This window comes from Paraburkholderia gardini (assembly GCF_907164545.1).
In the GTDB taxonomy this organism is placed as follows: domain Bacteria; phylum Pseudomonadota; class Gammaproteobacteria; order Burkholderiales; family Burkholderiaceae; genus Paraburkholderia; species Paraburkholderia gardini.
Genome location: NZ_CAJQZB010000011.1, coordinates 1 through 57,237 on the forward strand (window position 1 = coordinate 1; position 57,237 = coordinate 57,237).

A 57,237-nucleotide genomic window follows, 5' to 3' on the forward strand; every position below is an offset into this window, starting at 1 on the left:
CCGGGCGCCGCGCCGCCCCCTTCGATGTCGCCCTGGCAGCAGCGCGCGCCCATGCGCGCGCGGAGCCGTCAGATCGAGAACGAACCGGACGTCTGTCCCGTCGACTCCTGCAAGCCTTTGAGCCATTTGCGCGCCGGCAGCGCGAGCGAGTCCTCGATCAGCCTGGCGCGTTTTTGCAGCGTGGCGAACGGCACGTCGATGGCCGGACCCGAGAACGCAATCGCGACGCGATTGCCGTCGTGCACTTCCGGCAACGCGAAAACGCGGCCGTCGAACGCCTCGTTCAGGCGCTTCATGTTGCGCACGAAGCTCGGATGATCGCCGAACAGGTTGATCGTCACCACGCCCGCATCGGTCAGGCACGCCCGCACCGCGCGGTAGAACGCGACGCTGTCGAGTACCGGGCCGCGCGCCGTCGCGTCATAGACGTCGATCTGCAGCGCGCCGATCGTGCCATGATTCGCGCGATCGTTGACGAAGTCCCATGCATCGGTTTCATGCACGGTCAGGCGGGCGTCGTCGTGCGGCAACTCGAACATCGTCCGGGCTGCGATCACCACGGCCGGGTTCAGCTCGACGGCCTCGACTTTCGCGCGCTTCAGGAAACGATGCGCGAACTTCGTCAGCGCCGCGGCACCGAGGCCCAGCTGGACGACGCGCTTCGGGGTTTCGAGGAACAGCAGCCAGGCCATCATCTGCTGTGCGTATTCGAGTTCGATGTGATGCGGCTTTTTCAGGCGCATCGCGCCCTGTACCCACTCGGTGCCGAAATGCAGATAGCGCACGCCACCCTCTTCCGAGAACGTGACCGGCGCGAAACGCGGCTTACGCGGTGTCTCGATGAGCGGTGCGTCGTCGAGGTCGTCGTCGCGGTTCCTGCCGGACGCACGATGCTTCGCGCGCGACATTTTCTGCTTCGATTCCACGGAATCAGCCTGTTTGTTGCGGAACGCACGCGCTTCGGCTGAAGCGCGCCTGATCAGTTTCGTCATGTAAGGATGTCGCGCCAGGGACGCAATTTTTTGGTCGAACGAGAGGATAGCATTCGCCGGACTCGACGCAGGCAATACGAGGGGATGTAGCCCGCTTCAGTGGTGACGGACGTAGAGCGTACGCCTGTCAGACAAAAGCGGGCAGCGTGACGAGGCCGGGTCAGGGCTGCCCGGCTCCCGCATCCATCCTTGCAATGGATCCTGCCGGCCTTCAATGCTTGAGGCAGGTGTCGGCGTTCTTCCAGGTGCAAGTGTCAAGGCCGGTGTGGATGACCGGCTTCACCGTCTTTCCTTCCGCGAGATTACGCATGACCATCGCGGCCTGATAGCCCATTTCCTCCGGCCGCTGGCCAACGAGAACATTGACCTTGTGATCCTTGAGGGCTTGCAGTTCCGGTCCAAGCGTATCGGCCGAGACGATGACGAACTTGCCGCTCTGGATCTTGTCCATGATCGGCGCGACGACCTGCGAATAGGCCTGAGGGGCGAAGAGCGGCCAGCCGCCCTCGAGCACGAAGGCATCGAGACCGGTGGCGTTGGCGGTCAGCGTGTCCTGCATCATCTGGTTCGCTCTCGCGGCGTCGTCGTTCACGTAGAGCGGGCAGGCGCTGATCTCATGCCAGCCGTTTTCACCGGCGAGCTTCGTGACTCCCTTCTTGCCGGAAAGTGCGTCGCGCGTGCCCTGGGCGCGCTGGTTGATATTCTCGGCCGCGGGATTACCCATGACGAGGCAGATATTGCCACCCTTCGGCATCAGCAACTTCAACTGCTCGCCGAGCTTGACGCCCAGTTCGTAATTGTCGGTGCCGACGTAGCTCTTGCGCAGCGACGCGTCCTTCGGCAACAAATCGGCATCCGCGGTGATGACCGGGATCTTCACATTACGGCGCCGCAACTCTTCGGCCACGGCCGGGGCGTTCGCGGGCGAGATCGCCATGCCCGCCACACCCTTGGTCAGGAGGTCGTCAATGATCTGCACTTCGGCGCTTTCGTCCGCAGCCGTTGCGGGACCCGTGTAGTAGCAGGTGTAGCCTTCCTTATGAAGTTCCTTGTTCGCCCGCTCGCATCCCTGGTGCATCAGGTCGAAGTAGGGGTTGTCGAGACCCTTCACCACCAGCGCCAGGGTCTTATCGGCTGCGAAGGCGGAGGAGGCCAGCATCGCGAGCCCTCCAATCGCAGCAAGACACATCAAAGCTTTTTTCATTGTTTCCTCCGGTCTCATGCAAAGCTGTCGGCGCCGGGTCTACGGTGCCCATGTCCGCTCGCACACTATCCATGATAGTTCCAGGGAAAGTCCGTGTTCGAGCTTTAATCTTGCCGCGGCTCCCTCGCGTTTCGCGTGAACGCCTGCGTCCGGCAGTGCCGCATCTCGTCCGACCGCACCCCTGGCACCGGCCGTAAAGACATTTCAGTCTCCTTGCCGCTCGCCACCGAGCCGGTTAAAGAGCACGGCGATGATGATGAAAGCACCCACGACGGTACCCTGCCAGAACGAGTCGACCCCGAGCAGGATCAGGCTGTTGCGGATGACTTCGATGAGTGCGGCGCCGACGACGGTCCCGAAGGCGCTGCCAACGCCCCCCATGAGATTGGTGCCGCCGATCACGGTCGCGGCGATCACGCGCAATTCGTCGCCCGCGCCAAGGCCTGTCGTCACCGCGCCGAGCCAGCCCACTTCGAGGATCGCCGCGACGCCCGCCATGAGGCCGGCTAGCACATAGACGGAGCAGATGATGCGACGCACCGGAACGCCGGTGAGTCTCGCCGCATGGCGATTGCCGCCGACCGCGAAGACGTAGCGACCCCAGCGCGTCCACGCAAAGGCGAACCAGAAAAGCACGGCGAGGACAATCAGGAACCACACCGGATTGGCGAGGCCGAAGGTCTTGCCACCGCCGAGGGCAAGGAGTTTGCTGCCGTCGGGACCGAAATCGAAAATGGTCCGGCTGCCGGAGAACACCAGCGCGAGACTACGGCCGACGCTCAGCATACCGAGCGTCACGACGAAAGGCTGCATGTCGAGACAGGCGATGAGCAGACCGTTCACGAGGCCGACGAGCCCCGCGGTCAGGAGCCCCATGCCGATGCCAGCCCAGATCGGATAGCCGGCATTCATGACCACCGAGAGGACGATACCGCTCAAGCCGATCGTCGAGCCGACCGAAATATCGATGCCGCCAGTGACGATCACCGCCATCATGCCGAGCGCGACGATTGCGACGAAGGCGAAGTTGCGCGTGACGTTGAAAAGATTTTGCTGCGTCGCGAAAGTCGAGGTCACGAACGAGAGCACGATGCAGGCGACGATCGTTGCGAGCACCACCCAGAACACCTGGCTCGCGAGAAGCCCGGTCCAGCGAGTATGCGTCCTCGCGGATTGCGGATCGTCAAGCAATGCCGACAATGGGGCGGGCCTTTCCTGCGGATCGTTCAATTTCGGGCTCCCGTGCGAGTCAGGTTCAGGCGGCGGCGATGGCTCCGGTGATGAGACCGGTCACTTCTTCCGGAGAGGATGCTTCGGTCTTCTTGTCCGCGACCTTGCGCCCACGCCGCATGACGACCACGCGATGGGCGACGGTGAAAATGTCCGGCATGCGATGGCTGATGAGAATGACCGCGATGCCGTGTTCGGACAGGCGTTTGATGAGATCGAGCACCTCGACCACCTGCCGGACGCTGATCGATGCCGTCGGCTCGTCCATGATGACGAGCCGCGCTTCGGAGAGCCGCGTGCGTGCGATCGCCACAGCCTGTCGCTGGCCGCCCGACATCTGCCGGACGAGATCGCGGGGGCGCGTCTCGGATTTCAGTTCTTTGAAAAGTTCGCCGGCGCGCCGATACATGGTCGCGTGATCGAGAATGCTGACGAGCCCGAAACCGAGCCGTGGCTCCCGGCCAAGGAAGACATTGGCGGCCGCCGTGAGGTTGTCGCAGAGCGCAAGGTCCTGATAGACGACTTCGATCCCCTGAGCGCGGGCGTCGACCGGCTTGCTGAAATGCACCGGCTTACCGTCGATGAGGATTTCGCCGTGCGAGGGGGGAAAGTTACCGGCGATGACCTTCACCAGCGTCGATTTCCCAGCCCCGTTGTCTCCCATGAGTCCGACCACCTGACCCGGCTCCAGACTGAACGTCACGTCGCTCAGAGCTTGAATGGCGCCAAAGTGTCTGGAAATGCCTCTGAGCTCTAGAAGACTCATGGACTGTCGCGCTCGCTCCAGTAGTGCCGCCCATTTCTTCGGCCGGGAGGCCGGGAGAGCGGTAGACATGCCAGCTAGCATTTTTTATAGCACAACGGCGCCTTTTGGCAAGCCTCCATCGGTTACCCGATTTATCCGCGGCCCAAAGGGGACCCGCACGCGTTGCGTCTCAAGCTGGTCGCTCTTCTGTACAACGATTCTCGATCAGGGTCATTGCATGGGAGAGCCAGGGCCATTCGATACGGATTTCCGGCGACATCCACTGCGATCGTGACGCAATCGTGCACGCGTACACGTCGATATGGCCAGATGTCTCCGATCTGTGTGCGCAAACCGGGTGTGAAGCGGTTCTGAACGAAGATGGAACAGAAGACGCAGGCACGTCTACCGATCTATTTACGGGAACGTGGGAGCTCGTTCGAAAGAACTGGGTCATCTGTTTCCTGTCCCGGTCGGTTGCCACTCAGTGACGCTGGAATTACGCGGACAAGGTGACATCGGCGACGGGTTTGCATCCATCGACGCGGATGCGCTGCTCAAATTCCTGAGGCGTCGGGGTGCAGTTGCTGGCGATCCGGGGCCGCTTCCAGAACCACTATGCGAGGCTACAGGTCTCGCTGCGGCCGACCTCCTGATCGCGCCGCGAGGCGGAGCCGTCAACTACAAGGTGGCGCCTGGCGAACATGTCTCGCGTAGCACCGTTATTGCGGAAATCGGACAGTGACCGGCCCCGGATTGGGGACCGGGACCCATTAGGGGTACCCCCGAAAATCGAAATTCACCCTTGCGAACAATGCGCTTAATTATCAGCGACCGCTTTCCTAAACTAGGTATCACCTGCGTACGTGTATCGTTGCCAGCCCTGAGCGGCGATCTTTGGTTTGCCTCACGTGTACCACTGCGAACGGTCGCGCGAGTTTGATCGCCACGCGCCAGGCGTGCAACGACCGCTATGGAGCAACACGAATGGGTCGTCTGCGTCGATATTCCAGTCCAATCAAGGAGGGACGGATCATGAACAAGGCAGTCAGCACATTGATCGCGGCCGTCGCCGCACTCGCGCTGTCGGGCGGCGCTTATGCACAGAACAACACGCTGGCAACCCCGACCACCGTGTCGCCGGCCGCCAATGCAACGAGCGGCTACGGCACACCTGGCGCCGCCAGCTCGGACAGTGGCATGGGCTCCGGGTCGCCGAACCCGGGCCAGCCGACGAACACGAACACCAGCTCGACGTCCGGCACCAGCGCTTACGGGGGCAACAACACGCTGGCAACCCCGACCACAGCATCGCCGGCTGGCAAATAACAGCAATTAGTGACGACAACCTGGCGCAAGCGCAAAACGAACAAGCGCCCCTCATTCACCACCCGTCATGAGAAAAGCCGTTGCCCTCACGGACAGCGGCTTTTTGTTTCTCCCTAACCTCTTCCTGGCAGCAGCTTGCGGCACACCCACTGATTGCGTGCCTGCAAGGCGACCCGAATAACCGCGACCGGGCTAGCCTGCCGTACGGTGCCAGAAGGCGGGATTCGACCAACGTTGAACGACCGCTTCGCGGACCGAAACAGGTCGGGTGCTGCCCGTCGTGCCAGGCAGGAAACGGTCTGGAACTGCAGCGCAATGCATCTACGCGGTCGCCGGGAGATTTGCGTCGGCTTGTCCCCGGCCGCCCTTATAATCCGGCATGACTCCATCCATCTCCCACGCAGCAAGCTTACGGCCGACAGCACCGGCTACGCGATTCATCGGTTTGGTGGTCACGCATACCTCAGCGGGCCACTCACCATCCACGCATGTGAAATGCACGTCCTGCGAGCCACAGCTGGCGGCCGCATGAAAATACCCAAACGGCTTGCGCCGCTTCTCGAAGAAGGACTCATCGACGAAGTCATCGGTCAATTGATGAGCGGCAAGGAGGCAACAGTCTACGTCGTGCGCAGCGGCGAATCGACGCGTTGCGCAAAGGTCTACAAGGACGCGAAGCAGCGCAGTTTCCGGCAAGCCGCGTCGTATCGGGACGGCCGCAAGGTCAAGAACAGCCGGCAGGCGCGGGCAATGGAAAAAGGCACGCGCTACGGCCGTCAGATGCAGGAAGCGTCATGGCAGAACGCCGAAGTCGACGCGTTGTTCCGGCTCGCCGACGCGGGTGTGCGTGTGCCGCAACCCTATATCTGTACCGACGGCGTGTTGCTGATGGAACTGGTGATCGATGCGGAGGGTGACGTCGCGCCACGGCTCAACGACGTCGACCTGACCGAAGCCCGCGCCCTCGAACTGCACGCGCTGCTGCTGAACCAGGTTGTCCGCATGCTCTGCGCGGGCATGATTCACGGCGACCTGTCGGAATACAACATCCTGATGGCAGCGGATGGGCCGGTGATCATCGATCTGCCACAGGCCGTCGACGCAGCCGGCAACAACGAAGCCGCCGCGATGCTCAAGCGAGACGTCGACAACCTGGCCGCGTACTTCGGACGGTTCGCACCGCAAATACTCACCACGAGTTATGGCACGGAGATCTGGACGCTCTTCGAAGCAGGCCAGCTGCACGTCGATGCCGAACTGACCGGCCGCATCGAAGTCGACACGCGACCTGTGGACCTCGATGGCGTGCTGCAGGAACTCGAAGACACACGTCTTGAGGAAGACGCGCGACTGCGGCGACAGCAGGAACTGAGCGCAGGCCGGTAACCGTGCTCGACGTTCCACGAAGATAGTCCTGAAGTGAAGGTCTTCGAGGAATGTCGCTGCCCGGCCAACGGCGACCGCCTGTTTATGGGTGACGGCCGCCGTGCCCCCGACTCGAGCGCGTTTACTGGCCGCCGAACGGCTTCCTGACAGCGAGCCTGCTGGTCACGGACACCACCCCGGTCACGCTTTTTGCGATCGCGGTCACCTTGTCAATCTGTGACTCGTCCACCACCGTCCCGTCAAGCGTCACCGCGCCGTCCTTCGCGATAACGCTGATTTTGCCGGCGTCAATCTCCTTGTACTTCACGATGGCGGCATAGACTTTCCGGCGAAGCGCACGATTCGCCTGCCGGGTCGCCTTTGCAGGCATGGCGCCAGACGCCGCCATGGCGGATCCGGTCGACGCAGCGCCCGTTTCGCTGGTCTGTGACCATGCGTGAATGGAAGCCAGAGCGAACAATACGCCGCAGGCCAATCTGAGTGCCGGGACAGTCTTCATTGAATTCTCCATATTTTGTTGATCACGGGATCAGAAGCTGTGACGGATGCCGATCATGGCTGCGGTGGTCGACACGCCCGGCGCAACAGGCTGCCCGTACACGATCGTCTGGTTCATGGTGCCCTTGTTGTCGACATACCCCACCTGCGCGTAGGCGAGCGTGCTCCTGGACAGGCTGTATTCGGCCCCCACCGCGAATTCATTCGAGTGACTGGCCGAATTATTCCGGTCCTTCAGGTAATAGAAGCCCGATGTGACCTTGAAGGTCGGGGTGAACTTGTAGCCCAGACCCGCCGAGACCAGTTCAAAGTCGACGTGACCGCTGTTCGCGGGATTCTTGCCGATGCTGTATGACGTCGAGACGGAAAAATCGTGAAACGTATACAGCGCGCCCAGATAGTAAAAGCGGTTATTGCTCTGTCCGGTCGCCGGCGTAGCGGGGGCCGCCGGATAGGTAGCCGGGAACGGATTGCTGTCGTGCCCGTTGTAGTACGCGGCCGCCAGATTGAGGCCGTAGTTCGAATACTTGAGCACGGCCGACTCGCGCGTTCCGCCTTGAAACTGGCCCGCGACACCGCCGGGCGCATATTCGAGCGCGAGGGATGCGCCGTAGAACTTCGGCGACTGATAAACCAGCGCGTTGTCGTCATACAGTGCGCCGATCGGGCCGTTCGTGCTGGTGCCCGGCCAGCCGGCAGCCTGGTTCATGCCAATCCACGCGGTCAGGATACTGCCGAAATACTGGGCGCCCCGTACGTCGGTGTCGTACATCGCATAGATCATCGGCACGATCTGCCGGCCCGCGTCGATGGTGCCGAACGGACCCGACACGCCTACCGTCGTCTGCTGATTGAAGACCGCGGTGGCGCCCGGCGCGTCGGCCAGGCCGAGCTTCCCGCTGCCGCTGCTGAACGACCCCTGCAGCTTGAAGTTGATCTTGTAACCGCCTCCGATGTCTTCGGCGCCCTTAAGACCCCAGATGCTCGCATAGATGCCGCCGTCCTTGAACGCGTAAACCTTCCCGGTATTCGGCGCCCTGGGCGAGAACGAAGCCGCCGACGTGCTCTGATACAGCAACCCGGAATCAATGGCGCCGTACAACGTCACCGACGATTGCGCATAAGCCGCACTTCCAGTTGCAGCCAATGCGGCCGCAGCGATCCATTTCAATTTCATTGCGTCTCCAGTTATTGTGTTTTAAACAACCCGTAACGACGTACGTCGATGTAGAACCCAAAAGATCGCCTGCTGGCTCACGACGCCAGCAGATAGTCCTGAAACCGTTCGCGCAGCTGGTTCTTCAACACCTTGCCGGTGGCGCCAAGCGGCACCGCGTCGACAAACACGACGGCGTCGGGAGTCCACCACTTCGCGATTTTTCCCTCGAAGAACGCCAGCAATTCCTCCGCCGTCACCTGTGCATCCGGCTTTCTCACGGCGAGCAGCAGTGGCCGTTCGTCCCACTTCGGATGCCTGGCGGCAATGCACGCCACGTATGCGATTGCGGGGTGCGCGCTTGCGATGTGCTCGATTTCGATCGAACTGATCCATTCGCCGCCGGACTTGATCACGTCCTTGCTGCGATCCGTGATCTGCATGAAGCCGTCGGCGTCGATGGTCGCGATATCGCCAGTTGGGAACCAGCCATGCCCATCGGCATCAATCCACAGGGGATTTCCGCCTTCGTTCCGGAAGTAGTTGCGCACCACCCATGGGCCGCGTACCAGCAACTCCCCTGAGGTCACACCGTCCCAGGGCAATTCCTGTCCGTCCCCACCCAGGATCTTCATGTCGACGCCAAACACTGCCCGGCCCTGCCTGGCTTGCACGGCGCGGCGGTCTTCCGGGCTCATGCCACGGTGTCGCGCTTTCATCGCGCCGACGGTCCCGAGCGGACTCAGCTCAGTCATGCCCCATGCGTGCAACACTTCCACGCCGTACCCGTCCTGGAACTTGCGCAACATGGCGGGCGGACAGGCCGCGCCGCCAATGACGGTGCGCTTCATGCTCGTGAACGTCAGGCCTTCCTGTTCGAGCCAGGTCAGCAGGCCCTGCCACACCGTCGGCACGCCGGCGGCGAAAGTAACCTGCTCGGCTTCAAGGAGCTCATACAGCGATTGACCGTCCAGCCCCGGGCCGGGGAAAACCAGCCTGGCCCCGACCATGCACGCCACGTACGGCAGACCCCATGCATTGACATGGAACATGGGCACCACCGGCAGGATCACATCGCGTGCCGAGCAGTTCAGCGCGTCCGGCAGCGCGGCCGCAAAGGTGTGCAGCAAAGCCGAGCGGTGGGAATACAGCACGCCCTTCGGGTTGCCGGTCGTGCCCGACGTGTAGCACAGCGTGCAGGCGGTGTCCTCGTCGAAATCCGGCCACGCGTAGTCGGGGGAATGCCCTTCGATCAGGTCTTCGTAGCACAGCAGACTGGCAATGCCGGAATCCTGCGGCAGGTGCGCGCGATCGGTCATCGCGATAAACGCCCTGATCGTTCTGCAGCGGCCGGCAATCGCCTTCACTAACGGCAGGAAGGTCAGATCGAAGAACAGATACTGGTCTTCCGCATGGTCGGCGATGTAGGCGATCTGGTCGACGTGCAGGCGCGGATTGATCGTATGCATCACCGCCCCCATGCCGGAAATGCCGTAGTACAGCTCCATGTGGCGATAGCCGTTCCACGCCAGCGTGCCGATGCGATCGGACGCCTTGACGCCGAGGCTGATGAGCGCATTGGCCATCTGACGGGCTCGGCGATGGCAATCGCGGAAGGTGTAGCGGTGAATGTCGCCCTCTACCCGGCGCGACACGATTTCCGTATCGCCATGATGGCGGTCCGCATGCACGATCAACGAGGAAATCAACAACTGCTTTTGCAACATCAAGCCGTTCATACGGTAGTCCATTCTCTGTTACGGGGTCGCGGGTCGCGGCCGGAAGTCACCCTTTTTCGCGGCGACGGCGTTCGGGCAACGCTGGGACGCCTGCCTTTTGCAGGTCAGTCATCTGGTCCTGGCGATCTGTCTCACGCCGCATTCTCCAGAACAATTTGCATAGCTAATCGTATTGATAAAATCTGCAAATTTGATGCAAGACTTTACGTCGCGGTCACCTGGGGCAAGAAGCCTCTGTCGTCATATCACCGCGCCGCCGTTCGGGCTGATGATCTGGCCGACCAGGTAGTGATCGCCGGCCAGATAGGTGACTGTCGACGCGTATTCCTCCATCGTGCCGAGACGCCCGGCCGGGACGAGCTGCCAGAGCTGGTTGCGCGTCTCTTCACCGATGCTGCGCAGGTACGCGTCGAAGTCCGGGGTGGCCACACCGCCCGGCGCCATGGCGTTGACGAAGATATTGGCCCCTGCCACTTCGGCGGCGACCGCCCTGGTGAAGGCGACCACGGCACCTTTGGTGGCGCTGTAATGCGGGCTATGAGCGCTCATGGCCGAGATTCCGGCGATCGACGCGATGTTTACGATCCTGCCGTCGCGCTGCGGCTCCATCAGCCTGAGCGCTTCACGTGTGCAATAAAAGAGGCCGTGCACGTTGACGTCCCAGTAGCGATGCCACTCCTCGTCGCTTATGGTGCTGGTGAAACCCAGTGACTGCCGCGGCACGGGCGTGGTCAGATACGCGTAGTGCCTGTTGCGGCGCCCGGTATCGACCGGCCTGTTCGGGACAAGCGCGGCATTGTTGACAAGAATGTGCAGCGTGCCGAAGCGCTCGACGATGCGCGAAAACATATCGGCGACTTCTCTGCTGGACGACACATCGCAGCGCAGCGCCAGACACGGCGCGCCGGCCCCTTCCACCGCCGCGCGCGTCTCTTCCAGCGCCGGCATGTCGATGTCGCAAATCGCGACGCTTGCACCGGCTCTGGCCAGATCGATGGCAATGGCACCGCCCATGCCGCGACCGGCACCGGTGACGAGGGCAACACGCCCTGCGAGATTCTGACGTTGGTTTCGCATTTTCATGACCTCACCGGCTGTACATTTTCCAGCGCGAGCGCGCGCTGCTTGCGCGAGGCACGCGCCGCGAGTGCAAAGAACAGTGCCGAGCTGATCGCCAGCGCGTCGGTGGCGATCAGAACGCCAGTCAGCGGAGCGGTCACGCCAGCCTTGATGAAATAGTCCGCGACCGTACCGACGACCACGGTGCCGATGGCCAGAGCAAATACATTGATCGACAGCATCGTGAAGCCGGTGACCGTCGAGCGCATGGTCTGCGGCGTCATGTTCGCAAGTGCCGTCATGCCCGGGCCGTACACCGCCAGCGGCAGGAAGAATCCGGCACACATGCCGATGTAGAACAGGGGCGACCCGGTAGGTGCGAAACGGTATGCCAGCATCAACGGCGCGCAGATCACGACAAGGAGTGTCATGAAGCTCGCATGTCCTCCCCGCAACTTTCTCGCCACGCGATCGCTCATGACGCCGCCCACCGCCGCGCCAAGCGTGCCGAACACCAGTTGCAGCGTGCCTATCCTGCTGGCAATGCCAGCCGCGTTCATGCCGCGTTCGTTGACGAGCCATAACTGCGTGAAGGCGAAGCTGGCAAAAACCAGATGGATCAGCACGAAGCCAGTGATCATGAAGCCCAGCGCCGGCGTGCCCCTGACGATGCGCAGGACCGCGAGCACCTGTGGCAGGAAGGCTGCGCCGCGTTCCTGCGGTGCGAGCCGGCTGCGGTCTTCCTTGAGCAGCGCCAGCGGCAAGGCGATGGCGACGCCGACGATGCCCAGGGCATAGAACGTAGTGCGCCAGCCGTGCGTCGCACCAAAGCTGCCGGCGAGCAGGAAGCTGCAGCCGATTCCCAGGGGGATGCCCATGAAAAACAGCCCCATTGCCGTGCCTCGCCGCTTCTCGGAAAAAAGTTCGGCCAGCAGGGCCACCGCGGCAGGGACCAGCGCCGCCTCGCCGCTGGCGACGAAAAAGCGCGCGACGACCATCTGCTCGAAGCTTTGTGCATGGCCCGAGGCCAACGTGCAGGCGCTCCAGATCAGCACGCCGGCGGCGATGACGCGAGTACGGCTGAAGCGGTCTGCCAGCGTGCCCATGAACATCGCCACCACGCCGAAGCTGAGTACCCACACCGCGCCGACCAGAAAGCCATACTGGGCATTGCTGAGCGACAGATCCTTGATGATCTGCGGCGAGAAGCCGAGCAGCATGTTGCGGTCGATATGTGCCAGCAGGTGGATCACCAGCAGGGACGCCAGCACGGCAGGGGGGCTTTTTTTCCAGAACATCATCTGTCTCCAGGACTGAGGGGCTTGGCTTGCTGGCGAGACGGCATGCGGTACGCTGCCGCGTTCCGTCCTGCCACCCTCTGTCAGGCGGCCTTGCGTCCCGCTCCGTCGCGCTGGACGGGCGTGCGGTTAGGCACCATGCCAAGGTTCTCCAGCGTCTCGCCGGCGCTGCCCCAATGCGTGCCGATCTGGTAGATGCGATGGGCATCCTCGCCGCTGGCGATGTCGCGATTGAGTTCGCGCGCGATGCGAACCATCTTCTCGATCTGTTGTACCGAGGTCGCGCGTTCGCCGTCCGGGCCGAGCAGCGTGTCCTCGATGCCGACGCGCACGTGCAGGCCCAGCGCGATCGCCATCGTGTTCATCGGCACCACATACCGGCCCAGCGTTTCGAGCGTGAGCACCGCGCCGTCCGGGGTACGGCGGGCGAACTCGAGCATGTCGGCCGGGTGCAGCCCGGCCGCCCCGCCACCGATCGCCACATAGTTGAGGACCACCGGGCCGGTATAGGCCCCAGCGCGAATCAGGCGCTCAACCGTTTCCAGTTGCGTCAGGTTCCCCAGCATGAAGTGCGGCTGGATTCCGCTAGCGACCAGGCGCCGGAGGTGCTCGACATGCCAGGACGGACTGGACGGCACGATCATGTCGCGGTAGGCGGCCTGGTACGCCGGATTGGCCAGCGAGGTACCTGCGTAGTCGGCCTCGACCAGCAGCTCCATGATGTTCATCTGGCTGGTGTTGATTGCCACCGTCACCTGATCCGGTCGCGGATCGAGTTCGGCCAGCATGTGGCGGGTGTCGTCGGTCATCCACTTTGCGGCCTGGCCTTCATCCTCCGGTGCGAACGAGATCGAACCGCCGACCTGCAGAACCATCTTCGGCACCGCTTCGCGCAGGCGGCCCAGCATCTCGTTGAACTGGGACAGCCGCTTGCTGCCCTTGCCGTCTTTCTCGCGGACATGCACGTGCAGGACGGTCGCGCCCGCGTTGTAGCAGTCGACGGCTTTCTGGACCTGTTCGTCCATCGTGACCGGGATATCGTCCGAATCGCCGGGAATCCATTGCGGGCCATAGGGCGCGACCTGAATCACGAGTTTTTCCTGATTTTCAGGCAGCAGGGAATCGTCCAGGAAATGCATGTTTGTCTTCCTCTTTGATGAATGGGTTGCGTCGCGGCTGGCGGATTACGCGACAGCTTGCGGGCCGGGCGCCTTTGTCTGCCCGATCGCGGCGAGTTCTTCAAGCAGGATTGGCGCGCCAAGGCTGCTTGAATGAATGCCAAGGACGCTCACCGCTTGCAGGACCGCTGCAATTTCTTCCCGGGTGGCGCCCAGCTCGAGCGCCTTGCGGATATGGCGACGTGTGCCGGGCGCATACATGTGGGTGCAGGACGCATCGACCGCGATCGCGATGAACTCGAAAACCTTGGGTTCCAGCACACCCGACATCACGGGGTGCATGCCCATCGCCATGAATTTCTCGGCCCAGGCGGGATCGAGTTCGGCAATCGCGTCCCAGGCGGGATTCCAGTTGCCGGTCGCGCGCAGCTGGTCACAGACCGGTGTGGCGCGGTGCTCCGTCTCGTTGCTCATCTTCGTCTCCCTGACTTTCCCGGATGACGCGGGACGTTGAACCGTCGCGCGTCGCTGGAGAGAAGTATCGGATAACGGCGAATTGCCGATTGACATAACGGGACTATGAATTTACATTTCGGGACACTACGGGAAATCCTTATGTCCTATCTGCTGCGCAGTGCGGCCCTGACCAATTACGTCGAAGTGGCGCGGTCGGTGGGGCTGGATCCCTATTTCCAGTTGAGTGCTGCCGGGATCAACCGGTCGGCGTTACTGGACCCCGACACCATGATTCCCGCGGAGGCGGTGGGACGCCTGCTGGAGGCATCGGCGCAGGCCGCCGCCGTCGACGGCTTCGGGTTGCGCATGGCCGAGAATCGCGAGCTGTCCAACCTGGGTCCGCTCGGTTTTGTCGTGCGCGAACAACCGACGCTGCGCAAGGCGCTCGAATCGATGGCGCATTACCTGCGTCTGCACAACGAAGCGATCTACATGCACATCGAGGAGACGGAAGGCCTGTCCGTCATCCGGCAAGACATCGTGGGCAGCTTTCCCGGCCTGGTGCGCCAGGCTACCGAGCTCGTGCTGGGCGTGCTGTACCGGATGCTGAGCATGATTCTTGGGGCGAACTGGAAGCCGCGCGGCATCTGCTTCACGCACGATGCTCCAGCCAGCCTCGCCATGCACGAACGGGTGTTTGGCGCGCCGGTGGAGTTCAATCAGGATTTCGACGGCATTGTGTGCCTGACCTCCGATCTCGACGCCACGATCCCAACCTATGATCCGGTGATGGCGCACCTGGTGCGCCGCTATCTGGATTCGATGCTGGTTCAGTCAAACGAAACGATGTCCGACAAGGTCAGGAAGCTGGTTATCGCGCTGCTCCCGTCCGGCGCCTGCTCGGTCGAGCAACTGGCGCAGCAGCTGGGCGTGGATCGCAGAACCGTGCATCGCCACCTCGCGCAGTCTGGCGAAAGCTATTCCTCGATTGTCGATACGGTGCGGGTCGAACTGGTGATGCGATATGTCGAGCGCCGCGACCGGCCGCTGTCGGAAGTCGCGACGCTGCTGGGATTCTCATCGCTGAGCGCGTTTTCCCGCTGGTTCAGTGGGCGGTTCGGCTGCAGCGTTTCGGCGTGGCGCAGCGGAAAAGGACAACGAAGCGGTGGCGCTGACGAGGCGTTTGCATAGCAGGCGGCGCATTGGTTCGCCCATTCTGGAAGCCCAGTGCGCGACAATGAACGCTGCGTCATGGCGACCATCGGACAGCTTCACCCTGAGCTGTGCCTCGAGGTTCGCGAGGGTCTGGGCGACCACCGATCACCCGCGCTCTACGGTTCGCGCAACCGCACCTTCAGGAAATCGATGAACAGCCGCGCTCTCGCCGGCAGCAGACGGGTTTCGGTCACGGCGTGCACCTGAACCGGTGCGAGACTCCAGCCGGGCAGCACGCGAGCAAGGCGCCCCAGCGTGACGTCGTCCAGCGCGAGCACGTTGTCCAGCACGGCGAGCCCGACACCTTGTATCGCCAGCGCGCGGCTCAGCGCGACACTGTTCATCGCGAAGCGTGTCCCGACCATCACGTTGACCGACTCGTCGCCGCGATAGAACGTCCTCGCGACTTGCCCCAGCCTCGCTGCGCCTTCCACGATGCACACCACGTGTCTGTCGAGATCGTTGGGGTGCGTGAGCGGCGCGGCGCGCCTCAGATACTCCGGCGACGCGTACAGATAGCGCTGCAGCACCGCGATCGGCCGCGCGACGAGCGTCGACGGCGCCGTGGGCGGCGGACCGAGGCGGATCGCGAGATCGAAGGGCTCCGTCTGCAGATCGACGGGGCGCGGCGACAGGTCGAACTCGAAAGCGATCAGCGGGTACGTCTTCCCGAAGTCCGCGATAACCGGCGCGAGATATCCAGTGGCGAAGTCCGCGGGCATCGACACCCGTAGCGTGCCGGTCGGACGTTCGGCCACATCGCGCAGCGACTCGTGCGCGATCCGCGCTTCCTCGACGATGCCCTGGCAGCGCCTGAAATACACCTCGCCCGCTTCCGTCAGCTCGACCTTGCGCGTCGAGCGATTCAGCAGCCGCAGGCCGATCGTCTTCTCCAGCTCCGCGATGTGACGCGACACGGTCGAGTTCGGCATGTTCAGCGCGTCCGCCGCCCGGCGAAAACTCTTCGCGCGCGCGACCTCCACGAACAGACGCATGTAGTTCAGTAGTTCCACGTCGATTGCTCCACTGATGGATCAGTGTTTTCAATTGTAGGCCTTTATCCCACTGACGAATCAGTTCATCGTGTCGATACTCCTTCAACCTTTCGGGAAATCGACATGAACCCTCTCAACGAAACCGTCCGCATCGGACGCCATACGCTGCGCAACCGCCTCGTCATGGCGCCGATGACGCGCTCGCGCGCCGACGACGCGACCGGCGTGCCCTCCGCCCTCGCCGCGCAGTACTACGCACAGCGTGCGGAGGCTGGCCTGATCATCACCGAAGGCACCTTCCCGTCGCCGATGGGCAAAGGCTATGTGCGCACGCCGGGCATCCACTCCGCCGCGCAGATCGACGGATGGAAGCGCGTCACCGACGCGGTTCACGCGCGCGGCGGCCTGATCTTTCTGCAGTTGATGCACACCGGACGCATCTCGCATCCGGACCTGCTGCCGAACGGCGCGACGCCCGTCGCGCCTTCGGCGATCGCAGCCGCGGGCCAGGTGTACACCGCGACAGGACCGCAGGACTTCGTCGTGCCGCGCGCGCTCGAGACCGGCGAGATCGCCGGCATCGTCGACGCGTACCGCTTCGCCACGCGTCACGCGTTGCAAGCCGGCTTCGACGGCGTCGAACTGCATGCGGCCTCCGGTTATCTGCCGGAACAGTTCCTGTCGTCCGGGACCAACCAGCGCACCGACCGCTACGGCGGATCACCGGAGAATCGCGCTCGCTTCATCCTCGAAGTGCTGAACGCGATGATCGACGAAGCGGGCAGCGACCGCACCGGCATCAAGATCTCGCCGGAGATGGGCTTCAACAGCGTGACCGACGCGGCGCCGCAGGAGACGTATCAATACCTCGTGCAGCGACTCGGCATGCTGAAGCTCGCGTACCTGCATCTCGCGCGCACCGGCAGCGCGTTCGATTACCGCGCGCTGCTGCGGCCGCTTTTCGACGGGCCGCTGCTTGTCGGCGGCAGACTCGACCGGGACAGCGCCGGATCGCTGATCGCCCAACGCGATGCCGACGCCGCCGTATTCGGCAGCCTGTATCTTGCGAATCCGGACCTGCCGCAACGCTTCGCCGAGGGCGCGCCGCTCAATGCGCCGGACCGTGACACGTTCTATTCCGACGGCCCCCAAGGCTATATCGACTACCCTGTCCTGGAGCAAACACGATGAGCCGTGCGCTTTGCGTCGCCGCGCGGCGATTACATCCGATGTAATTGGCGTACGGAGCGAGCGCTTCTATTCTCTGGCTGTCGGGCGCCACCAATCCGGTGGCGCTCACCGTCAAGGAGATACCATGTCCCGCTATCCTGTTCACACGATCGAGTCCGCGCCCGCGCAATCAAGGCCCGTGCTTCAGCAACTGCAACAGGCGTTCGGCCTGATTCCGAACATCGCGGCCGCGATGGCCGCTTCACCGGTGCTGATCAACGGCTTCATCGGCCTGTTCGAGCGCGTGCATGCGAGCAGTCTGACGGAGCCGCAGATCCAGACGTTGCTGCTGACCAACGCGGTCACGAACGCCAGTGAGTGGCCTGTCGCGTTTCACTCGGCCCTCGCGTTGAAGGCCGGCCTGCATCCGGCGGATGTCGACGCAATCCGGCACGGCGGCCTGCCTGGCGACACCAGACTGGCCGCGCTGTCGACGCTGGCGCGCACGCTGATCGAAAAGCGCGGTCGCGTTGCCGAATCGGACCAGCGACGCTTCCTCGACGCGGGGTTCAGTTCCGAACAGATACTCGAGGTCATTGCGGTGGTGGCAGCATCTGCTATCACGAACTACACCAGCAGCGTGACCCAGCCGGCGCTCGAAGCGCCGTTTGAGGAGTTCGTCTGGCATGCGAGCGCAACCTGAGCCCGTTATAGTCACCCGCCTTGATCAGGGGAATCCGATGAACGTCACCCGTCCCGATCCAAAAGTGCCACGGAGCGAACTCGGGGATTTATTGCGCTATTGGCGCGACGTGCGTGGCGTGAGTCAGCTCGATCTGTCGCTCGAGGCCGGTGTCTCGCAGCGCCAGATCAGCTTCATTGAAAGCGGACGCAGCGCGCCGGGCCGGGAGACGCTATTGACCCTCGCGCAGACGCTCGACGTGCCGCTGCGCGAGCGCAATGCCCTGCTGCTCGCCGCTGGCTACGCGCCCGTGTATTCGGAGGCACCGTGGAACGCACAGGAGATGCATAGCGTCATCCGTGCGCTTGAGCGGGTCGTTCGCCAGCACGAACCGTTTCCGGCGATCGTGATGGACCGTCACTGGAACGTCCTGATGACCAACGACGCGGCGCTTCGCTTTTTCAACCACTTCATCGACATGGCGTCGCGCGAAGGACCGCGCAACATGCTGCATCTGATTTTCGATCCGCAGGGTATGCGTCCGTTCGTGGCCGACTGGGACAACGTCTCGCGAAGTTTGCTGCAACGGGTGTATCGCGAATCGGTCGGTCACGTCATCGACGACAACACAACGCGTCTGCTCGACGAACTGCTTGCGTATCCCGATGTGCCGCCCGACTGGAAGACGCATCGTGCGCCGACCGCCACGCCCACGATGCCGGTCATTCCGCTCGGCTTCGTCAGCGAGGGCGTGGTTCTCCGCTATTTTTCGATGGTGACGAGCGTCGGAACACCGCAGACCGTTGCCGCGCAGGAACTGCGCCTGGAATGTATGTTCCCCGCCGACGATGCAACCGAAGCACGCCATCAGCAACTGCTCGCAGCGCACTCAAAGGAACACTGAGCGGCGGCTTTGCCGGCTGCGATCCCACCGACCGCTATAGCCGCGCGTAAGGCTGCGACAACGCCTTCGCGGACCTGATGAGATCTTCGAGCATCGCCGTGCGCTTTTCCGGCGCCGTGTCGCGGCTCGTCATAAAGCAGAGCGCGGCGACCGCCAGACCCGTTCGATCATGTATGGGTGCCGCCATGCAGTATCGAAACGTGTGCGAAAGGCCTTCTGTACAGCAGTAACCCTGTTCAGCAGTGCGCTCGACGTCATGGAGAAAGTCCTCGAATTCAACGCGCCTGCCATTGTCGAGAATGAAGTCTTCGTCTGGAATCAGCGCGCGGATCTCGTCCGCGCGCAGGTGTGCGAGCAACAGGCGGCCCGTTGCGGTCCACGGAATCGGCACCTTCACGCCGATGTCGGAACTGATATTGAACGGTCGCGAGCTGTTCTCGGACAGCACCACGGTGTACTTGTTGCCTTCGAGCATGCACAGTTGCGCGGTCTCATCGTGGTTCCTGACCAGCGCGAGAATCGCCTGGTGCGCGCGACTGATCAGATCGTTGTGTACTGCGTAATCGGCGCCGTAGTAATGCATCTCGCGGCCAAAAAACACACTGCCGTCCGCCGCGGTTTCGAGCCATCCCGCTTCCGTGAGAATGGTGACCAGTTCGTAGATGCTCGAACGCGGCGCGCCGGTCGCTTCAATCAGGTCGCGCATCGTCATCGGACGCCGCGCGATATGCAACTGCCTGAAAATTCCGACGACGCGGTCAACGCCTCTCGCCCTCGATGATTCTGGTGCGGACATTCCTTCAACTCCATCGACGACAGTTTCGCGGTTCATCTTTTGTTTGACGTGAGTCTGGCGGGCAACGAGCGTCTCTTCCCCGTCCGGTCGCGCGCTCAATGGTCGAGCACGCGATGCAGGAACTGGCGCGTGCGTTCGTTCCGCGGGTCCACGAAGATCTGCTCGGGTGCGCCCTGCTCCGCGATCACACCCTTATCCATGAACACGACACGATCGGCGGTCTTGCGCGCGAAGCCCATCTCGTGTGTGACGACAACCATCGTCATTCCGTCGCGCGCCAGCCCTCGCATGACCTCGGTTACTTCGCCGACGAGTTCCGGGTCGAGGGCGGACGTCGCCTCGTCGAAGAACATGATGCCCGGCTCGACCGCCAGCGCCCTCGCGATCGCCACGCGCTGCTGCTGGCCGCCCGAGAGCTGGCTCGGATAGTGCGCGGCGCGGTCGGCGAGCCCCACGCGGTCGAGCGTATCCATCGCCCGCTTGCGCGCATCGGCCGGGCTCATCTTGCGCGCCTTGATGAGCGCGAGCGTTACGTTGCCAAGCGCGGTCTTATGTGGAAACAGGTTGAACTGCTGAAACACCATGCCGACGTGCCCACGGATTTCTCTAGCCCGTCGCGCATCGTGTAGCGGCACTTCGTTGACCCAGACCTCGCCTGCGTCGGCCGTTTCAAGGCCACTCATGATGCGCAGCACCGTGCTTTTCCCGGAACCGGAGGCGCCGATCAGCACGAGCACTTCGCCCGGCCGCACATCGAGGTTGATCTCCTTGAGCACCTGCGTGGCGCCAAAAGACTTGCTGACGCCGGCGAGGTTGATGATGGGTCTGGACGCAGTGGTCGTAGTAGTAACGGTCATGACAACAGGCTCCTTCTTCGATCATGGTGGCGCACCCACTGCGACAGTGGAAAGCACACGATGAAATACAGCACGGCAACGAGTCCATAGATTTCCACCGGCTTCCCGACCCGGTCGACGATGGCCTGACCCCCATGCATCAATTCCGACATGCCGATCATGCTGACGATCGACGTGTCCTTGATGAGCGACAGATACTGGCCGATGAGCGGCGGCATCACGATCTTTCCGGTCTGCGGCAGAACCACCGAAAAGAAAGCCTGGGTCTTGCTGAGGCCGAGGATCTGCGATACCTCCCACTGTCCTTTCGGAACAGCTTCGATGCCGGAGCGGAACACCTCGGCAATGTAGGCGCCTTGATAGACGCTCAAGCCCACCACACCCGCTGCGAATACATCGATTGCATAACCGAAGTACGACACGCCGAAATAGATGAACATCAGCGTGATCAGCACGGGCGTGCCGCGAAACAGTTCGGTATAGAGTTTTGCGACGCGCGGCGTACCCCATGGCCCGAATGACCGCAATACGGCCGCCAGCAGGCCGATCAGCGTTCCGCCGACAATCGACGCCGCGGACAGAAGCAGTGTCGCCAGCAGACCCTGAAGCAGGATCGCGAGGCTCGTCGTTAGCAATTCGCTTGACATCTTCGATCTCCGGTTTGGGCACTCAGGTGCGATCGGCCTGTCGCGCGACAAGGAACGAACGGCGGGTACGTTTCTTCATGACCAGCGGCGGATGAAAAACGCGCACGCCGAGCTGGGCCGCCACCCACGACAGGAAGTTGCTCAACACCAGATAGATGATCAGCGTGATCGTGAAGGTCTGGATATAGAGCAGCGTGCGTGCGTTGATCACCGTCGCCGTTCCGCTCAACTCCGGTAGTGCGATCGCTGACAGAAGCGATGTGCCGAGCAGCAGCTGGATCAGGTTGTTGACGATCGCCGGATAGACGGCGCGCGCGGCCTGCGGCAGAACGACCTCGACGAAGATCTGCGAGCGCGAGAGGCCGAGGATCGATGCCGCTTCCATCTGACCGCGCGACACGGACTGGATGCCCGCGCGAAATACCTCGGCCAGATACGCGCCGACGTTCACCCCTAACGCAATGACGCCAGCCGTGTAGGCGTTGAGTGTGATGCCGAGCGACGGCAAGCCGAAGAACACGATGAAGATCTGCAGCAGCACCGGCGTATTGCGAATCGCCTCGATATAGACACTCGCAACGGCGCGCAGCAGCCCGACGCGCGACGCGCTTGCCAGCGCGGTCAGCAAGCCGAGCAGCAGCGCGAGGATGAAAGCCAGCAGCGTGATCTGGAGTGTCAGCCACGCCGCGTGAACGAAATCATTCCAGTAGCCCGCAAGGGTCAGCCATTCATAGCTCATGGTTCCTCCGTCTCTCAATCGACGTAGAGCAGACGCGGATTCAATACTGTGGATTCAGCGGGAAACGCGGGTCTGAGCCGAACCACTTCTTGTAGAGCTGTGCGTTCAACTTCGACGCGTTGACCTGGAACAGGAACAGGTTCAGGTAATCGAGCCAGACCTGGTCTCCCGCCTTCACCCCAAACGCGTTGTATTCGAGAGGAACCAGCGCTTCGTTGGTCACGGTCAGTTCCGGATCGAGCGATGCCTGATAGGCGAGGAAGTTGTTGTCCTCGATCATCGCGTCGGCCTGGCCCTGCTTGACGGCGAGGATTGCTGCCTCCGAACTGTCGAATTCCTGGATCTTCACCTGCATATTCAGCGAGCGCACTTCGTCGCCGTTCGTGGAACCCTTGACGGTGGCAATCGTACGGTTCGACATGTCCTTGATGGACTTGATGCCGCTGCTTTTCTTCACGAGCAGCGCCTCGCTCGCTACCACGTACGGATTCGTGAACGCGATTTCCTTCGCACGCTCGAGGTTGCGGGTGAAGTTGCAGAACACCACGTCAACCTTGCTGGTCTGGAGGTTCGGGATGCGATTGGCGCTCGTCGTATTCACGACCTCGAGCTTGACGCCCATTTGCTTCGCCAGTTCTTTCGCCAGATCGACGTCGTAGCCATCGGGCTGGCCGGCCTTGTTGTAAAAGCCGAACGGTGCAAAGGTCAGGCAATCGCCTACTCGCAGCGTCCCACGCTGCAGGACCTGCTTCAGCGTCGAATTGACCGCGCCGCCCTGATCGGACGTGGCGATCTTTGTGCAGCCGGCGAACACCAGCAGAGCGGTCACAGCGAACAAACCAGCGAATCTTGCGCTTTCTCTGACGAGTCTCATTTTTGGGTCCCGATCTGAAGTGATGAGTCGGTGCGTGGAAAGAAACGATGATCGGCATGGCGCTCGCAGCATGCTCCGACGGATGAGATCGAGATGATCGTGCGCCTATGCTCAACTGTCTGATATACCGGACTCGTGTCCGACACAGCAGATGAAACGCAGTGTTCCACGGAAAAAAAATCGTCGCAATGGGGTATACGTCAGCATCGCCCGGGCATGTTTTATAGCCGTGCGATGCTTTCAAGGTGAAAGGGCCGGCCAGATACGAATCCGGTTTGACGGCACCGTTCCCCACTCCGTCGAAGAGCAGATCGACCTTGCGTTTCAGCGAAGACCCGGCTTTACGCCTTCTCAGGGCTCAACCGCCTTGAACAGCCGATTCTTGTCGAGCGTGGCCGGATCGAGCGTCTTCTCGCCACCTTCCGCGGGCAACGCGGGGCTGGCGTCCTCCAGTGCGGGTCCGGTATAGCGGCCTCGTGGCCGTATGACCTTGCCGACCTGAAGCTGCTCGATGCAATGCGCGAGCAGACCCACACTCCGGGCCGTTGCGAACAACGCGAACGACGCATCGCGTGGCAATTCCAGCTGCGCCGCGAGCGCGGCAAGCGCAACGTCGATATTCGGCTTGAGCCCGGTCAGCTCCACCACCCTGGTGACGAACGACATAAGCTCTTGAGGGGGATTCAGCATTTCGAGCAATGCGCCCGCCCGCGGATCGCCGTCCGGATACAGATGATGTCCGAACCCCGGGATTGGGATGGCCGACTGCAAATGATGGGCAACGACGTACTCCGCACCGAGTCTTCGGACGTCGTCGAACACAGCCCGCACGCGGCCTGACGCGTCGCCATGCAACGGGCCTGAGAGCGTCGCGAGCCCCGTGAGCAGGCATCCCGGCAGCGATGCGCCGGTGGAGGCTGTAATCCTCGCGGCGAACGCGGAACTCGTGATCTCGTGGTCGGCCACGAGGACCATGGCGCGGCGGATGAGTTCGGCGCCATCGCGGTCCTGGCCCCAGCCGAGCGCGAGACGTTCATGCACCCTTTGTGCGTTCGCGTCGCATCGGGCGCCAAACGCCTGCGCGACGAACGCCACGAGCCGGCCAGCCTCCACATGCAGTGCACTGTCCGTGCGTCCAAGGGTCGAGTGCCCGCAGGCCGCAAGCGCCGCCAGCGATGTGAACGCGCATTGCCTGCCTCGCTCGTTACCCTGTAGTGGCACGTCCCCGGTTTCGAAGGAAACGGACGTGCGCGCATTCCAGAGAATGGCCGCCACGTCCTCAAGCGTCGCCGTGTCCGCTAGCCGGATGCTGTCCCGTCCCCGGTAATATGCCCGGCCTTTTGCGAAGGTGGTGATGCCGCTGTAAATGCAGGGCTCCGCACCGAATATCGTCCCGGCGGCGAGCGCCTCGCGCTTGCGTCCCACCTGTTTCTTGCGACACAGAACAGCGACGTCCTCCGCGCGATAGAGACTCTTGCGCGGATCATGCGGATCCGACATGACCGCGATATTGCCTCGACTTACGTACGCATAGACAGTCTGAGCCTGCACTCCGAGTTGTCGGGCTGCTTCCGTCAGAGTGATCCAGTTTCGCATGGGATGGCAGGCAAGGTGAGGCGGTGGAACGCGGCAGGAGAGGAATTGCGATACGGATCGCGCGTTGCATGCGAGCGCGACCGGTCCGGCGTCAATACTGACGTTTTTTCAGATAAAAGTCATCTCGGCGGGTCGCCGCTCCAGGATCTCGACGAGAATGTCGCCCGGCGATCGCACAAAACAGGCTCTGACGCCGGGGCGAACCTGCTTGACCGGCTCGACGATTTCCGCGTCGCAACGCAACAGATGGTCGAACGCTGCATCGAGATCGTCCACGACCACGCCGAAATGATCGATGCCCTCCTTCCGCTCACCATGAGGACGGGTGGTTTGGGCGCTCGCCAGCGAAGTGATGAAAAGGTTGATGCTGCCGATGCGCACATCCACTCGCCCCGGGCGACGCACGATCTCGGCGTTCAGGCAGCGCGCGAACCATGCGGCGGTGGCCTCGGCATCCGCCGAGCACAGTTGCAGATGATCCCACTTGAATTCAATCATTCGATCTCACCGGTTAGTAGAAAGCATCACAGTTCGATGCGGGAAAGCTTCCCCAGCAGCACGGAGTAAGAGAGCGTCCCGAGCAGACATATCACGCCCATCAGATTGAGGGCCCAGTAGAAGTGGCCGGTGTGATGGGTAATGTAGCCAATCATGAGCGGCGTGGTGACGGCCGCGATATTGGCCGCCAGACTGGTAATGCTGCTGGTCAGTCCGACGTACTGTCGAGGCGCGATTTCGGAGACGGCGGCCCACGACATCGACCCGACGCCCTGCGCGAAGAACGCGACAGTCAGGATGGCGATCACCAGTTCGTTCGACTGGACGAAGTTGACGAGCACGATAGACGCGCCAAGCGCTGTTCCGATGATGAGCGGCGCCTTGCGCGCAGTGGAAATCGATACTCCACGCCGGATGAAAAAATCCGAGAGGTAGCCAGCAACAAGAATGCCGATCGTCGCGCCGATAAAAGGGAGTGCCTGAAAGATCCCGACCTTGATCATCGACATATGACGGGCTTCGATCAGATAGGTCATGAACCACGTGGTGAAGAAGACCAGCAGGGTGTTATTGCAAAACTTGCCGAGGCAGATGGCGAGAATCTGCCGGTAGCTGAGCAGCTTGAGCGCCATGCGCCAGTCGAACTTCTCGCGAGGCTTGCGCGACGCCGTGGCGCCTTCATTGATGTATTGCAGCTCGGCGGCATTCACGCCCGCATGCTGAAGCGGATCGCGATAAATCCGGTACCAGAGCATGCTGAACAGAATGCCGAAGCCACCCGTCACGAAAAAAACGGTACGCCAGCCGTATGCGGTGGAAATCCACAGCAACAGGCCAGTGAAGAGCGGCGTCCCGATGTATTGCCCCATGACATAGACGCTGGTCGCGAAGCCGCGCTCCCGGGCGGGAAACCACAACGTCACGGCGCGCGCGTTCGAAGGAAAGGCCGGCGCCTCCAGTGCGCCGATGGCAAGCCGCGAACCGAACAGCATCTGATAGCCGCTCGCGAAACCCTGCGTCAGCGTGGCGAATGACCAGCCGACGAGCGACAGCGCATAGGCTACGCGCGAGCCGAGAACGTCGGTCAGCACGCCGCCAGGCACGAGGGCAACAGAATAGGCAAGGCCGAATGCCGCGAACAGCTCGCCCATCTGCATCTTGTTGAGCGCCAGGCTCTTCGAGAGGCCCGGCGCGACGATGCCCAGTGCCGACCGGTCCACGTAATTGAGGATGGTTGCCACGAGCAGCATCGAGAGTACGACGTACCGCACCCTGGTGCGTTTCGCGGTATCTGCGTAAGCCGGGCTTCGCGCCAGTAATGTTTGTTCCTCTACGACTTTCATCGGTGTCTCCAGAACATGAGTCTGTTGTCTTTTTATGTTTGACGGCAGGCCGGTTTATCCGCGGCCGACGAACGGCATGGCGCTCGCCATGATGGTCATGTTGAGAACATTGGCCTCGAGTGGGAGACTGGCCATGTGCGCAACCGCGTTCGCCACGTGCGTCACATCCATTCCTGGTTCGGGCGCCATTCTTCCATCCGCTTGCAGCACGCCCCGGTTCATGCGCTCCGTGAGTGGCGTCGCCGCGTTGCCGATATCGATCTGGCCGCAGGCGATGTTGAATGCGCGTCCGTCCAGCGCGATCGATCGGGTGATGCCGGTGACGGCATGTTTGGTTGCCGAATAGGCAATCGTATGTGGCCTCGGCGAGTACGCTGAAATCGATCCGTTGTTGATGATTCGTCCGCCTTGAGGGGACTGTGCTTTCATCAAGCGATACGCGGCCCGCGCGCACAAAAAGACGCCGGTCAGATTCGTGGCCACGACATCGTTCCAGAAATCGACCTCGTAGTCTTCCAGGGGGACGGCCCCCGCGTTGCGGCCCGCGTTGTTGAAGAGCACGTCGAGCCGACCGAATGCCCCGGCGATCTGCGAAAACGCGTGCTCGACCGATGCTGCATCGGCAACGTCGGCCTGGAATACATGCGCTTCTCCGCCGGCAATACCGATTGTTTCCTTCGTTTCCAGCAGCGGTTCGGCTCTGCGCCCGATCAACGCGACGACGAATCCAGCGTTGGCGAGCGCCACGGCAGCGGCGCGGCCGATGCCGGAGCCGGCACCTGTCACGGCGGCGAATTTCTTCGATGCAGGCATTTCACTTCCTCTCGACAATTCAGTTGAACACGGGAAAGAGGTTTGCATTCGCGCCATGCGTTGAGCAATCTTGATTCATTGAATCAACGTCTGAGGGCATTACCGGTGGGATCGCATCAGGGTTTTCCTGATGCAGACGTTGCCCGCAGCGACGCGGGCCAGGCACGTGGAAGGAAACCGGTCGCAACGCGCGGGGTACGTCCGGATGAATAAGGTACGAATCATCTCCGACAAGTTGATTCATCTAATCAACATTGACGGTCCGGTCTGGGGTTTCGTAGTCTCTCGACGTCTGTTCATCCAGGGAAAAACCATGTCGGAAAATAAACGTACCCGGCTGTTGATTGCGCGAAAGGTTCCCACAGCCGTGGCGAATCGCGCCGAGGCTGAATTCCATGCCTTCGTGACCGAGTCCGATATGGACTCATGGTCTGTCGTCGACTTCTGCACGAAGCACGACGTGCCGGCCGTACTGATCGGAAAGAAGTCCGGTTTGCAGGCGGAGCACATTGCCGCGCTGCCCTCGACCGTCAGGATCATTACGAACGCGAGTGCGGGCATCGATCACATGAACGTGGCTGCCGCCCGCGAAAGGGGAATCGTCGTCACGAACGCACCCGATGCGCTGACCGAATGCACGGCCGATTTCTCCATGCTCCTCGTGCTCGCGGCCTGCCGCCGCGCGTCGGAGTACGAACGAATCATGCGCAACGGATGGGGCAAATCGTTTGGCATGACCGAAATGCTGGGCATGCGAGTGAATGGCAAGACGCTCGGCATCGTTGGATTCGGGCGTATCGGCCGGGCAGTTGCGAAGCGCGCGCAGGGTTTCGGCATGCGCGTGATCTACACGGATACCCGCCGTGCAGCTCCGTCGGTGGAAAATGGTGCTGCGTTTTACGCCAGCCTCGACGAAATGCTGCCGCATTGCCAGGTGCTCACACTGCACGTGCCGGGAGGAGGTATCCCGCTGATGACGAAAAATGAGTTTGGACGCCTGCCAGGGGGCGCGGTTTTTGTCAACGCGGCACGTGGCGGCCTCGTGGACGAAGATGCGCTATACGACGCCCTGACTTCGGGGCATCTGTTCAGCGCGGCGCTGGACGTGTACCGGAACGAACCCAATGTCGACAAGCGCTTCGCGGAACTCGACAACGTGTTTCTGACGCCCCATATGGCCAGCGCCACGATCGAGACCCGCGACCAGATGGGGTTTACGGCGCTCGACAATGTCGCCGCCGTGCTGGATGGGCGACCTGCCCTGAATCCCGTCTGAGGCTCGAACTCCCCGAATCAGGGTTTGCAATGCACGCGTGGCTGGGCATGTTCCAGTCACGCGTCACAAGGCCATTCACGAAGCGCAGGCGCTTTCATGGATGTTCCAGCGGCGGACACACACCGGGGCGGTCACACAACGATCACGCAAGCGCCGTACTTTGCGAAGTTCGTAAAGGAGACTGCCATGGCGAACAAGCTTGGGGAAATCGATCACATCGTGTATCTGATGCTGGAAAACCGTTCCTTCGACCAGATGCTCGGTTTCCTCTACAGCGCCACTGGAAACCGTTCCCCGCTCGGCCACGCGTTCGACGGCCTCACCGGCAACGAATCGAATCCCGACGACACAGGCCGTGAGATCCAGGTCTACCGCATCCAGGCGAGCGATCCGCATCCGTACCTGATGCCGGGTGCCGATCCTGGCGAAGGTTTCTACAACACGAACTACCAGCTGTTCTCAACCGACGACCCCGCCCCCGGTGCCGTGCCGGACAACGGCGGTTTTGTGCTGAACTTCAGGTCGGCGATCGCGTCGGATCTCGCGAAGCACTACAAGGACTCGTTGCCCGGCACCGAGCCATCGCAGATCATGGGCATGTACACGCCTGAGCTGCTGCCGGTGCTCTCAGGGCTCGCACGTGGTTATGCCGTGTGCGACGCATGGTTCGCGTCGGTGCCCACGATGACAATGCCGAACCGCGCGTTCGCGCTCGCGGGCACGTCGCAAGGCCATCTCGACGACCACGTCAAGATCTTCACGTGCCCGAGCATCTTCGGCCGCCTCTCGGACCTCGGCGACGCGAAGGTCGACTGGGCGATCTTCGGCTACAACCGCGATCCGCTCACGCGCCATGACTTCCCCGACGTGCAGCACGCCGACGAGCGTCATTTCGGCCACTTCCGCGATTTCCAGGCGCTCGCCGCGAGCGGCAAGCTGCCCGCGTTCACGTTCATCGAGCCGAGCTGGGACGCGACCGGCAACAGCCAGCATCCGAACTACGACGTCGCAGCCGGCGAACAGCTTGTCCACGACACCTATTACGCCCTGCGCAATGGCAAGGCCTGGCACTCGACGCTGCTTGTCATTAACTACGACGAGCACGGCGGCAACTACGACCACGTCGCGCCGCCGTCGAACGCAACGCCGCCCGGCGATGGCACGGTCGGCGAATATGGCTTCGACTTCACGCGCTTCGGCCTGCGCGTGCCGGCCGTGCTCGTCTCGCCGTTGATCGAGGCAGGCTCGGTGTTCCATGCGCCGAAGGGACAAACGATCGACCACACGTCGGTGCTGAAGACGATTCACGAGCGCTGGGGCACGCAACCGCTCACGAAACGCGACGCGGCCGCGCCGTCGCTGGGCGACGTGCTCACACTCGACCGGCCGCGCGATGACGATCCGCTCGCGAACGTCGCGGTGCCGGTTTCGAGCCCGCATCACCACAACGCCTCGACGCCTTCGCGGCTCGATCGCCTGCAGGCGGCCCGCGTCGCCGCGCTGCCGGTCCGCAACGAGAAAGGCCATTACGACGTGGAGCCGGACCCGTTGCCGGCTTCGAGCGCCGGGCTCACGAACTTCATCCGCGACCGCTCGGCCGCGTGGAGCCAGCATATCCAGCGCCGGCGCAACCGGCGCGACAGCGGGCACTGAACGAAGGACGGTGCCGTCCCGACGGCATCGCCCTTCGCTCCCGTTACGTTACGTTACGTTACGCGCCGAACGTCAGCGCATGGGTGAGATCGCCCATCGGCGTCTGTCCGCGCGCACGCATCGCGTCATCGCGCAGCTTCAGACCGTCGAGCGTCGCGAGCCCGAACACGCGCGTGACGAGACGCAGGATCGAGCCCGTGTCGTAGACCGTGTGGTCGACGTATCCCTTCTTCGCGAACGGCGAGACGACGAGTGCCGGCACGCGCGTGCCCGGCCCCCACCGGTCACCCTTCGGCGGCGCGACGTGGTCCCACCAGCCGCCGTTCTCGTCGACGGTCACGATCACGACCATGTTCTTCCACTGCGGGCTCGCGCGCAGCGCCTTGACCGCATGCACGATGTGGCGGTCGCCCGAGGCGACGTCGGCATAGCCCGCATGCATATTCAGGTTGCCCTGCGGCTTGTAGAACGTGACAGCGGGCAGACGCCCCGCGCGCGCGTCGGCGAGGAAGCGGTTCGTGCTCTCGTCGTCGCCGAGGCCGCCGTCGCGCAGACGCTTCGCGCGGGCCTCGGTGCCCGGCGCGAGATTGTGGAAGTAGTTGAACGGCTGATGGTGATACTGGAAGTTCGGGATCACGGGCGTGCCGTTCGCGAGGTTCGCGCCGTGACGATCGAGCGTCTCCTGGAAGGCGCCTGCATACCAGGCCCATTCGACGCCGCGCGCGTCGAGCTTGTCGCCGATGTGCTCGTGGGTCTGCGGCGGTGCGGCCATCGCGTTCGCGTCGAGCCGGAAATCGACGACGCCGTCCGGGCCGGGCGTGAGCGGCGTCGGCGCGTACGGCGGCATCATCGTGTTGACGGCGTAGCTCAGCGTCGCGCCGCCGGCGAGCGTCTCTGGCGGCGTGAGCGCGCTCGGGCCGAACTTCGGGACGCCATTCATCGCACTTGGGGGCGTTGCTGGCAACGGCTTCAGGTTCGGGTCGTCAGGGCGCCCGCTCACGGTCTCCGCGATCTGGAATTTCGCGATGCTCTCGCGCGGATTCGCATAACGCGGCGGCGTGGCCGCGGCGAGATACTGGTGATTGAGAAACGACCCGCCGAACGCGCCCTGGAAGAAGTTGTCGCACAGCACGTATTCGCTTGCGAGATCCCACATGCGCAGGTCGTAGCTCGTGTTCGCGTAGTGGCCCATCGTGAAGCCGGCGGAATCAGCCCAGGCGACGAACATGTCGTTCCGGCCGCCGTTGATCTGCATCTGGTTCTGATAGAACACGTGCCACAGGTCGTGCGTGACGAGCGAGAGCGGCAGGTTTTCGCCGCCCGGCCCCTTGAGCGCGAACGGCGCGTTCGGCAGGTTCGTCTGGTATTGCTGTCCGGCACGGTAGCTGACACCGTCGGCGACCTGATCCTTGAGCAGCCAGCCACCCGGCACGGGCGGCAAATACGGCAACACGGTCTTGCCGTCACGATCGCGCTGCAGGTAGTCGGTGGGCTTCAACGACAAGAGCGGCTTCTCGACACCGGGGAAATCGCCGAACAGGTTGTTGAAGCTGCGGTTTTCCGAATAAATCACGACGATCGTCTTCACGTTCTCGCGCAGTGCGGCATCGAGTTCGGCGCCACCGAGGCCGCGCGCGGTGCGGCCGTCGCCCGCGCCCTCGGGCGCCGCGCAGCCGGCGAGCCCACCGCCAACGGCGACCGCCGCAAGCCCGCCGAGAAACGTGCGCCGGCGGGGATTCGGGGCGGACGGCGTTTTCTCCGTTTCAGTCGATTGCGGGGATTCAACGGACGGGTCTTCCTTTCTTGTCATGCCGCTTCCTTTTTGTCGTGATCGGGGTAGAGGCGCGAGCCGGGCTCGGGTGACCGGCGGCATGCGCGCGGATGCATCGCCCGAAGCCGCGGCGGTCCGCTCCGCGTGCGGCTTCAGATCGTAGCGTGCAGGCGAGGCATTTGAATGACAGATCGATGACAGGACATCCGCGCATCGAAAGGAACACTAAAACGCGCAAGGCGTGGAGTTATGGCGAGCAGTATTCCATCGGTACGATGTCGGGTTCGGCCAAAAGGCGACGTTCGATGGTGCCAGTAGAATCGTCGACAATCAGCTCCGTCGATCTTACGGGCCCATTCTGGCCGTTCACTTTTAGCGAGGAGAATTGATGAAAGTAAAGATCGCGTACATCGAAGAACCGCCATTCGGCTGGACGGAGCCGGATCGGGTTGCTACGGGAGCAGACATCGAGTTGGCGGAGACAGTACTACGAGCGATCGGCGTAACCCACATCGAGCATCACCTGACCACATTCAGCGAACTGCTGCCCGGCGTCGAGGCAGGTCGATGGGATGTCCAGATTCGGCCTCACTCACAAGGAAATCGATCCCGCGCTCGTTGTTGAATCTCCCGGGACGTTCAAGGACTGAGCCGGTGGCATGGACCCGGAAGGCAACCCGTTTCCGGGTCGGACCAACAGGCGCCAATCATGCGCCATGCGCCTGGTCACACCTTCTTGACGAATTCCGATTTCAGGCTCATGGCACCAAAGCCATCGATCTTGCAATCGATATCGTGGTCGCTGTCCAGCAGCCGGATATTTTTTACCTTGGTGCCCATCTTGATCACCCCGGCCGAACCCTTCAGCTTCAAGTCCTTGATGACAGTGACGGTGTCCCCATTCTGCAAGACATTTCCAGCTGAATCGCGATAAACCCTGTCAACCGTTTCGGTCGGCACAGCTGCTTGCACCGACCATTCATGCGCACACTCCGGGCAGATGTAGACGCCCGCATCTTCGTACGTGAACCCGGAATTGCATTTCGGACAGGAAGGCAATGCGCTCATGTGTAACTCCTGATGCCTGACGAAGGCAATAAAAGCGCGAAAGTATAGCGTCGTCCGATGGCTTGCTTGTCTTGCCGCGCTCATGACGTCAATGTCGGGCGTCTGTTTTCAGAATGTCTGAAGATCGGCTTCACGCCCTGAGTCAGTCAATCAGGCATTTCGAGGGGAGAGCACGTTGCTTCCCGCACCTGGCTGGTCGTTGTGTCAATTCGAGGCGGTGTGACATACCGCCTCTACACGATTGCCAGCCGGATCGAACAGGAACGCTGCATAGTAGTCGCCATGGTAGTGAGGTCGAAGTCCAGGTTCACCATCCGAACGTCCGCCGGCGGCGAGGCCAGCTGTAAAAAATGCGTCCACTTGTTCGCGAGACACCGCCTTGAAGCACCAATGCCGCTTGTTTACATCGATCCTGCCTGGGTCCAGATAGACGCTCAGGCACGTCGATTTTGTGTCGGCCGACGTGCAGCGCTCTCCGTAACCGAGCGCATTGGAACGGTCATAGACCTTGGTTGCTCCCAGTGCCTTCATGGTCGAGTCGTAGAATGGACGTGCCGCGTCAAGATCGGGAACGCCGATCGAAACATGATCGAGAAGCTGCATTGATTTTTTCTCCTGTCAAAGTTCAGGCAGTTACCTTACCGCCCGGCAGAGCAATTACCTTTTACCAGGCCGCATCGATCGACGTTTGAATGTCCGAAATTGAACGAGGCAAATGGCCGGAGTGGGCTCGCAAAGCGCCCTTCACGCTCAATACATTCAGCAAGTCCAGCCTCGAAAAACGAGACGTCAAGAGACAATCTTTCGCCAAAGCAGCAGCTTCTGCTCGAACGAGAGCATCGCGTTCGCCGGACTCGATGAAGGCAGCACAAGCGTTTCATAGCCCGCCGCGCCGATCACATCGGCAAACCGTCCGGCCGCCTTGCCGTTAAAGCAAACCTTGCGAAGGCGTGGCGCGTGCTCTCGCAGCGACGCAAAGTCATTTGGCTGCGCGTTGCGAATCGCTGAATCCAGACTTCCCTCACGATGACACGCATCCAGCACGTCCCAGATGCCGATGCCATGCGCAAGCACGCGTTTGAGCCGCGCGTCATAAGGCAATTCGTGAAGCAAAGCCTCACCAGTCACGGAACCCAGAAGCCGCCAGAACTGGTTACGCGGATGTGCGTAGTACTGTGTCGCCACAAGCGACGCTTCGCCCGGGAAACTGCCGAGCACCAGCGTGTGCGTATCCGCCGCGACCACAGGGGCAAAGCCGCGCAGCATCAGCAACTTCCTTCACGTGGCGTGCGCGGCGCGGAATGCGCGCGCGATGTCGTGTGATCGAGCGGACGTCCATGTTCACGCGGATACGCACGCGCCGGCGCGTCGTAGCCGGGTTCGCGCGCATCGTGTGGCCGCGCCTGCGTTCGCGCGCGCGAGGCAAGATACGCCCATAGCGCGGGCAGCATGCATTCGGTGACCATCAGCGGTGCGCCGTGTCGCTCGAATACCGAGCGCCGCGCGACAAGCGCGTGCGGCGCGGCAGTGTCGATCTCGCGCGAAGCGAGCCGGTACAGCGGATGTCGCGCGTTGAGCCGACGACTCACCAGCGCGGATCGCGCGACGCTGCTATCGCTGTACAGCAGTTCGGCAAGCGGCCGGTTGCGCAGACACCGCATCGATTGCCACGCGCCGACGCTCGCGGCGAGCGGCGCGACGCTGTGCGCGGCGACGAACGGCGTGCCATCGACGGACAGCACCACTTCACGCACCCAGACCGGCGCACGCGACGTGATGCACAACGCGGCGTATTCATCGTCCCACGCGCGCGCGACCGCTTCACGCGTCACGCGGACGATGACCGCGCCAAGCGTCGCGAGATGGGCGGTCAATGAACCGCCGCGGGTGAGCCAGTCTTTCTGGTCTGACGAGAAACCGGGCATGGGCGCCGCGCGCCAGTGCGCGTTGGCGGCATCGAAACGGATAGACATGCGCCGCATTATAAGATGCGCCCCGGTTTGCGTTCCGCGCGGCGACGTTTGCGCGTGCGCTAGCGTGTCGACGCCAACGCAAGCTGCCGCAACCGCACAATCACGCGTTCGACAACCGGCGACCAGTCGCCCGGCCGCGGCTGACGGAACAGCTCGACGGTGTCGTACCACGGCTGCGATTCCGCGACGCCCCAGCACCAGTGCGACACGTGATCGAGCATCGCCAGCACCGGACGCCCAAGCGCGCCGCCAAGATGCAAGGGCGCGCTATCGATGGTGACGAGCGCATCGAGCGCGGCAACGTGAGCGGCCAGATCGTCGAAACCTTCGACGTAATGGGCGCTCAGATCTGGCGTGCGCGTACCCGCGCAGGCGGCGTTGAACGCGGATGCCAGTTCATCGCCGCTGCCTGGCGTCAAAGGATGGAATACGACATCCGGCAATTCGAGCAAAGGGGCAAGCGCCGGGAGTGGAATCGAACGCTTCGCATCGCGTCGATGCGAGGGACTTCCGCGCCACACCAGACCGACCTGCAATGCCCCCGATGCACCGCCAGCGTTCACACTCACAAGCTCACGCCACGCCTCGGCTTTCCGCGCATCCGCGCACAGATAAGGCGCGCCATGAACGTGCTCCAGCTGAAGGCCGATCACGAACGGCACGCTCATCATCGGCAACGTGAAGTGACACCGGCCGGGCGTATCGTCTTCGATCGAAACGCAGTCCGCGTAATAGCGCGAGAACAGCGGCTTGAGCGCACGCCGGCAGGCCAGCGTGACGCGACCGCCCTCGTCCCGCACGCGCGCCGCCAGCGTGGGCAGAAAACGCACCATCTGGATATCGTCGCCGTTGCCCTGCTCGCTGTACACGAGCAACGTCTTGCCCGCGAGCGGCTCGTTGTGCCAGCGCGGGCCGCGTCGCGCCATTACGTTGACGATGTTCTCCGGCGTGCGGTCGCCGCGCGCGAGGCGTGCTTCGTAGCGCGGCCATGCGTCGCGCCACGCGCCACGTCGCAACGCCAGTTCAGCCAGATCGACTGCCGGCATGACCGCGCCCGGGTCCAGTGCAAGCGCCGCGTGCAGCGCGGCTTCGCTATCGTCGTAACGCGCCTGCTCCGCGAGATACAGGCCAATGGCCGCAACCACGCTCGCATTCCCTGGCGCCGCGCGGTCGACGGCGCGCATGGTGGCTTCGGCCGCGGCTGCGTCGTTGCGCTGCCATTGCGCATGACTGAGCTGCCAGGCCATTTCGGCATCGGCGGGATGCTTCGCGAGCGCTTCACGGGCCACGCGCTCCATCACGTCCCATGCACGCATCTCGCGGCAGGCGATGGCGAACTGCAATGGCAAGTCCGGGTGAATCGCCGGATCGAGCGCCCAGGCGCGCGCGAGCGCCGCATGGCGCTCCGCCGAAGACGCCGGGTCTGCGATTGCCGCCAGTGTCTGCGCGAGCCACCACGGAGCACGGGCGTCGTCCGGAAACCGGTGTCCATACGCGCGCAGCATGTGCGCTGCAGCCGGATGGGCCGCGCAGCGATTGCTCAGCCAGACGATCCATTCGATGCTCGCTTCGCCGGGCTGCGTGAGGACGGCCTGCTCGCTGTAACGCGTCGCCGCGCGTGTATCGCCGAGCGCGTCGGCGAAGAGCGCGAGCCGCGCGAAACGCGCACCCTGATTCGCATCCGGCGCGGTCACCGCAGCGAGACGCCAGGCGCTTTCGAAATCCCCTGCGCTTGCGCACAGTTCGGCGTGAACGATCGATGGCACGCCATCGACGGCAAGCCTGGACGCGCATTGAAGCGCTGCGTCGAGACCCTGCTGCCGCAAGATCGACCATACGATGAAGACAGATTCGGAAACTGACGCAAACACTGGCTGTGACATGGGAAGACTACCCGGCGCAACAGATTGACGTGTCGCAGAACACGGTCGAATCCGACCGCATCTGCCCGCGGATGCCCGACGGCGCGGACAGACGGCAGATTACGACGGCACGCGTTCACGCCATCTCACAAACGATTCTGAAAGCGCCGGTGCTCAACGACTGCATCGTTACCCATACTGCTTTCGCGACTCGCGTCCTGCGGGTCGTGTCATTCGAACCAGAACAGGTCCGCCAACAGGGAGAAGAGATTGACCATCAACACAAAACATACGTCCGACCGCATTGCCCACCTTGCCGCTGTCGTGCTGGCAACGCACGGCGCGTCGCATCAGGAGAAAGAACTGGCTGGTTCGGCGCTCGCGCAGCATCACACAACGAAGCAGTCGAGCGTCGCGATGGGACGGCTCGCGGCGCACGTGCTCGACGACAGACACGCGAGTGAAGCCGCGAGGGAACTGGCGGGCTCCGTCCTCGCACAGGTTCGCCGGCTGGGCTAGCGGGCCGGAGCGTCGCCACGCAGGTCAAAAAAAACGCTGCCCGAAAACGGCAGCGTTTTTTCCATCGCGACGTATCACACGAAAACCGGGGCACGAAGCCCCGTTTTCACGCGTTGCGAGCCAGCAGCAACGCGTTGGTCCGCTTCACGAAGCTCGCCGGATCTTCCAGCGCACCGCCTTCCGCGAGCAGCGCCTGATCGAACAGCAGATGGCACCAGTCGTCGAAGTTCGCGCTGTCGGTGTGCAGGTTCTTCACGAGCGCGTGCTCCGGGTTCACTTCGAGGATCGGATGCGATGCCGGCGCCTGCTGTCCTGCCGCCTTCAACATGCGCTGCAGGTAGCCGCTCATGTCGCCTTCGTCGGCCACGAGGCACGACGGCGAGTCGGTCAGACGGAACGTCAGACGCACGTCCTTCGCCTTGTCCCTCAACGCTTCCTTCATGCGTTCGACGAGCGGCTTCAGTTCTTCACCGACCTTTTCCTGCGCCTCTTTTTCCTCGTCGTTCAGCGCGCCGAGATCGAGATCGCCACGCGCGACACTGGCGAGCGGCTTGCCGTCGAATTCGTTCAGGAACGACAGCATCCATTCGTCGACGCGATCCGTCAGCAGCAGCACTTCGACGCCCTTCTTGCGGAACACTTCGAGATGCGGGCTGTGCGTCGCGGCCTGGAACGTATCGGCGGTGACGTAGTAAATCTTCGACTGTTCGGGCTTCATGCGCGAAACGTAGTCAGCGAGCGAAACGGTCTGCTCCGGCGAATCCGTTTGTGTCGACGCAAAGCGGATCAGCTTCGCGATGCGTTCCTTGTTCGCGAAGTCCTCGCCGATGCCTTCCTTCAGCACCTGGCCGAATTCCGTCCAGAACGTCGTGTACTTTGCCTTGACTGCTGCGTCTTCCGAGTTCGCGAGCTCTTCGAGCATCGACAGCGAACGCTTCGTCACGCCTTCGCGGATCGCCTTCACATCGCGGCTTTCCTGCAGGATTTCGCGCGATACGTTGAGCGGCAGATCCGCCGAATCGACCACGCCCTTCACGAAGCGCAGATACGACGGCAGCAGCTGTTCGGCGTCGTCCATGATGAAGACGCGCTTCACGTACAGCTTCAGGCCGCCGCGATGATCGCGGTTCCACATGTCGAACGGCGCGTGTGCCGGCACGTACAGCAGCTGCGTGTATTCGCTGCGGCCTTCGACGCGGTTGTGCGTCCACGTCAGCGGATCCTGATGGTCGTGCGACAGATGCTGGTAGAACTGCGTGTACTGCTCGTCGGTGATGTCGCTCTTCGAACGGGTCCACAGCGCACTCGCCTGGTTGACGGTCTCGTCTTCGTCCTTCGTGACCATCTCGCTCTTTTCAGCGTCCCACTCTTCCTTTTGCATCAGGATCGGCAGCGCGACGTGATCCGAATACTTCTGGATGATCGACTTCAGCTTGTAAGTGGACAGCAGTTCGTCTTCGTCGGCGCGCAGATGCAGCGTGATCGTCGTGCCGCGTGCCGCGCGCTCGATCGAATCCACCGAAAAATCGCCCTCGCCCGCGCTTTCCCAGCGCACGCCTTCGCTGGCCGGCAAACCGGCGCGACGCGTTTCGACCGTGATGCGGTCAGCGACGATAAAGCCCGAGTAGAAACCGACGCCGAACTGGCCGATCAGCGCCGCGTCTTTCTGCTGGTCGCCCGAGAGCCTGCCGAAGAATTCCTTCGTGCCGGAACGCGCGATCGTGCCGAGGTTCGCGACGGCTTCGTCGCGGCTCATGCCGATGCCGTTGTCGTCGATACTGATGGTGCGCGCGGTCTTGTCGTACGCAATGCGGATGCGCAGGTTCGGATCGTTCTCGTACAGCGCGCTGTTTTCGATGGCTTCAAAGCGCAGCTTGTCGGCGGCATCCGACGCGTTCGAAATCAGTTCGCGAAGAAAGATTTCCTTGTTGCTGTACAGCGAATGAATCATCAGATGCAGAAGCTGTTTCACTTCTGCCTGAAAGCTCATGGTTTCTTGTGCCATGGTCGGATGTCCTCTCTGTTGCTGGATGGTTCAAAACAGGCGTATCTCGCGTTTTCCGCACCTTTGCGTGCATCAGCGCCAAACGCGAATTGCCGGCGTAAATGGGGTCGCCCGCGCCCGTTTCAAGAGGCGCGACGCGCGACGCTGTCCAGATAGCGGCACAGAAACACCGACAGCGCCGGATCGGTACAGTTCGCGATGTTAAAGCGCATCCATGTGGCCGGCGACTGGTGCGGCGAGAACAGGCTGCCGGGCGTCAGCAGGAAGCCTTCCTCGTGGCCGGCGGCGGCGAACACGTCGGCGTCGACGCCCGTGTCGGCCCACAGGAACATGCCCGCGCCAGGCGCGAAGAATATCTTCATGCCAGCCTTTTCGAGCATGCGCACGGCCTTGTCGCGCACGCCGTCGAGCCGCGCGCGTAGCCGCTCGACGTGCCGCCGGTAGTGGCCTTCTGTCAGGATCTTGTAGAGCACGCGCTCGTTCAGTTCAGGGCTCGTCATGCCGACCAGCATTTTCTGGTCGGTGATCGCGTTCGCCACTTCTGGCGCGCACGCGACGAAACCGACGCGCAGGTTCGCCGCCAGTGTCTTCGAAAAGCTGCCGAGGTAGATCACGCGCTTTAACTGGTCGAGACTCGCCACGCGCGTCGCCGCGTAGCCGGACGGGCACAGGTCGCCGTAGATATCGTCCTCGACGACGATGAAATCGTGTTCCTCGGCAAGCCGCAGGATGCGGAACGCCTGCGCGGCGGTGAGCGACGTGCCGGTCGGGTTTTGCAGCACGGAGTTGATGACGAGCATTTTCGGGTGCCACGTCTGGATCAGCTGTTCCAGCGCGTCGAGATCGGGGCCGTCGGGCGTGTACGGCATGCCGACGAGCCGCGCGCCCTGCGACGCAAAGCGCCCGAACATCTGGAACCACGCCGGATCGCCGACGATCACCGCATCGCCCGGCTGGACGTAAATGCGCGCGATCAGGTCGATGGCCTGCGTGATGCCGGACACCATCACGATCTGGTCCGGCGAAGCGCCGATTTCCAGCTCCTCCAGCCGCGTCTGCAACTGCTGGCGCAGCGGCAGAAAACCCTGCGGCGTACCGAAGCCGAGCATCTGCGCTCCGCTTTGCCGCCCGAGCGTGCGTAGCGCGCCGGTGATCAGGTCGCCGTCGAGCCAGCGGCCCGGCAGATAACCGAGGCCCGGACCTTTCTCCGGCCGCGTCGACGAATGCAGCATGTTGCGCAACAGCCAGACGACGTCGATCGTGCTCGGCGCCGGTGCCGCCTCGGTGAGCGCGCGGCGCTCGCCGGGCAGCTGGCTCGCGGCGCGCTCGCGTACGTAGAAACCCGAGCCGCGCCGCGAATCGAGGTATCCCTGCGCGACGAGCCGTTCGTACGCCTCGACCACCGTGAAGCGCGACACCCCTTTGTCGAGCGCGAGCGTGCGGATCGACGGCATGCGCATGCCGGGCCGGAACACGCGTTCTTCGATGCGGCGGCGCGCCCATTGCACCAGCTGGTCGACGAGCGTCAGCGAAGACGCGTCATGGGGCGCGGGAATCAGGTCGAGCGGGACGGACATGGCGAGGCTCCAACTGTACCGAACAGTATCGAACCGATTGTACCGTTACTGTGCCGGTCGCAGGCGCTACATTGAACACTCCGTTGAGCGCCGCGGCATGCGTCTGCGTGCCCGGCATCCGGCCAGTCGCGGGCATCCTGTGCGTTGCACGGACCGTCGGCCGGACGAAAGGTTATGCTGGCGGCCCGGGCCGCATCGCCCCTCGCGACGTCCGGTTGCGCGCGCGAATGCGTCTGCCGTTCGCTGAAAACCGTCTTTTACCGTGTTGCCATGACCGCCCAGAAGCTGCATCTCGATCATCTCGTTGTCACCGCCCGCACGCTCGACGAAGGCACGCAATACGTCGCCGACACACTCGGCATCGCGCCGGCCGGCGGTGGTACGCATCCGCTGATGCGCACGCACAACCGGCTGCTGAACCTGTGGGGCGGCATCTATCTGGAAGTGATCGCGATCGATCCGCAATCCGGTGCCCTTCCGGCTGGAACCGACATTGCGCCGCGCCCGCGTCTTTTCGCGCTCGATGCGCCCGCGACGCACGCGCGGCTCGAGAGCGGCCCGTACCTGTCGCACTGGGTCGCGCGCGTCGAGCGGCCTAAAAACCTGCCGCGCTGGCGCGAGCAGTATCCGGAGCGGATCGCGCCGGTCGTGCCGATGTCGCGCGGCGACTTCACGTGGAGCCTCACCGTGCCGGACGACGGCGCGTTTCCCGCGTGGCAGGGTTCGGGCGACGGCATCGCGCCTTCGCTGATCCAGTGGGATACGGCGCTGCATCCTTCGACGATGCTGCCCGAGCCGGAAGTCGCGCTGAAGTCGCTAAAGGGTTTTCATCCGCAGGCCGATGTGATCCGCGCGCAACTCGAGTGGCTCGGCGCCGCGCATCTGATCGCGCTCGACACAACGCCGGACAGCGCGAGCCTCGTCGCCGAATTCGAAACGCCCGCCGGACTCCGCACGCTCAAATAGCGTGTGTCACGGCCCACGAACCCAGGCTGGATCAAGAGAGTAAAGAGAGACACCCGCAATGAAACCGCGCGAATCCCAGGGCATGATGCTTGGCCTCATCGGCGTCATGATCTTCAGCCTGACGCTGCCGATGACGCGCATCGTCGTGCAGGAGTTTCATCCGCTGCTGGTCGGCCTCGGTCGCGCGCTCGCCGCCGCGGTGCCCGCCGCCGCGCTGCTGGCATGGCGCCGCGAACGCCGGCCGACGTGGCCGCAGGTCAAAAGCCTCGCCGTGGTGTCGCTCGGCGTGATCATCGCATTTCCGGTGTTTTCCGCGTGGTCGATGAAGACGGTGCCCGCTTCGCATGGCGCGGTCGTCAACGGCCTGCAGCCGCTGTGCGTCGCGTTGTATGCCGCGTGGCTCTCGCACGAACGGCCCTCGAAGGCGTTCTGGGTGAGCGCGATTGCGGGCAGCGCGATCGTCGTCGCGTTCGCGCTGCAATCGGGCGGCGGCTCGCTGCAGGCGGGCGATCTGCTGATGCTCGTCGCAGTCGGCATCGGTGCGCTCGGCTACGCTGAAGGCGCACGGCTTGCGCGGCAGATCGGCGGCTGGCAGGTGATCTGCTGGGCACTGGTGCTCTCGGCGCCGTTCCTCGTGATTCCAGTCGGCTGGCTCGGCTGGGAACATCACGTGCAGCATCCCGGCCCCATCGCGTTGAAGACATGGCTCGCGTTCGGCTACGTCACGCTCTTCTCGCAGTTCATCGGCTTTTTCGCGTGGTACGCGGGGCTCGCGATGGGCGGCACGGCGCGCGTGGGCCAGGTGCAGCTACTGCAGATTTTCTTCACGATGGCGTTTTCCGCGATCTTTTTCGGCGAGCACGTCGCGGCTTCCACCTGGCTTTTCGCGGCCGCCGTGATCGCCACCGTCGTGCTCGGCCGCAAGGCGACGGTGCGCACCGTCCACGTACCCGCGCGCGCAGCCTGACGAGACGCGCGATAATCACGCATTCGACCGACCCCTTTCAGCTTCAGCATCACACTGCAATCGAGGAGACCATGGACCAAAGCGACCTTCAAGCCCCGACGTGGCAACTGTCCGAACGTGCACGCAAGCTCACCAGCTCGGCGATTCGCGAGATCCTGAAAGTCACCGAACGGCCCGAAGTCATTTCGTTCGCGGGCGGGCTGCCTTCGCCGGCAACTTTCCCGGCCGAACGGATGCGCGAGGCGTCCGACTGGATCCTGCGCAACGACCCCGCCGCCGCGCTCCAGTACAGCGCGACCGAAGGCTATCTGCCGCTGCGCGAATGGATCGCCACACGCTACTCCGTGAACGGTGCGAAGATCCGCGCGTCGCAGGTGCTGATCACGACGGGTTCGCAGCAGGCGCTCGACCTGCTCGGCAAGGTGCTGATCTGCAAGGACAGCCCGGTGCTCGTCGAAACGCCGACGTATCTCGGCGCATTGCAGTCGTTCTCGATGTACGAGCCGCACTACGTGCAGGTGCCGACCGATGAGAACGGCCTGATCCCCGAAGCGCTCACGCCCGAACTGACGGCGGGTGCGCGCCTCCTGTACGCGCAGCCGAATTTCCAGAATCCGACGGGCCGCCGTCTGCCGGTCGAGCGCCGCCGCGCGCTCGCCGCGCTCGCGAAGACCGCGCCGTTCCCCATCATCGAGGACGACCCGTACGGCGCCCTCGATTACGCGGGCGAGCCGCTGCCGACGATGCTCTCGATGTCGCCCGACCACATCGTTCATCTGGGCTCGTTCTCGAAAGTGCTCGCGCCGGGTCTGCGGATCGGCTACATCATCGCCCCCGAGGAACTGCACTTCAAGCTGGTGCAGGCCAAACAGGCAACCGATCTGCACACGCCGAGCTTCACGCAACGCATCGTGCATGAGGTCGTAAAAGACGGCTTTCTCGACACGCACGTGCCGACGATCCGCGCGCTCTATCGCGACCAGTGCGCCGCGATGCTGGCCTCGCTCGAACGCTACATGCCCGAAGGCGTGAGCTGGAACCGTCCGGAAGGCGGCATGTTCGTGTGGGTCACGCTGCCTGCGCAGATGAACAGCATGAAGCTGCTCGAAGAAGCGGTCGCGCAGAACGTCGCGTTCGTGCCGGGCGGGCCGTTCTTCGCGAATGAAGCGCAACACAACACGCTGCGTCTGTCGTTCGTGACCGTGTCGCCGGCGAAGATCGACGAAGGCGTCGCGAAGCTCGCCGCATTGATCCGCGCGCGGATCTGATGACCGATCCGTTTTACCGATTTCATCCAGAGATAAAGGACACGTCATGGCTCAAGCAAATGTATATGACCGGCTGAAGGAACTCGGCATCGAACTGCCGACCGCAGGCGCGCCCGCCGCCGCTTACGTGATGAGCGCGCAGGCCGGGAACACGGTGTATCTGTCCGGCCACATCGCGAAGAAGGACGGCAAGCCGTGGGTCGGCAAGCTCGGCGACACGCTGTCGACCGGGGAAGGCAAGGTCGCCGCGCGTTCGATCGCGATCGACCTGCTCGCAACCCTGCACGCACACGTCGGCGATCTGAACCGCGTGACGCGCATCGTCAAGCTGATGAGCCTCGTCAATTCGACGCTCACGTTCACCGAACAGCATCTCGTGACGAACGGCGCATCGGAACTCGTCGCCGACGTATTTGGCGAGCGCGGCAAGCACGCCCGCTCGGCATTTGGCGTCGCGCAGATTCCGCTTGGCGCATGCGTTGAAATCGAAATGATCGCTGAAGTGCAGTAATACTTCGTTGTCGTCCGGCTTCAGCCTGGCTGAAGCCGTGTCGTACATATGAAGAATCGCGTTTATTCAATTCCGGCATCAGGAACGGGCAAAACTCATGTTTAGTCGTTTCAGGCAGGTCGATGTGTTTACCCTTGTCCCATTCAAGGGCAATCCGCTCGCGGTGATTCTCGAAGCCGACAGCCTGACCGCCGGGCAGATGCAAACCATCGCGCGCTGGACGAATCTGTCCGAGACCGCATTTCTGCTGAAACCGACCGACCCGGCCGCCGACTACCGGGTGCGTATCTTCACGACGGGCAGCGAGCTTCCGTTCGCCGGTCACCCCACGCTCGGCAGCGCGCATGCGCTGCTCGAAAGCGGCTATACGCCGAAGCAGCCAGGCAGGCTTGTGCAGCAATGTGGCGTTGGCCTTGTCGAACTGGCGCAGCAGGACGCGCATGTCTGGGCGTTCGCCGCGCCGCCGGCGCGCATCACGCCCCTTCCCGAAACACAGTTCGCCGCGCTGCGGGCGGCCCTGAAAACCGATGCGATCGACTTCAGTGCGCCACCCTGTGCGATCGACAACGGTGCGGCGTGGCTCGTCGTGCGCCTGCAGTCCGCTCCCGCCTGCCTTGCGCTGACGCCGGACGCACAGCAACTCGCCGACATCGCCCATGCCACCGATACACACGGTATCGCCGTCTACGCACCGCATGCCGACGGGGGCCCCGCCACGTTCGAAGTCCGCTGCCTGATGGCAGGCGGCGCGTTCGGCGTCGGCGAAGATCCGGTGACGGGCAGCGCGAACGCCGCGCTGGCAGGTTTGCTGACACAGCAGCATCGCCGTCCCGGCAACGGATACACCGCGCGCCAGGGCACCGCGATCGGCCGCGACGGCCGTATCGTCGTGACCTACGACGACGCCGCCGGCAAGACGTGGATCGGCGGCTCATCCGTCACGGTGGTCGACGGGACGTTCCGGCTGCCCTGAGCCGCAAGCGCACGCGCCTGTCCAATGCGCGCCGGCACTCCACTGTCTGGTTTGTTGCCCACAACATGTCTCATGCAGACAATCGGACGATCGCTTCGATGTGTGCTCAACGCTCGCCTTGATGCGAGCGTGATGCGTTCTGGATAAACTGGCGACGTACCCCTACGCAACGGGCATCGTCTGAAACTTCCGTTTCGACGAAACCCTTTAAACGCGGACTACCGGCGAACCTGGCGGCAACGCTGGCGAGCCACGTCGGGTCAGCGTATCGCGTGCCTGGCCGGGCGAGCGTATACCCGATGCGCGGATGCTTCCTTAATCTTTTGGCATTCAGTAATATCGAAAGGTCCAGGTGACAACAGGACTTCGGCACGACACCGCGCCCTCCCACCCCCGCGCACCCGGTACCGTTCATCATGCAGCCAATCTCGAACCTCGCGCAGTCGACGTACCCGGAGCCGCTGCGGCGAAGCGCACGCCCCTGGTCGGCACGATGAATCATTTCCGCGTTTCCACAACACGTGACGGAAGACTCCGCGATCCCGCGGTATCGCGCCGTCGTGCGCTGCTCGCTATTCCCGCACTCGGCGTACTGGTATTGATCCTGCTGTGGACCGTCATCTTCGCGCGCCTGTCGGTCGAGAAGGACACGACGTATCGGGAAGCGATGGCATCGTCGGCGATCCTGTCGGCGGCGCTTGAACAACACACGGTCAAGGCCATCCACCAGGTCGACCAGATCACGCGCTTCGTCAAATACGAGTTCGAGAAGTCGCCGAATCACTTCGACCTGTCGAGCACGGTGGAGAAAGGCGTCGTGCAGAGCGAGACGCTCGTGCAGGTTTCGCTGATCGATGAGCACGGCACGCTGATCGCGAACACCGCCGATCCCACGCCGAAACCCATCGACCTCTCGGACCGCGAGCACTTCAAGGTGCACGAACACGAGAACGATGACGCGCTCTACATCAGCAAACCGGTGCTCGGGCGCGTGTCCGGGCACTGGACATTGCAGATGACGCGCCGGCTGAATCATCCGGACGGCTCGTTCGCGGGTGTCGTGGTGGTGTCCGAGGACCCGAGCTACTTCACGAGCGACTTCTACAACAACGCGGCGATCGGCCGCGACGGCGTGATCGCCGTCATCTCCGATTCAGGCACCGTGCTCGCGCGCCGCACCGGCAGCGCCGAGAATGCGGAAGGCGTGTTCTCGGCGAGCGGCACGTATCCGACGTCGGAACACGTGTCGGGCACGTACGTCGACCCGATCGACAACGTGACGCGCATCGTGTCGTACCGTCATATCGACGGCTATCCGCTCGGCGTGCTGGTCGGGCTCTCGCAGGCGGAAGAGTTCGCCGACTACAACCATACGCGCAACGTCTATCTGTTGATGGCGGGCTTTATCTCGCTCGCGATGCTGAGCTTCTTCGCCGTCGCGACGGGGCTGATCGGCAAACTGCTCGGACGCGAACGCGAGATGACGCATCTCGTCGAATACGATCTGCTGACCGGCCTGCGCAACCGCTACGCCACGCTGCAGAGCCTGCGGCACGACGTTGCGTTACCGGTGAACGTCGGCCGTCTCGCGATCCTGTTCATCGACCTCGACAACTTCAAGACCGTCAACGACACGCTCGGCCACAACGCCGGCGACATCGTGCTGCAGATGACCGCGTCGCGGCTCGCGGATGCCGTCGCCGATCTGGGTTCGCTCAGCCGCATCGGCGGCGACGAATTTGTCGTGATCGTCAAAGGTGAGAACGTCGAAAAGCGCGCCGTCGATCTCGCCGAAGCAACCGCCGAAGTCTTCGCGAGACCGTTCGAGGTGCGTGGCAGTTCGTTCGTGCTGCACGCGAGCGTCGGCATCGCGCTGTACTCGGTCGCCAACGAAAGTGAAATCGACCTGCTGAAAAAAGCCGACCTCGCGATGTACAGCGCGAAGGATGCCGGCAAGAACTGCTATCAGTTCTACTCGCCGCAGCTCTCGCACCGCGCGGACCATCTGATGAAGTGGGAGCAGCAGCTGCGCGTCGCGTTGAACGAGGGCCAGCTGTTCCTCGCGTACCAGCCGAAGGTCGATCTCACGCGTCGCTGCATTACCGGCTTCGAGGCGCTGGTGCGCTGGAACCATCCGCAACACGGCCTGATTCCGGCCAACGAGTTCATCCCGGTCGCGGAATCGACCGGGCTGATCGTCCCGATCGGCGACTTCGTGATCGAGACCGCCTGCCGGCAACTGGCGATGTGGCAGCAGCAGGGCTACGATCCGCTTTCGCTGGCGGTCAACATTTCCGCCGTGCAGTTCTGGCGCGGCGACCTGTACCAGACGATCTCGCGCGCCATCGAGGAAACCGGTATTCCCGCGCGCCGCCTGGAACTCGAAATCACCGAGACGGCGATGATGGAATATCCCGATCTCGTCTCCGAAAAAATCTTCGCGCTCAAACGCCTTGGCGTGCGTATCGCGCTCGACGACTTCGGCACCGGCTATTCGTCGCTGTCGTACCTGAACCGCTTTGCGGTCGATACGCTGAAGGTGGATCGCTCGTTCGTGCAGGCCATTCCCGGCGACCGCAGCGTGTGCGTGATGGTGACGGCGATCGTCAACCTGGCGCGCTCGCTGGGCCTCACGGTGGTCGTCGAAGGCACGGAGACGGAAGAACAGATCGCGTGGCTGGCGGCGCTCGGCCATATCGAGGCACAGGGCTTCCTGTTCTCGCGACCGGTGCCGTCGGATGGCATACCGGCGCTGCTCGACCGGTTCGGCGTCTGCGGAATGCCGGACCGTCGCGTGACGCAGGAACCCGATCTCGACAGCATGGGCGTTGCACCGAGCACCAGCGGGCTGTCTGCGTGACTGAAAAGGTTAAAACCCGCGCGACATCACAGCGACACCGATCGTCACGACGCCCAGCACCAGATTGATCACCACCAGACGCCGCACCGTGCCGACCGCGCGGGCGCCATCCGGCCAGTTCTGCGCCTGTACCGCGCGACGGATGCGCGGGAACACGGCGAAACGGATGTGCCCGAAGAGCAGCATCATCACGATGCCGAGGCCGGCCATGGCATGAAGCGTCCACGATGCGTGCCCGCCGCCGAACTGCATCAACAGGAAGCCGCCCGAGATCAGGATGACGAGCACCGAGGCGCCCACCCAGTTGAAGAAGCGCCCGAAAACCGACTCCCATAGAGGCAGACGCAGTTGCGGCGAGAGATCGGCGAGCGCCGGCCGCAGGCAGAAATGCGCGAACACCATGCCGCCGATCCACACGGCCACACCGAGCAGATGCAGAAAGAGCGCGAGTTCAATGCCTTTGGTCATGGTTGTTTTCCCTGTGCGGTGTAGAACTGTCGGGCTTCATTTGAAGCCCTCATTGAGCGCATTCGACCACGGCTCATCAGCGCAGTTCATCTTTATGTTTATTTTGACGTTTGGCCGCAACGGTTTCATCGTCAGGCGCGGTGCTTCGTTTTGCTTTAATTCTCTTGCATTGCCCTGTTCCGGCATGCGAACAACGAAGGGCATCGGCACGCGTCCTTCGTCGCCCCTTCGTCTCCGACGCCTGGACTGGGATAGCCGGCGTTCTCGACAGCGCCTAGCCCGCCAGCGCCGGCCTCATCGCCTGCACCTTCAGCTTCGTGTCCGGCGCGCGGCCCTTGCGTGCCCGCTTGCCCACGTGCGGTGCCAGCGCCGCGCCAGCCAGCGTTTCCTCCTGCTGCCTGCCGCCGCGCCCCGTGCCCTGCAGGACAACACCAGCCTTGCCGATCGCCAGCGCCTGCACGAGCGCTTCCTTGTCGTCGAGCGCGATCAGTATGACGCCGCGTCCGCCGCCGGAAAGCGTCTTCATCTCGTCGAAGCCGAACACCAGCAAACGCCCTCCCCCCGACAGACACGCCACCTGTGTCGCATCCGGCAGCATCGGCATCGGCGCGAGCGGTGTCGCGCCTTCGTCGATCGTCATGAACGACTTGCCGGCCTTCACGCGGCTCACCATGTCGCCGACCTTCGCGACAAAACCAAAGCCGTTGCTCGAAGCGAGCAGCAACGCCTGATCGGCCGGAGCCGCATAGTAGTGCATCAGATGCGTGCCCGATTCGAGTTCGATCAGCGACGTGACCGGCACGCCATCGCCGCGCCCGCCCGGCAGCATCGCGACCGGTACGGAATAGACGCGACCCTTGCTGCCCCACGCGATCAGCATATCCGGCGTGCGGCACTGGAACGCCGCATACAGGCCGTCGCCGGCCTTGAACGTGAAGCCGGCCGGATCGAGTGCATGCCCCTTCAGTGCACGCACCCAGCCCTTTTGCGACACCACCACCGTGACCGGTTCATCGACGACACGCGCTTCGAACGTCGCGCGCTTTTCCTGCTGGATCAGCGTGCGGCGCTCGTCGCCGTACTGCTTCGCGTCGCCTTCGATTTCCTTGATGAGCAGACGCTTCATCGCCGGTTCGCTGCCGAGCAGTTCCTCGAGCTTCGCCTTCTCGTCACGCAATTCGGACAGTTCCTTCTCGATCTTGATCTTCTCAAGCCGTGCCAGTTGACGCAGACGAATCTCAAGAATGTCTTCCGCCTGGCGATCCGACAGGCCAAACGCCGAGATCAGCGCGGACTTGGGTTCGTCCGACTCGCGAATGATCCGGATGACTTCATCGATATTCAGGAAGACGATCATCCGGCCTTCGAGAATATGAATCCGGTCGTCGACCTTCATCAGACGATGCCGCGTACGGCGCGTGACTGTCGCGAAACGGAAGCCGATCCACTCGCCGAGGATTTCGCTGATGCCTTTCTGGCGCGGCCTGCCGTCGGCGCCGACCATCACCAGATTCAGCGACGCATTCGATTCCAGGCTCGTATGCGCGAGCAGCGTGTTGACGAACTCGGTCTGGTCGATGCGGCTCGACTTCGGTTCGAACACAAGGCGCACCGGCGCGTCCTTGCCCGATTCGTCGCGCACGGCATCGAGCAGCGCCAGCATCGTCTGCTTCGTCTGCAACTGTTCGGGCGTGAGCGTTTTCTTGCCGAGCTTGATCTTCGGGTTGGTCTGCTCCTCGATTTCCTCGAGCACCTTCTGGCCGGACGTGTTCGGCGGCAATTCGGTGAAGACGACCTGCCACTGCCCGCGTGCCATCTCTTCGATTTTCCAGCGCGCGCGCACCTTCAGGCTGCCGCGGCCGGTTTCGTACGCGGCGGCGATTTCCGCCTCGCTGGAGATGATCTGGCCGCCGCCCGGAAAATCGGGGCCCGGCACGAGCTGCATCACTTCGGCGTGCGAGAGCCTCGGGTTGCGGATCATCGCCACCGCCGCCGCCGCTACTTCGCGCAGGTTGTGCGACGGGATTTCCGTCGCGAGCCCCACCGCGATACCGGACGCGCCATTCAGCAGCACGAACGGCAGGCGCGCCGGCAACAGCTTCGGCTCTTCGAACGAGCCGTCGTAGTTCGGCATGAAATCGACCGTGCCCTGGTTGATTTCATCGAGCAGCAGCTTTGCGATCGGCGTGAGGCGCGCCTCGGTGTAACGCATGGCCGCCGCGCCGTCGCCGTCGCGCGAACCGAAGTTGCCCTGGCCGTCGATCAGCGGATAACGCATCGAAAAGTCCTGCGCGAGCCGCACGAGCGCGTCATAGGCCGACTGGTCGCCGTGCGGGTGATACTTGCCCAGCACGTCGCCGACGACGCGCGCCGACTTGACCGGCTTCGCATTGTCGGCGAGACCCATCTCGTTCATCGCGAACAGGATGCGGCGCTGCACGGGCTTCTGGCCATCGCAGACGTCGGGCAGCGCGCGACCCTTCACCACGCTCACCGCGTAGTCGAGGTACGCACGTTCCGCGTAGTTGCCAAGCGTCAGGAAATCGTCGGCCGGTACCGCTTCGGTGAAAAGATCGGGAGTGTTATCGTCCATCTGGATGTCGTGTCCGTTTTTTTGCGTGAGGGCATGCGCTCGCGGGATGCCGGGATGCGTCAGCGCGCTCGCTCAGATATCCGCTTCGACGTCGTTGCCCTTCTCTTCGAGCCAGCTGCGGCGCGACGCCGCTTCGCCCTTGCCCATCAGCATCGTCATGCGTGCGACGGTCGCGTCGAAATCGAGCGCGCCCAGCGCGACCGGAGAAAGACGCCGGGTGTCCGGGTTCATCGTGGTGTCCCATAGCTGCTCGGCGCTCATTTCGCCGAGGCCCTTGAAGCGACTGATTGTCCACTGCGATTCACGTACGCCGTCCTTGCGCAACTTGTCCAGAATCGCTTCGAGTTCGCCTTCGTCGAGCGCGTACAGCTTCTGCGCGGGCTTCTTGCCGCGCGCGGGCGCGTCGACACGAAAGAGCGGCGGACGCGCCACGCATACATGGCCGCGCTCGATCAGCTGCGGGAAATGCTTGAAGAAGAGCGTGAGCAGCAACACCTGGATATGTGCGCCGTCGACGTCCGCGTCCGACAGGATGCAGATCTTGCCGTAGCGCAGATTCGACAGATCGATCTTGTCGTCGGGGCCATGCGGATCGACGCCGATTGCCACCGAAATGTCGTGCACTTCGTTATTGGCGAAGAGCCGGTCGCGCTCGGTCTCCCACGTGTTCAGCACCTTGCCGCGCAGCGGCAGAATGGCCTGATACTCCTTGTCGCGGCCCATCTTGGCCGAACCGCCGGCCGAATCGCCTTCGACGAGGAACAGTTCGTTGCGGCCGATTTCCGTCGATTCGCAATCGGTCAGCTTGCCTGGCAACACCGCCACGCCCGAGCTCTTGCGCTTCTCGACCTTCTGCCCGGCGCGCGTACGCGCCTGCGCCTGCTTGATGACGAGGTCGGCGAGCTTCTTGCCGTGCTCGACGTGCTGGTTCAGCCACAACTCAAGCGCCGGACGTGCGAATGACGACACCAGCTTGACGGCATCACGACTGTTCAGCCGCTCCTTGATCTGACCTTGAAACTGCGGGTCCAGCACCTTCGCCGACAGCACGAACGACACGCGCGCGAACACGTCTTCAGCGAGCAGCTTCACGCCCTTCGGTTGCAGGTTGTGCATTTCGACGAAGCTCTTCACCGCCTGGAACAGCCCTTCGCGCAAACCCGATTCGTGCGTGCCGCCCGCAGGCGTCGGAATCAGATTGACGTAGGACTCGCGCGTGAGTGACCCCTCCTCGCTCCACGCGACAACCCATGCGGCGCCCTCGCCTTCCGCGAAGGTTTCTTCGTTCGAGCGCGAGTTTTCCGCATAACGCTCGCCTTCGAAGAGCGGAATCAGCAGATCGCTGCCCGCCATGCCTTCGAGCAGATAGCCGCGCAGACCATCTTCATACTTCCAGCTTTGCTGCTCGCCGGTTTTCTCGTTGATAAGCGTGACTTCGACACCCGGCAACAACACCGCTTTCGATCGCAGCAGGCGTTGCAGTTCGCCGACCGGCAGGTTCGCCGAGTCGAAATATTTCGGGTTGGCCCAGGCGCGCACGCGCGTGCCGGACTTCTTGTCGCCGCGCTGGGCGGGACGCACTTCGAGCGGCTTGACGACGTCGCCGTCGGCAAAGCCGAGTTCGGCGATCTTGCCGTCGCGCCAGACGGTGACGTCAAGGCGCGTGGACAGTGCGTTCGTGACCGACACGCCGACGCCGTGCAAGCCGCCCGAGAACGTGTACGCGCCGCCGGACGCCTTGTCGAACTTGCCGCCCGCATGCAGACGTGTAAACACGATTTCGACGACCGGCACACCTTCTTCCGGATGCATGCCGAACGGAATGCCACGTGCGTCGTCTTCGACGGACACGGACTGGTCGGTGTGCAGCGTGACGATGATCTGGCGACCATAGCCGCCGAGCGCTTCGTCGGCGGCGTTATCGATGGCTTCCTGAATGATGTGCAGCGGATTTTCGGTGCGGGTGTACATGCCGGGCCGTTGCTTGACCGGCTCCAGGCCCTTCAGCACCTTGATCGACGCTTCGCTATATGCGGCGTTTGGCTTTTTCGTAGACATGGCTTGCTGTGGTCCGTCGGTTCATCATTGTCCACAGGTCCTGTGGACATCTGCGTGGACAAACCGTTGAATTTTCAAAAAAAGCGAAACGAAACAACGGGGTGAATCAATGTGCCTGCCATTGAGGCAGTGCCTTTATTAACTGTTCGTGCTGCGACAACCGGTTGCCTGCCGCCTGCATCGACGGCCCGGTAGTATGGTCGCAGATGCGTTCGCGGGGTATTTTACTGATTTCAATACGCACGGCAATTTGATGATGCAGGCGTTAGCCGTCTGGCTGGGTACTGGCGTCGCATCTCGCCTGCGGCACGTACAAAACCTGGCGACGCTTACTTGCGCTTCGCCTCCAGCTCTTCCCAACGCTCGAGGACCGTCAGCAGTTCGTTGTCGATTTCCGCATAGCGCCCGGTCAGGCGCGTGCCTTCCTGAGCGTCCTTCGCGAAGATCGAACCATCCTCGAGTTGCGCGCCGATCGTTTTCTGCTCCGCCTCGAGCGCGGCGATCTGCTGCGGCAACGACTCCAGTTCGCGCTGCTCCTTGAACGACAGCTTGACCGTGCGCTGCGCGTTGCGCCCCGCCCCGCTGTCTTTCGCCGCGACGTCTTTTGCCGGATCTTTCGGCGCTTCGCCCTGCGCGAGCTTTAGCGAGCGCTCGCGTTGAATCTGCCAGTCGGTAAAGCCGCCGACGTATTCCCGCCACCGCCCCTCGCCTTCCGACGCGATCACCGACGTCGCGACGTTATCGAGGAACGCCCGGTCGTGACTGACGAGCAGAACCGTGCCGTCGTAGTCGGTCAACAGTTCTTCGAGCAGTTCGAGCGTGGGAATGTCGAGGTCGTTGGTCGGTTCGTCGAGCACCAGCACGTTTGCCGGCCTTGCAAACAACCGTGCGAGCAGCAGACGGTTGCGCTCGCCGCCCGACAGCGACTTCACCGGCGAGCGGGCACGCTCTGGCGCGAACAGGAAGTCGCCGAGATAGCTCATCACGTGCTTCTTCGTGCCATTGACTTCCACCCACTCGCTGCCCGGGCTGATCGTATCGCCAAGGCTTTTGTCCAGGTCGAGCTGCGCGCGCATCTGGTCGAAATACGCGACCTGGAGATTCGTGCCGATGCGCACCTTGCCTTCGTCCGGCGTCAGTTCGCCGAGAATCAGCTTCAGCAGCGTGGTCTTGCCCGCGCCGTTCGGCCCGATGAAACCGATCTTGTCGCCACGCATGACACTGGCCGAGAAACCGTCGACCACGGTGCGCGAGCCGTAGCGCTTCGTCACATCCGTCAGTTCGGCGACGATCTTGCCGGATTTCTCGCCTTGCCCCACGTCGAGCCTGACGTTGCCGAGCGAATTTCGCCGCTCGGCGCGCTCGTTACGCATCTGCACGAGCCGCGCAATGCGCCCGACGCTGCGTGTGCGCCGCGCCTCGACGCCCTTGCGGATCCACACTTCTTCCTGCGCCAGCAGCTTGTCGGCCTTTTCGTTTTCGATCCGTTCGACTTCCAGTTGCTGCGCCTTGCGCGTCTGGTACGCCGAAAAGTTGCCCGGATACGACAGCAGACGCCCGCGATCGAGTTCGACGATGCGCGTGGCGACACGATCGAGAAACGCGCGATCGTGGGTGATGAACAGCAGCCCGGCACGTTGTGAGACCAGGAGTTCCTCAAGCCAGCGGATACCGTCGAAGTCGAGGTGGTTGGTCGGCTCGTCGAGCAGCAGGACGTCAGGCTGTACAACCAGCGCACGCGCGAGCGCCACGCGTTTCTGCATGCCGCCCGACAGCGCGCCCACGCGCGCTTCGCCATCGAGCCCGATCTGCGCGAGCGTCGTGGATACGCGCGTGCGCCAGCTCCACGCATCGGTCGTATCGAGCGAGGACTGCAGCGTGTTCATGCGTGCGAGCAGCGCGTCGTGCTGCTCGCCTTCCGGCGTTTCCGCGAGGGCATGGGCGACGACGTCGTATTGGTCGAGCAACGCGCGCGCATCGATCAGGCCGGCCGCGACGGCGTCGAACACCGACATGTCGATGTCGAACTCGGGTTCCTGCGGCACATAGACCGTAGTGAGGCTTTGCTGACGCGTGACGAGGCCGTCATCGGGCTTCGTGAGATCGGCAACGATCTTGAGCAGCGACGACTTGCCCGCGCCGTTGCGGCCAATCAGCCCGACGCGCTCCCCCGCTTCGAGAGAGAAATCGGCGTGATCGAGCAACGCGACGTGACCGAACGCCAGTTGCGCTCCGGTAATGGTGTAAAGCGACATGGGGAGAAAGGAAAGAAGACTGCGATGAATCGGAACTGCCCATTGTACCGGTCGCGCGGTTGAACGCATCCCGGCCGGATGGCATAGCCCGTCTGGCCAGATTGAATTCGCGAGGCCGGTGCGCACAGAATGGCACGACTAACCCGGGTGAAACGGCCGGCTCACAGTGGGCGCGAGAACATTCCGTGTGCACGCGGCGGCCCTTTGCCGGCACGCGGAATCGCGCCCTGCAACGCCGCTGCGCCGGGGGTTCAGACGAATTCCGGTAAGATTGCGGCTCGCCGCGCCCTGACCGGAAAAGGGGCAGAACGCGCGGACCATTGCATTGATCTGAAGAAAGAGTACGTCGTGAGCGAAGTCATTGAATACAAAAGCTGGGTCTGCCTGATTTGCGGCTGGATCTACAACGAGGAAGAGGGTCTGCCGGAAGAAGGCATCGCGGCGGGAACGCGTTTCGCCGAGATCCCGGAAGACTGGCGCTGCCCGCTGTGCGATGTGGGCAAGGCGGAGTTCACCGTCGTCGAGTTCTGAAGCTGTCGCGCGCCGCGGGTTTTGCCGGCGCCCCGTCTTGTCTTGAGTCTCTCCGCTTTCCCCGTCAGTCGCGCATCGCCACCACCACGAGTTCCCGGCTGGCGGCATCCACAGGTTCGCGCGACCAGCCGCCATACCAGTTCATCGAAACGAAGCCCGCTTCGCGGAGCGTGTTCTCCAGTGCGGTCTGGCTACGAAACCGCAATCCGCTTTCGGCGACGATCTCCTCGTCATCGCGCTCGAACCGGTAGTGGGTGGCAAACCGTACGCGTTCTCCCGTGACGTCGACAACCCGATGCCACACGTCGACCCGCCCATATTTCTGCGATTCGATGCACCGGCGTGACGCCTCTGGCGTCCACGCGCGCCAGGGTTCGCGCGCCGGATTGCGGCTCTCGAAAGCAAGGCAGCCGCCCGGTCGCAACGCGTCGTATGCAGCCGAAAGCGTCTGCCGCCAGCTCGTATCGTCGACGAAAACCTGCGCGACGTGCCCTGTCATCAACGCAAGATCGGCGTCGACTGAACGCGCCGCGTGCGCGTCGCCCTCGAGCCACCTGACCTGCTCGCCGCCCGCACGGCTGCGCGCGACCGCCAGCATCGCCGCTGACGGATCGACGCCGGTCACGTCATGCCCCCGGTCGGCGAGCGCGCAGGTCAACAGGCCCGTTCCGCAGCCGATATCGAGCACCCGCGCAGCGTCGAGGGATTGCGCGAGGTGGAGGTAGAACGCCGTGTCGGCGGCGG

51 protein-coding genes and 1 pseudogene (1 of these 52 only partly in view) are annotated in these 57,237 nt (G+C 63.0%); 17 read left to right on the forward strand and 35 right to left on the reverse strand.

The genetic code is table 11. The features are described from left to right. Positions 1–68: 68 nt before the first annotated feature. From LPA37_RS10130 to LPA37_RS10145, 4 genes are all read right to left on the reverse strand, one after another. Positions 69–992: a class I SAM-dependent methyltransferase gene (locus LPA37_RS10130; RefSeq protein WP_229012470.1), complete on the reverse strand. Its 924-nt coding sequence runs from the start codon at positions 990–992 to the stop codon at positions 69–71. Between the two features lie 211 nt (positions 993–1,203). Further along, a complete protein-coding gene (locus tag LPA37_RS10135) occupies positions 1,204–2,196 on the reverse strand; it encodes a sugar-binding protein (RefSeq protein ID WP_229012471.1) in 993 nt (330 codons plus the stop codon). Positions 2,197–2,400: 204 nt separating this feature from the next. Beyond that, positions 2,401–3,396 (reverse strand): ABC transporter permease, encoded by a 996-nt coding sequence (locus LPA37_RS10140; RefSeq protein WP_229012472.1) that lies wholly within the window; start codon positions 3,394–3,396, stop codon positions 2,401–2,403. Positions 3,397–3,451: 55 nt separating this feature from the next. Then, on the reverse strand, positions 3,452–4,261 hold the full coding sequence (locus tag LPA37_RS10145) for an ATP-binding cassette domain-containing protein (RefSeq protein ID WP_229012473.1): 810 nt from the start codon (positions 4,259–4,261) through the stop codon (positions 3,452–3,454). 945 nt (positions 4,262–5,206) lie between these two features. Between LPA37_RS10145 and LPA37_RS10150 the strand changes: the two genes are divergently transcribed. Beyond that, a complete protein-coding gene (locus LPA37_RS10150; protein ID WP_229012474.1) occupies positions 5,207–5,500 on the forward strand; it encodes a hypothetical protein in 294 nt (97 codons plus the stop codon). Between the two features lie 528 nt (positions 5,501–6,028). Beyond that, on the forward strand, positions 6,029–6,886 hold the full coding sequence (locus tag LPA37_RS10155; protein ID WP_229012475.1) for a PA4780 family RIO1-like protein kinase: 858 nt from the start codon (positions 6,029–6,031) through the stop codon (positions 6,884–6,886). A gap of 121 nt (positions 6,887–7,007) precedes the next feature. Here the strand turns inward: LPA37_RS10155 and LPA37_RS10160 are convergent, their stop codons facing one another. From LPA37_RS10160 to LPA37_RS10190, 7 genes are all read right to left on the reverse strand, one after another. After that, positions 7,008–7,385, reverse strand: a complete 378-nt coding sequence (locus LPA37_RS10160) for a BON domain-containing protein (RefSeq protein ID WP_229012476.1) — start codon at positions 7,383–7,385, stop codon at positions 7,008–7,010. Positions 7,386–7,415: 30 nt separating this feature from the next. Next, positions 7,416–8,561, reverse strand: a complete 1,146-nt coding sequence (locus LPA37_RS10165) for a porin (RefSeq protein WP_228974098.1) — start codon at positions 8,559–8,561, stop codon at positions 7,416–7,418. Positions 8,562–8,638: 77 nt separating this feature from the next. Then, a complete protein-coding gene (locus LPA37_RS10170; protein ID WP_229012477.1) occupies positions 8,639–10,279 on the reverse strand; it encodes a 3-(methylthio)propionyl-CoA ligase in 1,641 nt (546 codons plus the stop codon). A 240-nt stretch (positions 10,280–10,519) separates the two neighbouring features. Next, complete coding sequence (locus tag LPA37_RS10175) at positions 10,520–11,362, reverse strand: SDR family NAD(P)-dependent oxidoreductase (protein WP_229012478.1); 843 nt, start codon at positions 11,360–11,362, stop codon at positions 10,520–10,522. Then, entirely contained in the window at positions 11,359–12,639 is a 1,281-nt protein-coding gene (locus tag LPA37_RS10180) for an MFS transporter (protein WP_324251876.1), read from the reverse strand. Before LPA37_RS10180 ends, LPA37_RS10175 begins: the two co-directional genes overlap by 4 nt. Before the next feature lie 80 nt (positions 12,640–12,719). Continuing rightward, a complete protein-coding gene (locus LPA37_RS10185) occupies positions 12,720–13,775 on the reverse strand; it encodes a BKACE family enzyme (protein ID WP_228974090.1) in 1,056 nt (351 codons plus the stop codon). Positions 13,776–13,820: 45 nt separating this feature from the next. Then, a complete protein-coding gene (locus tag LPA37_RS10190; protein ID WP_228974088.1) occupies positions 13,821–14,228 on the reverse strand; it encodes a carboxymuconolactone decarboxylase family protein in 408 nt (135 codons plus the stop codon). A 141-nt stretch (positions 14,229–14,369) separates the two neighbouring features. Between LPA37_RS10190 and LPA37_RS10195 the strand changes: the two genes are divergently transcribed. Continuing rightward, complete coding sequence (locus LPA37_RS10195; RefSeq protein ID WP_229012479.1) at positions 14,370–15,401, forward strand: AraC family transcriptional regulator; 1,032 nt, start codon at positions 14,370–14,372, stop codon at positions 15,399–15,401. A gap of 140 nt (positions 15,402–15,541) precedes the next feature. Here LPA37_RS10195 and LPA37_RS10200 read toward each other — a convergent pair whose 3' ends face one another. After that, complete coding sequence (locus LPA37_RS10200) at positions 15,542–16,438, reverse strand: LysR family transcriptional regulator (protein WP_229012480.1); 897 nt, start codon at positions 16,436–16,438, stop codon at positions 15,542–15,544. 105 nt (positions 16,439–16,543) lie between these two features. Here LPA37_RS10200 and LPA37_RS10205 point away from each other — a divergent pair, with 105 nt between their 5' ends. The 3 genes from LPA37_RS10205 (at position 16,544) to LPA37_RS10215 (ending at position 19,176) form a co-directional block, all read left to right on the forward strand. Then, a complete protein-coding gene (locus LPA37_RS10205) occupies positions 16,544–17,611 on the forward strand; it encodes an alkene reductase (protein ID WP_229012481.1) in 1,068 nt (355 codons plus the stop codon). 124 nt (positions 17,612–17,735) lie between these two features. Next, positions 17,736–18,293 carry a carboxymuconolactone decarboxylase family protein gene (locus LPA37_RS10210; RefSeq protein WP_229012482.1) on the forward strand — a complete coding sequence of 186 codons (558 nt, stop codon included), beginning with the start codon at positions 17,736–17,738 and terminating at the stop codon, positions 18,291–18,293. Positions 18,294–18,330: 37 nt separating this feature from the next. After that, the gene (locus tag LPA37_RS10215; RefSeq protein ID WP_229012483.1) at positions 18,331–19,176 is read left to right on the forward strand and encodes a helix-turn-helix domain-containing protein; all 846 of its coding nucleotides are present in this window, start codon (positions 18,331–18,333) and stop codon (positions 19,174–19,176) included. Positions 19,177–19,210: 34 nt separating this feature from the next. On the opposite strand, the gene LPA37_RS10220 is transcribed toward LPA37_RS10215, so the two are convergent. The 9 genes from LPA37_RS10220 to LPA37_RS10260 form a co-directional block, all read right to left on the reverse strand. Then, complete coding sequence (locus LPA37_RS10220; RefSeq protein WP_228974072.1) at positions 19,211–19,972, reverse strand: IclR family transcriptional regulator; 762 nt, start codon at positions 19,970–19,972, stop codon at positions 19,211–19,213. 95 nt (positions 19,973–20,067) lie between these two features. Continuing rightward, complete coding sequence (locus LPA37_RS10225) at positions 20,068–20,829, reverse strand: amino acid ABC transporter ATP-binding protein (RefSeq protein WP_324251700.1); 762 nt, start codon at positions 20,827–20,829, stop codon at positions 20,068–20,070. Next, on the reverse strand, positions 20,826–21,476 hold the full coding sequence (locus LPA37_RS10230; RefSeq protein ID WP_229012484.1) for an amino acid ABC transporter permease: 651 nt from the start codon (positions 21,474–21,476) through the stop codon (positions 20,826–20,828). Before LPA37_RS10230 ends, LPA37_RS10225 begins: the two co-directional genes overlap by 4 nt. Positions 21,477–21,498: 22 nt before the next feature. Then, on the reverse strand, positions 21,499–22,215 hold the full coding sequence (locus tag LPA37_RS10235) for an amino acid ABC transporter permease (RefSeq protein ID WP_228974067.1): 717 nt from the start codon (positions 22,213–22,215) through the stop codon (positions 21,499–21,501). Between the two features lie 40 nt (positions 22,216–22,255). Then, complete coding sequence (locus tag LPA37_RS10240) at positions 22,256–23,089, reverse strand: ABC transporter substrate-binding protein (RefSeq protein ID WP_228974064.1); 834 nt, start codon at positions 23,087–23,089, stop codon at positions 22,256–22,258. A 351-nt stretch (positions 23,090–23,440) separates the two neighbouring features. Then, complete coding sequence (locus tag LPA37_RS10245) at positions 23,441–24,685, reverse strand: citrate synthase (protein ID WP_228974062.1); 1,245 nt, start codon at positions 24,683–24,685, stop codon at positions 23,441–23,443. 108 nt (positions 24,686–24,793) lie between these two features. Further along, positions 24,794–25,183: a VOC family protein gene (locus LPA37_RS10250; protein ID WP_228974061.1), complete on the reverse strand. Its 390-nt coding sequence runs from the start codon at positions 25,181–25,183 to the stop codon at positions 24,794–24,796. Positions 25,184–25,209: 26 nt separating this feature from the next. Further along, positions 25,210–26,526 (reverse strand): MFS transporter, encoded by a 1,317-nt coding sequence (locus LPA37_RS10255; RefSeq protein WP_229012485.1) that lies wholly within the window; start codon positions 26,524–26,526, stop codon positions 25,210–25,212. A gap of 54 nt (positions 26,527–26,580) precedes the next feature. After that, a complete protein-coding gene (locus LPA37_RS10260; protein WP_229012486.1) occupies positions 26,581–27,339 on the reverse strand; it encodes an SDR family oxidoreductase in 759 nt (252 codons plus the stop codon). Positions 27,340–27,652: 313 nt separating this feature from the next. On the opposite strand from LPA37_RS10260, the gene LPA37_RS10265 reads away from it, so the two are divergent. Continuing rightward, on the forward strand, positions 27,653–28,615 hold the full coding sequence (locus LPA37_RS10265; RefSeq protein ID WP_229012543.1) for a 2-hydroxyacid dehydrogenase: 963 nt from the start codon (positions 27,653–27,655) through the stop codon (positions 28,613–28,615). A gap of 186 nt (positions 28,616–28,801) precedes the next feature. Next, on the forward strand, positions 28,802–30,268 hold the full coding sequence (locus LPA37_RS10270; RefSeq protein WP_229012487.1) for an alkaline phosphatase family protein: 1,467 nt from the start codon (positions 28,802–28,804) through the stop codon (positions 30,266–30,268). A gap of 58 nt (positions 30,269–30,326) precedes the next feature. Here LPA37_RS10270 and acpA read toward each other — a convergent pair whose 3' ends face one another. After that, positions 30,327–32,078 (reverse strand): acid phosphatase, encoded by a 1,752-nt coding sequence (gene acpA, locus LPA37_RS10275; protein WP_229012488.1) that lies wholly within the window; start codon positions 32,076–32,078, stop codon positions 30,327–30,329. A gap of 349 nt (positions 32,079–32,427) precedes the next feature. On the opposite strand from acpA, the pseudogene LPA37_RS10280 reads away from it, so the two are divergent. Then, positions 32,428–32,622 (forward strand): annotated as a pseudogene (locus tag LPA37_RS10280) (transporter substrate-binding domain-containing protein); the annotation flags it as partial. A 143-nt stretch (positions 32,623–32,765) separates the two neighbouring features. On the opposite strand, the gene LPA37_RS10285 reads toward LPA37_RS10280, so the two are convergent. From LPA37_RS10285 to LPA37_RS10305, 5 genes are all read right to left on the reverse strand, one after another. Continuing rightward, the gene (locus LPA37_RS10285; protein WP_228976054.1) at positions 32,766–33,107 is read right to left on the reverse strand and encodes a zinc ribbon domain-containing protein YjdM; all 342 of its coding nucleotides are present in this window, start codon (positions 33,105–33,107) and stop codon (positions 32,766–32,768) included. Between the two features lie 204 nt (positions 33,108–33,311). Next, a complete protein-coding gene (locus LPA37_RS10290) occupies positions 33,312–33,710 on the reverse strand; it encodes a VOC family protein (protein ID WP_228976055.1) in 399 nt (132 codons plus the stop codon). A gap of 186 nt (positions 33,711–33,896) precedes the next feature. Further along, positions 33,897–34,373 (reverse strand): DNA-deoxyinosine glycosylase, encoded by a 477-nt coding sequence (locus LPA37_RS10295; RefSeq protein WP_229012489.1) that lies wholly within the window; start codon positions 34,371–34,373, stop codon positions 33,897–33,899. Further along, positions 34,373–35,080: a chorismate--pyruvate lyase family protein gene (locus LPA37_RS10300; RefSeq protein ID WP_229012490.1), complete on the reverse strand. Its 708-nt coding sequence runs from the start codon at positions 35,078–35,080 to the stop codon at positions 34,373–34,375. The genes LPA37_RS10295 and LPA37_RS10300 overlap by 1 nt, the downstream gene beginning before the upstream one ends. A 59-nt stretch (positions 35,081–35,139) precedes the next feature. Continuing rightward, positions 35,140–36,963, reverse strand: coding sequence for a glycosyltransferase family protein (locus LPA37_RS10305; RefSeq protein WP_229012491.1), 1,824 nt, complete (start codon positions 36,961–36,963; stop codon positions 35,140–35,142). A 249-nt stretch (positions 36,964–37,212) separates the two neighbouring features. Here LPA37_RS10305 and LPA37_RS10310 point away from each other — a divergent pair, with 249 nt between their 5' ends. After that, complete coding sequence (locus LPA37_RS10310; RefSeq protein ID WP_229012492.1) at positions 37,213–37,461, forward strand: hypothetical protein; 249 nt, start codon at positions 37,213–37,215, stop codon at positions 37,459–37,461. 106 nt (positions 37,462–37,567) lie between these two features. On the opposite strand, the gene htpG is transcribed toward LPA37_RS10310, so the two are convergent. Both htpG and LPA37_RS10320 read right to left on the reverse strand, forming a co-directional pair. Then, positions 37,568–39,466: a molecular chaperone HtpG gene (gene htpG / locus LPA37_RS10315; protein ID WP_229012493.1), complete on the reverse strand. Its 1,899-nt coding sequence runs from the start codon at positions 39,464–39,466 to the stop codon at positions 37,568–37,570. Positions 39,467–39,588: 122 nt separating this feature from the next. After that, positions 39,589–41,043 (reverse strand): aminotransferase-like domain-containing protein, encoded by a 1,455-nt coding sequence (locus LPA37_RS10320; protein ID WP_228974041.1) that lies wholly within the window; start codon positions 41,041–41,043, stop codon positions 39,589–39,591. Between the two features lie 270 nt (positions 41,044–41,313). Between LPA37_RS10320 and LPA37_RS10325 the strand changes: the two genes are divergently transcribed. The 6 genes from LPA37_RS10325 to LPA37_RS10350 all read left to right on the forward strand — a co-directional run bounded on the left by LPA37_RS10325 (position 41,314) and on the right by LPA37_RS10350 (position 48,588). Next, entirely contained in the window at positions 41,314–42,009 is a 696-nt protein-coding gene (locus LPA37_RS10325) for a VOC family protein (protein ID WP_229012494.1), read from the forward strand. Positions 42,010–42,067: 58 nt separating this feature from the next. After that, the gene (locus tag LPA37_RS10330) at positions 42,068–42,976 is read left to right on the forward strand and encodes a DMT family transporter (RefSeq protein ID WP_229012495.1); all 909 of its coding nucleotides are present in this window, start codon (positions 42,068–42,070) and stop codon (positions 42,974–42,976) included. A 71-nt stretch (positions 42,977–43,047) separates the two neighbouring features. Beyond that, entirely contained in the window at positions 43,048–44,244 is a 1,197-nt protein-coding gene (locus LPA37_RS10335; protein WP_228974034.1) for an aminotransferase-like domain-containing protein, read from the forward strand. Positions 44,245–44,290: 46 nt separating this feature from the next. Then, a complete protein-coding gene (locus LPA37_RS10340) occupies positions 44,291–44,755 on the forward strand; it encodes a RidA family protein (protein WP_228974032.1) in 465 nt (154 codons plus the stop codon). A 97-nt stretch (positions 44,756–44,852) separates the two neighbouring features. Continuing rightward, positions 44,853–45,728, forward strand: coding sequence for a PhzF family phenazine biosynthesis protein (locus LPA37_RS10345; protein WP_229012496.1), 876 nt, complete (start codon positions 44,853–44,855; stop codon positions 45,726–45,728). Positions 45,729–46,221: 493 nt separating this feature from the next. Continuing rightward, positions 46,222–48,588 carry a bifunctional diguanylate cyclase/phosphodiesterase gene (locus tag LPA37_RS10350; protein ID WP_229012497.1) on the forward strand — a complete coding sequence of 789 codons (2,367 nt, stop codon included), beginning with the start codon at positions 46,222–46,224 and terminating at the stop codon, positions 48,586–48,588. Between the two features lie 9 nt (positions 48,589–48,597). Here the strand turns inward: LPA37_RS10350 and LPA37_RS10355 are convergent, their stop codons facing one another. From LPA37_RS10355 to LPA37_RS10375, 5 genes are all read right to left on the reverse strand, one after another. Then, on the reverse strand, positions 48,598–49,056 hold the full coding sequence (locus tag LPA37_RS10355; RefSeq protein WP_228974024.1) for a CopD family protein: 459 nt from the start codon (positions 49,054–49,056) through the stop codon (positions 48,598–48,600). Between the two features lie 36 nt (positions 49,057–49,092). Beyond that, a complete protein-coding gene (locus LPA37_RS10360; RefSeq protein ID WP_229012498.1) occupies positions 49,093–49,260 on the reverse strand; it encodes a hypothetical protein in 168 nt (55 codons plus the stop codon). 70 nt (positions 49,261–49,330) lie between these two features. After that, entirely contained in the window at positions 49,331–51,649 is a 2,319-nt protein-coding gene (gene parC / locus LPA37_RS10365) for a DNA topoisomerase IV subunit A (protein ID WP_229012499.1), read from the reverse strand. A 72-nt stretch (positions 51,650–51,721) separates the two neighbouring features. Further along, entirely contained in the window at positions 51,722–53,707 is a 1,986-nt protein-coding gene (locus tag LPA37_RS10370; RefSeq protein WP_228974019.1) for a DNA topoisomerase IV subunit B, read from the reverse strand. A 329-nt stretch (positions 53,708–54,036) separates the two neighbouring features. After that, positions 54,037–55,962, reverse strand: a complete 1,926-nt coding sequence (locus LPA37_RS10375) for an ATP-binding cassette domain-containing protein (protein WP_228974017.1) — start codon at positions 55,960–55,962, stop codon at positions 54,037–54,039. Between the two features lie 348 nt (positions 55,963–56,310). On the opposite strand from LPA37_RS10375, the gene LPA37_RS10380 reads away from it, so the two are divergent. Continuing rightward, on the forward strand, positions 56,311–56,493 hold the full coding sequence (locus LPA37_RS10380) for a rubredoxin (RefSeq protein ID WP_090531559.1): 183 nt from the start codon (positions 56,311–56,313) through the stop codon (positions 56,491–56,493). 64 nt (positions 56,494–56,557) lie between these two features. Here the strand turns inward: LPA37_RS10380 and LPA37_RS10385 are convergent, their stop codons facing one another. After that, positions 56,558–57,237, reverse strand: partial view of a class I SAM-dependent DNA methyltransferase gene (locus LPA37_RS10385; protein ID WP_229012500.1) — the 3' portion only. It continues 55 nt past the right edge of the window; 680 of the gene's 735 nt are visible here — the last part of the coding sequence; its start codon lies off the right edge, out of view; it ends in the stop codon at positions 56,558–56,560.

What these genes read in the sequence shown, in the direction of transcription:
- LPA37_RS10375 (WP_228974017.1), bottom strand. Translation starts at nt 55,962, where the DNA reads ATGTCGCTTTACACCATTACCGGAGCGCAACTGGCGTTCGGTCACGTC.
- LPA37_RS10195 (WP_229012479.1), top strand. Translation starts at nt 14,370, where the DNA reads ATGTCCTATCTGCTGCGCAGTGCGGCCCTGACCAATTACGTCGAAGTG.
- LPA37_RS10130 (WP_229012470.1), bottom strand. Translation starts at nt 992, where the DNA reads ATGACGAAACTGATCAGGCGCGCTTCAGCCGAAGCGCGTGCGTTCCGC.
- LPA37_RS10165 (WP_228974098.1), bottom strand. Translation starts at nt 8,561, where the DNA reads ATGAAATTGAAATGGATCGCTGCGGCCGCATTGGCTGCAACTGGAAGT.
- LPA37_RS10160 (WP_229012476.1), bottom strand. Translation starts at nt 7,385, where the DNA reads ATGAAGACTGTCCCGGCACTCAGATTGGCCTGCGGCGTATTGTTCGCT.
- LPA37_RS10300 (WP_229012490.1), bottom strand. Translation starts at nt 35,080, where the DNA reads ATGTCTATCCGTTTCGATGCCGCCAACGCGCACTGGCGCGCGGCGCCC.
- LPA37_RS10355 (WP_228974024.1), bottom strand. Translation starts at nt 49,056, where the DNA reads ATGACCAAAGGCATTGAACTCGCGCTCTTTCTGCATCTGCTCGGTGTG.
- LPA37_RS10290 (WP_228976055.1), bottom strand. Translation starts at nt 33,710, where the DNA reads ATGCAGCTTCTCGATCATGTTTCGATCGGCGTTCCCGATCTTGACGCG.
- LPA37_RS10215 (WP_229012483.1), top strand. Translation starts at nt 18,331, where the DNA reads ATGAACGTCACCCGTCCCGATCCAAAAGTGCCACGGAGCGAACTCGGG.
- LPA37_RS10330 (WP_229012495.1), top strand. Translation starts at nt 42,068, where the DNA reads ATGAAACCGCGCGAATCCCAGGGCATGATGCTTGGCCTCATCGGCGTC.
- LPA37_RS10185 (WP_228974090.1), bottom strand. Translation starts at nt 13,775, where the DNA reads ATGCATTTCCTGGACGATTCCCTGCTGCCTGAAAATCAGGAAAAACTC.
- LPA37_RS10295 (WP_229012489.1), bottom strand. Translation starts at nt 34,373, where the DNA reads ATGCTGCGCGGCTTTGCCCCTGTGGTCGCGGCGGATACGCACACGCTG.
- LPA37_RS10360 (WP_229012498.1), bottom strand. Translation starts at nt 49,260, where the DNA reads ATGCCCTTCGTTGTTCGCATGCCGGAACAGGGCAATGCAAGAGAATTA.
- acpA (WP_229012488.1), bottom strand. Translation starts at nt 32,078, where the DNA reads ATGACAAGAAAGGAAGACCCGTCCGTTGAATCCCCGCAATCGACTGAA.
- LPA37_RS10250 (WP_228974061.1), bottom strand. Translation starts at nt 25,183, where the DNA reads ATGATTGAATTCAAGTGGGATCATCTGCAACTGTGCTCGGCGGATGCC.
- LPA37_RS10370 (WP_228974019.1), bottom strand. Translation starts at nt 53,707, where the DNA reads ATGTCTACGAAAAAGCCAAACGCCGCATATAGCGAAGCGTCGATCAAG.
- LPA37_RS10155 (WP_229012475.1), top strand. Translation starts at nt 6,029, where the DNA reads ATGAAAATACCCAAACGGCTTGCGCCGCTTCTCGAAGAAGGACTCATC.
- LPA37_RS10320 (WP_228974041.1), bottom strand. Translation starts at nt 41,043, where the DNA reads ATGTCCGTCCCGCTCGACCTGATTCCCGCGCCCCATGACGCGTCTTCG.
- LPA37_RS10180 (WP_324251876.1), bottom strand. Translation starts at nt 12,639, where the DNA reads ATGATGTTCTGGAAAAAAAGCCCCCCTGCCGTGCTGGCGTCCCTGCTG.
- LPA37_RS10335 (WP_228974034.1), top strand. Translation starts at nt 43,048, where the DNA reads ATGGACCAAAGCGACCTTCAAGCCCCGACGTGGCAACTGTCCGAACGT.
- LPA37_RS10345 (WP_229012496.1), top strand. Translation starts at nt 44,853, where the DNA reads ATGTTTAGTCGTTTCAGGCAGGTCGATGTGTTTACCCTTGTCCCATTC.
- LPA37_RS10285 (WP_228976054.1), bottom strand. Translation starts at nt 33,107, where the DNA reads ATGAGCGCATTGCCTTCCTGTCCGAAATGCAATTCCGGGTTCACGTAC.
- LPA37_RS10235 (WP_228974067.1), bottom strand. Translation starts at nt 22,215, where the DNA reads ATGAGCTATGAATGGCTGACCCTTGCGGGCTACTGGAATGATTTCGTT.
- LPA37_RS10175 (WP_229012478.1), bottom strand. Translation starts at nt 11,362, where the DNA reads ATGAAAATGCGAAACCAACGTCAGAATCTCGCAGGGCGTGTTGCCCTC.
- LPA37_RS10205 (WP_229012481.1), top strand. Translation starts at nt 16,544, where the DNA reads ATGAACCCTCTCAACGAAACCGTCCGCATCGGACGCCATACGCTGCGC.
- LPA37_RS10210 (WP_229012482.1), top strand. Translation starts at nt 17,736, where the DNA reads ATGTCCCGCTATCCTGTTCACACGATCGAGTCCGCGCCCGCGCAATCA.
- LPA37_RS10145 (WP_229012473.1), bottom strand. Translation starts at nt 4,261, where the DNA reads ATGTCTACCGCTCTCCCGGCCTCCCGGCCGAAGAAATGGGCGGCACTA.
- LPA37_RS10350 (WP_229012497.1), top strand. Translation starts at nt 46,222, where the DNA reads ATGAATCATTTCCGCGTTTCCACAACACGTGACGGAAGACTCCGCGAT.
- LPA37_RS10240 (WP_228974064.1), bottom strand. Translation starts at nt 23,089, where the DNA reads ATGAGACTCGTCAGAGAAAGCGCAAGATTCGCTGGTTTGTTCGCTGTG.
- LPA37_RS10260 (WP_229012486.1), bottom strand. Translation starts at nt 27,339, where the DNA reads ATGCCTGCATCGAAGAAATTCGCCGCCGTGACAGGTGCCGGCTCCGGC.
- parC (WP_229012499.1), bottom strand. Translation starts at nt 51,649, where the DNA reads ATGGACGATAACACTCCCGATCTTTTCACCGAAGCGGTACCGGCCGAC.
- htpG (WP_229012493.1), bottom strand. Translation starts at nt 39,466, where the DNA reads ATGGCACAAGAAACCATGAGCTTTCAGGCAGAAGTGAAACAGCTTCTG.
- LPA37_RS10325 (WP_229012494.1), top strand. Translation starts at nt 41,314, where the DNA reads ATGACCGCCCAGAAGCTGCATCTCGATCATCTCGTTGTCACCGCCCGC.
- LPA37_RS10265 (WP_229012543.1), top strand. Translation starts at nt 27,653, where the DNA reads ATGTCGGAAAATAAACGTACCCGGCTGTTGATTGCGCGAAAGGTTCCC.
- LPA37_RS10190 (WP_228974088.1), bottom strand. Translation starts at nt 14,228, where the DNA reads ATGAGCAACGAGACGGAGCACCGCGCCACACCGGTCTGTGACCAGCTG.
- LPA37_RS10170 (WP_229012477.1), bottom strand. Translation starts at nt 10,279, where the DNA reads ATGAACGGCTTGATGTTGCAAAAGCAGTTGTTGATTTCCTCGTTGATC.
- LPA37_RS10225 (WP_324251700.1), bottom strand. Translation starts at nt 20,829, where the DNA reads ATGACCGTTACTACTACGACCACTGCGTCCAGACCCATCATCAACCTC.
- LPA37_RS10305 (WP_229012491.1), bottom strand. Translation starts at nt 36,963, where the DNA reads ATGTCACAGCCAGTGTTTGCGTCAGTTTCCGAATCTGTCTTCATCGTA.
- LPA37_RS10135 (WP_229012471.1), bottom strand. Translation starts at nt 2,196, where the DNA reads ATGAAAAAAGCTTTGATGTGTCTTGCTGCGATTGGAGGGCTCGCGATG.
- LPA37_RS10245 (WP_228974062.1), bottom strand. Translation starts at nt 24,685, where the DNA reads ATGCGAAACTGGATCACTCTGACGGAAGCAGCCCGACAACTCGGAGTG.
- LPA37_RS10220 (WP_228974072.1), bottom strand. Translation starts at nt 19,972, where the DNA reads ATGTCCGCACCAGAATCATCGAGGGCGAGAGGCGTTGACCGCGTCGTC.
- LPA37_RS10255 (WP_229012485.1), bottom strand. Translation starts at nt 26,526, where the DNA reads ATGAAAGTCGTAGAGGAACAAACATTACTGGCGCGAAGCCCGGCTTAC.
- LPA37_RS10230 (WP_229012484.1), bottom strand. Translation starts at nt 21,476, where the DNA reads ATGTCAAGCGAATTGCTAACGACGAGCCTCGCGATCCTGCTTCAGGGT.
- LPA37_RS10150 (WP_229012474.1), top strand. Translation starts at nt 5,207, where the DNA reads ATGAACAAGGCAGTCAGCACATTGATCGCGGCCGTCGCCGCACTCGCG.
- LPA37_RS10270 (WP_229012487.1), top strand. Translation starts at nt 28,802, where the DNA reads ATGGCGAACAAGCTTGGGGAAATCGATCACATCGTGTATCTGATGCTG.
- LPA37_RS10340 (WP_228974032.1), top strand. Translation starts at nt 44,291, where the DNA reads ATGGCTCAAGCAAATGTATATGACCGGCTGAAGGAACTCGGCATCGAA.